Annotated in this window: 51 protein-coding genes and 1 pseudogene (1 of these 52 cut by a window edge); 34 read left to right on the forward strand and 18 right to left on the reverse strand. The window is 72.9% G+C overall.

The features are described 5' to 3' along the window. The first annotated feature begins 95 nt into the window (after positions 1–95). Both M5362_RS30870 and M5362_RS30875 read left to right on the forward strand, forming a co-directional pair. On the forward strand, positions 96–686 hold the full coding sequence (locus M5362_RS30870; RefSeq protein ID WP_260231151.1) for a hypothetical protein: 591 nt from the start codon (positions 96–98) through the stop codon (positions 684–686). Positions 687–852: 166 nt separating this feature from the next. Then, positions 853–1965 (forward strand): annotated as a pseudogene (locus M5362_RS30875) (IS630 family transposase). A gap of 27 nt (positions 1966–1992) precedes the next feature. Here M5362_RS30875 and M5362_RS30880 read toward each other — a convergent pair. Genes M5362_RS30880 through M5362_RS30890 form a run of 3 tightly spaced genes read right to left on the reverse strand, consistent with a single transcriptional unit; the run spans position 1993 to position 5469 of the window. Continuing rightward, positions 1993–2655 carry a M15 family metallopeptidase gene (locus M5362_RS30880; RefSeq protein WP_260231152.1) on the reverse strand — a complete coding sequence of 221 codons (663 nt, stop codon included), beginning with the start codon at positions 2653–2655 and terminating at the stop codon, positions 1993–1995. 51 nt (positions 2656–2706) lie between these two features. Then, on the reverse strand, positions 2707–3948 hold the full coding sequence (locus M5362_RS30885; protein ID WP_260231153.1) for a glycosyltransferase: 1242 nt from the start codon (positions 3946–3948) through the stop codon (positions 2707–2709). A gap of 45 nt (positions 3949–3993) precedes the next feature. Continuing rightward, positions 3994–5469: an amidase gene (locus tag M5362_RS30890; protein WP_260231154.1), complete on the reverse strand. Its 1476-nt coding sequence runs from the start codon at positions 5467–5469 to the stop codon at positions 3994–3996. 296 nt (positions 5470–5765) lie between these two features. Between M5362_RS30890 and M5362_RS30895 the strand changes: the two genes are divergently transcribed. The 7 genes from M5362_RS30895 to M5362_RS30925 all read left to right on the forward strand — a co-directional run bounded on the left by M5362_RS30895 (position 5766) and on the right by M5362_RS30925 (position 15023). Beyond that, positions 5766–6344 carry a snapalysin family zinc-dependent metalloprotease gene (locus M5362_RS30895; RefSeq protein WP_260231155.1) on the forward strand — a complete coding sequence of 193 codons (579 nt, stop codon included), beginning with the start codon at positions 5766–5768 and terminating at the stop codon, positions 6342–6344. A gap of 312 nt (positions 6345–6656) precedes the next feature. Then, a complete protein-coding gene (locus M5362_RS30900) occupies positions 6657–7493 on the forward strand; it encodes an endonuclease I family protein (RefSeq protein WP_260231156.1) in 837 nt (278 codons plus the stop codon). A 252-nt stretch (positions 7494–7745) separates the two neighbouring features. Further along, complete coding sequence (locus M5362_RS30905) at positions 7746–9254, forward strand: aldehyde dehydrogenase family protein (protein WP_260231157.1); 1509 nt, start codon at positions 7746–7748, stop codon at positions 9252–9254. After that, positions 9251–10777 (forward strand): GMC family oxidoreductase, encoded by a 1527-nt coding sequence (locus M5362_RS30910; RefSeq protein WP_260231158.1) that lies wholly within the window; start codon positions 9251–9253, stop codon positions 10775–10777. The genes M5362_RS30905 and M5362_RS30910 overlap by 4 nt, the downstream gene beginning before the upstream one ends. Beyond that, on the forward strand, positions 10774–11862 hold the full coding sequence (locus M5362_RS30915; RefSeq protein ID WP_260231159.1) for a glycine betaine/L-proline ABC transporter ATP-binding protein: 1089 nt from the start codon (positions 10774–10776) through the stop codon (positions 11860–11862). Before M5362_RS30910 ends, M5362_RS30915 begins: the two co-directional genes overlap by 4 nt. Positions 11863–12076: 214 nt before the next feature. Continuing rightward, the gene (locus M5362_RS30920; protein ID WP_260231262.1) at positions 12077–14050 is read left to right on the forward strand and encodes an ABC transporter permease subunit; all 1974 of its coding nucleotides are present in this window, start codon (positions 12077–12079) and stop codon (positions 14048–14050) included. Position 14051: 1 nt separating this feature from the next. Next, positions 14052–15023 (forward strand): ABC transporter substrate-binding protein, encoded by a 972-nt coding sequence (locus M5362_RS30925; RefSeq protein WP_260231160.1) that lies wholly within the window; start codon positions 14052–14054, stop codon positions 15021–15023. Positions 15024–15135: 112 nt separating this feature from the next. On the opposite strand, the gene M5362_RS30930 is transcribed toward M5362_RS30925, so the two are convergent. Both M5362_RS30930 and M5362_RS30935 read right to left on the reverse strand, forming a co-directional pair. Beyond that, positions 15136–16344, reverse strand: a complete 1209-nt coding sequence (locus M5362_RS30930; RefSeq protein ID WP_374214552.1) for a cation:proton antiporter — start codon at positions 16342–16344, stop codon at positions 15136–15138. A gap of 105 nt (positions 16345–16449) precedes the next feature. Then, positions 16450–17661, reverse strand: a complete 1212-nt coding sequence (locus tag M5362_RS30935; protein ID WP_260231162.1) for a glycosyltransferase — start codon at positions 17659–17661, stop codon at positions 16450–16452. A 197-nt stretch (positions 17662–17858) separates the two neighbouring features. Here M5362_RS30935 and M5362_RS30940 point away from each other — a divergent pair, with 197 nt between their 5' ends. Further along, on the forward strand, positions 17859–18227 hold the full coding sequence (locus tag M5362_RS30940; RefSeq protein WP_260231163.1) for a VOC family protein: 369 nt from the start codon (positions 17859–17861) through the stop codon (positions 18225–18227). A gap of 122 nt (positions 18228–18349) precedes the next feature. After that, entirely contained in the window at positions 18350–19273 is a 924-nt protein-coding gene (locus M5362_RS30945; RefSeq protein WP_260231164.1) for a glycerophosphodiester phosphodiesterase family protein, read from the forward strand. Between the two features lie 24 nt (positions 19274–19297). On the opposite strand, the gene M5362_RS30950 is transcribed toward M5362_RS30945, so the two are convergent. Together M5362_RS30950 and M5362_RS30955 are read right to left on the reverse strand one after the other, a co-directional pair. Then, positions 19298–20548 carry a HAMP domain-containing sensor histidine kinase gene (locus M5362_RS30950; protein WP_260231263.1) on the reverse strand — a complete coding sequence of 417 codons (1251 nt, stop codon included), beginning with the start codon at positions 20546–20548 and terminating at the stop codon, positions 19298–19300. Positions 20549–20652: 104 nt separating this feature from the next. Then, complete coding sequence (locus tag M5362_RS30955) at positions 20653–21312, reverse strand: response regulator transcription factor (RefSeq protein WP_260231165.1); 660 nt, start codon at positions 21310–21312, stop codon at positions 20653–20655. Between the two features lie 88 nt (positions 21313–21400). On the opposite strand from M5362_RS30955, the gene M5362_RS30960 reads away from it, so the two are divergent. The 5 genes from M5362_RS30960 (at position 21401) to bla (ending at position 26103) form a co-directional block, all read left to right on the forward strand. Then, positions 21401–21904, forward strand: coding sequence for a hypothetical protein (locus M5362_RS30960; protein WP_260231166.1), 504 nt, complete (start codon positions 21401–21403; stop codon positions 21902–21904). Continuing rightward, entirely contained in the window at positions 21901–22959 is a 1059-nt protein-coding gene (locus M5362_RS30965; protein WP_260231167.1) for a peptidoglycan-binding protein, read from the forward strand. Before M5362_RS30960 ends, M5362_RS30965 begins: the two co-directional genes overlap by 4 nt. Then, a complete protein-coding gene (locus M5362_RS30970; RefSeq protein WP_260231168.1) occupies positions 22956–23705 on the forward strand; it encodes an ABC transporter ATP-binding protein in 750 nt (249 codons plus the stop codon). Before M5362_RS30965 ends, M5362_RS30970 begins: the two co-directional genes overlap by 4 nt. After that, the gene (locus tag M5362_RS30975) at positions 23705–24910 is read left to right on the forward strand and encodes an ABC transporter permease (protein WP_260231169.1); all 1206 of its coding nucleotides are present in this window, start codon (positions 23705–23707) and stop codon (positions 24908–24910) included. The genes M5362_RS30970 and M5362_RS30975 overlap by 1 nt, the downstream gene beginning before the upstream one ends. Before the next feature lie 263 nt (positions 24911–25173). After that, positions 25174–26103 carry a class A beta-lactamase gene (gene bla / locus M5362_RS30980; protein WP_260231170.1) on the forward strand — a complete coding sequence of 310 codons (930 nt, stop codon included), beginning with the start codon at positions 25174–25176 and terminating at the stop codon, positions 26101–26103. 3 nt (positions 26104–26106) lie between these two features. On the opposite strand, the gene M5362_RS30985 is transcribed toward bla, so the two are convergent. Both M5362_RS30985 and M5362_RS30990 read right to left on the reverse strand, forming a co-directional pair. Continuing rightward, positions 26107–27729 carry an amidohydrolase gene (locus M5362_RS30985; protein WP_260231171.1) on the reverse strand — a complete coding sequence of 541 codons (1623 nt, stop codon included), beginning with the start codon at positions 27727–27729 and terminating at the stop codon, positions 26107–26109. A 31-nt stretch (positions 27730–27760) separates the two neighbouring features. Continuing rightward, positions 27761–28408, reverse strand: coding sequence for a TetR/AcrR family transcriptional regulator (locus M5362_RS30990; protein WP_260231172.1), 648 nt, complete (start codon positions 28406–28408; stop codon positions 27761–27763). 69 nt (positions 28409–28477) lie between these two features. On the opposite strand from M5362_RS30990, the gene M5362_RS30995 reads away from it, so the two are divergent. After that, complete coding sequence (locus M5362_RS30995) at positions 28478–29932, forward strand: cytosine permease (protein WP_260231173.1); 1455 nt, start codon at positions 28478–28480, stop codon at positions 29930–29932. Between the two features lie 161 nt (positions 29933–30093). Next, the gene (locus M5362_RS31000; protein WP_260231174.1) at positions 30094–30579 is read left to right on the forward strand and encodes an SRPBCC family protein; all 486 of its coding nucleotides are present in this window, start codon (positions 30094–30096) and stop codon (positions 30577–30579) included. Positions 30580–30642: 63 nt separating this feature from the next. Here M5362_RS31000 and M5362_RS31005 read toward each other — a convergent pair whose 3' ends face one another. Beyond that, a complete protein-coding gene (locus M5362_RS31005) occupies positions 30643–31164 on the reverse strand; it encodes a DM13 domain-containing protein (RefSeq protein ID WP_260231264.1) in 522 nt (173 codons plus the stop codon). Between the two features lie 197 nt (positions 31165–31361). Here M5362_RS31005 and M5362_RS31010 point away from each other — a divergent pair, with 197 nt between their 5' ends. Further along, a complete protein-coding gene (locus M5362_RS31010) occupies positions 31362–32195 on the forward strand; it encodes a response regulator transcription factor (protein ID WP_260231175.1) in 834 nt (277 codons plus the stop codon). A 4-nt stretch (positions 32196–32199) separates the two neighbouring features. After that, the gene (locus tag M5362_RS31015) at positions 32200–33312 is read left to right on the forward strand and encodes a sensor histidine kinase KdpD (protein ID WP_260231176.1); all 1113 of its coding nucleotides are present in this window, start codon (positions 32200–32202) and stop codon (positions 33310–33312) included. A gap of 83 nt (positions 33313–33395) precedes the next feature. Here the strand turns inward: M5362_RS31015 and M5362_RS31020 are convergent, their stop codons facing one another. Both M5362_RS31020 and M5362_RS31025 read right to left on the reverse strand, forming a co-directional pair. Then, positions 33396–34130: a translation initiation factor IF-2 gene (locus M5362_RS31020; RefSeq protein WP_260231177.1), complete on the reverse strand. Its 735-nt coding sequence runs from the start codon at positions 34128–34130 to the stop codon at positions 33396–33398. 180 nt (positions 34131–34310) lie between these two features. Next, positions 34311–34799 (reverse strand): Rrf2 family transcriptional regulator, encoded by a 489-nt coding sequence (locus M5362_RS31025; protein ID WP_260231178.1) that lies wholly within the window; start codon positions 34797–34799, stop codon positions 34311–34313. Positions 34800–34907: 108 nt separating this feature from the next. Between M5362_RS31025 and M5362_RS31030 the strand changes: the two genes are divergently transcribed. Further along, positions 34908–35654 carry an SDR family oxidoreductase gene (locus M5362_RS31030; RefSeq protein ID WP_260231179.1) on the forward strand — a complete coding sequence of 249 codons (747 nt, stop codon included), beginning with the start codon at positions 34908–34910 and terminating at the stop codon, positions 35652–35654. A gap of 101 nt (positions 35655–35755) precedes the next feature. On the opposite strand, the gene M5362_RS31035 is transcribed toward M5362_RS31030, so the two are convergent. Further along, a complete protein-coding gene (locus M5362_RS31035; protein ID WP_260231180.1) occupies positions 35756–36979 on the reverse strand; it encodes a cytochrome P450 in 1224 nt (407 codons plus the stop codon). A gap of 220 nt (positions 36980–37199) precedes the next feature. Here M5362_RS31035 and M5362_RS31040 point away from each other — a divergent pair, with 220 nt between their 5' ends. The 4 genes from M5362_RS31040 (at position 37200) to M5362_RS31055 (ending at position 40533) form a co-directional block, all read left to right on the forward strand. Then, positions 37200–39278: a discoidin domain-containing protein gene (locus M5362_RS31040; RefSeq protein ID WP_374214553.1), complete on the forward strand. Its 2079-nt coding sequence runs from the start codon at positions 37200–37202 to the stop codon at positions 39276–39278. 117 nt (positions 39279–39395) lie between these two features. Next, positions 39396–40034: a TetR/AcrR family transcriptional regulator gene (locus tag M5362_RS31045; protein ID WP_260231182.1), complete on the forward strand. Its 639-nt coding sequence runs from the start codon at positions 39396–39398 to the stop codon at positions 40032–40034. A gap of 16 nt (positions 40035–40050) precedes the next feature. Continuing rightward, the gene (locus M5362_RS31050; protein ID WP_308354925.1) at positions 40051–40236 is read left to right on the forward strand and encodes a hypothetical protein; all 186 of its coding nucleotides are present in this window, start codon (positions 40051–40053) and stop codon (positions 40234–40236) included. Positions 40237–40314: 78 nt separating this feature from the next. Then, on the forward strand, positions 40315–40533 hold the full coding sequence (locus M5362_RS31055; protein ID WP_260231184.1) for a DUF6296 family protein: 219 nt from the start codon (positions 40315–40317) through the stop codon (positions 40531–40533). Between the two features lie 121 nt (positions 40534–40654). On the opposite strand, the gene M5362_RS31060 is transcribed toward M5362_RS31055, so the two are convergent. After that, the gene (locus M5362_RS31060; protein ID WP_260231185.1) at positions 40655–41422 is read right to left on the reverse strand and encodes an NPP1 family protein; all 768 of its coding nucleotides are present in this window, start codon (positions 41420–41422) and stop codon (positions 40655–40657) included. A 165-nt stretch (positions 41423–41587) separates the two neighbouring features. Further along, entirely contained in the window at positions 41588–43045 is a 1458-nt protein-coding gene (locus tag M5362_RS31065; protein ID WP_260231186.1) for an MFS transporter, read from the reverse strand. Positions 43046–43178: 133 nt separating this feature from the next. On the opposite strand from M5362_RS31065, the gene M5362_RS31070 reads away from it, so the two are divergent. The 3 genes from M5362_RS31070 (at position 43179) to M5362_RS31080 (ending at position 44697) form a co-directional block, all read left to right on the forward strand. Further along, positions 43179–43643 (forward strand): MarR family winged helix-turn-helix transcriptional regulator, encoded by a 465-nt coding sequence (locus tag M5362_RS31070; RefSeq protein WP_260231187.1) that lies wholly within the window; start codon positions 43179–43181, stop codon positions 43641–43643. 16 nt (positions 43644–43659) lie between these two features. Next, the gene (locus M5362_RS31075; protein WP_260231188.1) at positions 43660–44403 is read left to right on the forward strand and encodes a transporter substrate-binding domain-containing protein; all 744 of its coding nucleotides are present in this window, start codon (positions 43660–43662) and stop codon (positions 44401–44403) included. A 108-nt stretch (positions 44404–44511) separates the two neighbouring features. Then, positions 44512–44697 (forward strand): DUF1272 domain-containing protein, encoded by a 186-nt coding sequence (locus tag M5362_RS31080; protein ID WP_260231189.1) that lies wholly within the window; start codon positions 44512–44514, stop codon positions 44695–44697. Between the two features lie 16 nt (positions 44698–44713). On the opposite strand, the gene M5362_RS31085 is transcribed toward M5362_RS31080, so the two are convergent. From M5362_RS31085 to M5362_RS31095, 3 genes are all read right to left on the reverse strand, one after another. Beyond that, positions 44714–46849 carry a SpoIIE family protein phosphatase gene (locus tag M5362_RS31085; protein ID WP_260231190.1) on the reverse strand — a complete coding sequence of 712 codons (2136 nt, stop codon included), beginning with the start codon at positions 46847–46849 and terminating at the stop codon, positions 44714–44716. Between the two features lie 297 nt (positions 46850–47146). Further along, positions 47147–49306 (reverse strand): translation factor GTPase family protein, encoded by a 2160-nt coding sequence (locus M5362_RS31090; RefSeq protein WP_260231193.1) that lies wholly within the window; start codon positions 49304–49306, stop codon positions 47147–47149. Between the two features lie 481 nt (positions 49307–49787). Beyond that, entirely contained in the window at positions 49788–50852 is a 1065-nt protein-coding gene (locus M5362_RS31095) for an enoyl-CoA hydratase/isomerase family protein (RefSeq protein WP_260231194.1), read from the reverse strand. A gap of 217 nt (positions 50853–51069) precedes the next feature. On the opposite strand from M5362_RS31095, the gene M5362_RS31100 reads away from it, so the two are divergent. The 6 genes from M5362_RS31100 to M5362_RS31125 all read left to right on the forward strand — a co-directional run. Next, positions 51070–52098 carry a 3-oxoacyl-ACP synthase III family protein gene (locus M5362_RS31100; RefSeq protein ID WP_260231196.1) on the forward strand — a complete coding sequence of 343 codons (1029 nt, stop codon included), beginning with the start codon at positions 51070–51072 and terminating at the stop codon, positions 52096–52098. Next, complete coding sequence (locus M5362_RS31105; protein ID WP_260231197.1) at positions 52095–52838, forward strand: glycosyltransferase family A protein; 744 nt, start codon at positions 52095–52097, stop codon at positions 52836–52838. Before M5362_RS31100 ends, M5362_RS31105 begins: the two co-directional genes overlap by 4 nt. Then, on the forward strand, positions 52838–54319 hold the full coding sequence (locus M5362_RS31110; RefSeq protein WP_260231198.1) for a class I adenylate-forming enzyme family protein: 1482 nt from the start codon (positions 52838–52840) through the stop codon (positions 54317–54319). The genes M5362_RS31105 and M5362_RS31110 overlap by 1 nt, the downstream gene beginning before the upstream one ends. 98 nt (positions 54320–54417) lie before the next feature. After that, positions 54418–55515 carry a cytochrome P450 gene (locus M5362_RS31115; protein ID WP_260231199.1) on the forward strand — a complete coding sequence of 366 codons (1098 nt, stop codon included), beginning with the start codon at positions 54418–54420 and terminating at the stop codon, positions 55513–55515. After that, positions 55512–56420, forward strand: a complete 909-nt coding sequence (locus tag M5362_RS31120) for an NAD(P)-dependent oxidoreductase (protein WP_260231200.1) — start codon at positions 55512–55514, stop codon at positions 56418–56420. Before M5362_RS31115 ends, M5362_RS31120 begins: the two co-directional genes overlap by 4 nt. 91 nt (positions 56421–56511) lie before the next feature. Then, positions 56512–57091 carry the 5' portion of a PP2C family protein-serine/threonine phosphatase gene (locus M5362_RS31125; protein WP_260231201.1) on the forward strand. The gene runs 575 nt beyond the window's last position, so the window shows 580 of its 1155 coding nt (coding positions 1–580); its start codon is at positions 56512–56514; the stop codon falls past the right edge of the window.

The raw sequence follows: 57091 nt of genomic DNA on the forward strand, positions 1-57091 counted from the left end.
CCCGGGAGGCAGGGGCGTACGGGCAGAGACCCGTACGCCCCCTCGGCCGCGCCGCGAGGGTCCGGGGTGTCAGTGGCGCGCTGTACGTTGCGGCCATGGGGATCTACCTGGTCAGCGTCGGGGCGGAGGAATGGTTCGATGAGGGAGAGGGCGGGTGGGGGGAGGTCGCCTCTTCACTCAACGAGGAGTTGGGACGACGGGGGCTGCCACCCTACGAGTCGGTGCCGGAAAAGACCGACCTCGTTCGCGGTTCGGGGCAGGCGTTCGAGGAGAAGCTGATCCCGTCCATGGACGGGTTGGTCGCGTTGTGTCAGGCACATCTGCCGCCCGACGCCGTGGAGACGCTGTGCGGCTGGTCGGTGATGGTGCCGATGTCGCTCGACGAGGAGATCTGGCTGCCGGTCGGCTCCAGCTATACGGAGTCGTCGACGATGGTCGCCGGCGCTCCCCAGGTGTTGGAGGTCGCGGAACGGCTGGCCGCTGCCATCAGTCTGCCGAGGGAGACACCGGAGATGTGCGACAACCTCGATCTGACCATGTGGTTCATGGACGGATCGGCGAAAGACCTGGCCGCGGTCCGGCCAGGTCCATGGAGCGATGACCTGGACACGGCCTTCTACGTCGCCCTCTATCTACGCGCCGCCCAGCACTCGATCCGACGCGGCTGCCCGATCGTCTACTCCTGATCCGTCCGGGCGTGGACAGGCGGTGCGGAAGTGGCATCGGGATCCGCGCCGCCGGCACGGCCTGCCCGTCGCTAGTGCCGTGACCGGAAACGATCACCGGGTTGGTGGTGACGGGCCTCGGGCCGGTTGGATGTGGCGACACGTCCGATGGGCACGGGGAGGCGGTATGGCACGGACGGTCAGGGTGCGCAGGCTGACCGAGCAGGAGGGACAGAAGGCGCAGCGGATCGTGCGCCGGAGCAGCACCAGCACGGTCCGATACCGGCGCGCGGTGATGCTGCTGGCCTCGGCGGGTGGGAACAGCGTCCCCGTCATCGCCCGGCTCGTCCAGGCCGACGAGGACACCGTGCGCGACGTCATCCACAAGTTCAATGAAATCGGGCCGGCCTGCCTGGACCCTCGGTGGGCGGGAGGCCGTCCCCGCCTACTCACGGCTGACGACGAGGACTTCGTCATCCAGACGGCCACCACCCGCCCCACCAAGCTCGGCAAACCGTTCACCCGCTGGTCGATCCGCAAGCTTGCGGATCACCTGCGGCGCAACGTCGCCCATCCGATACGGATCGGCCGAGGGGCCCTGAGGCTGCTGCTGGCCCGCCGCGGAGTCACTTTCTAGCGCACCAAGACCTGGAAGGAGTCCACCGACCCGGACTTCGACGCCAAGCTGGACCGGATCGAGTACGCCGTCAACGAGCGGCCGGACCGTACCTTCGCCTTCGACGAGTTCGGCCCGCTTGGCATCCGCCCGACCTCCGGATCCTGCTGGGCCAAACAGGGCAGGCCCGACCGGCTGCCGGTCACCTTCCACCGTACTCACGGGGTGACGTACTTCCACGGCTGCTACTCGGTCGGCGACGACACCCTGTGGGGCGTCAACCGGCGCCGCAAGGGCATCGCCCCCAGCTGGGCCGCACTGCGCTCGATCCGTGCAGCCCGACCGGACGGTGCCCCGATCTACGTGATCCCGGACAACCTGTCCGCCCACAAGAACTGGCGCATCCGCCGCTGGGCAGCGAAGAACAAGGCCGAGCTGTGCTTCACCCCGACGAACGCGTCCTGGGCCAACCCGATCGAGGCCCACTTCGGACCGCTGCGGCAGTTCACCCTCGCCAACTCCAACCATCCCAACCACACCGTCCAGACCCGGGAGTTGCACCACTACCTGCGCTGGCGTAACCAGAACGCCCGCCACCCCGACGTCCTGGCCGCTCAACGCCGCGAACGCGCCCGAATCCGCAGCGAGAAAGGCATCCGCTGGGGCGGACGACTCGCCGCGTGACCGGTCAGTCAGGCAAGGCCAGGCCGGTTATCCGAGCGGGGTGATCTCCTTCGGGCCGTAGCAAGCGGCGGACTTCCCCGTGACCAGAGCCCAGTAGCGGTCGCCGAAGGACCAGTGCCACCATTCCGTGGGGTAGTTCACCAGCCCCGCCCCTGCCAGCGCGGAACCCAGCAGCCTCCGGTTGGCACGGGCCTCCTCGCTGATGTTGGCGGCATGGGTGTAGCAGGCGCCCTCGCTCTCCTCCGGGTCCGCGTTCATCCGTGTGCCCAGGTCCAGTTCGCGCCCACCGGCATCGGCCAGGGTCAGGTCGACGGCCGCGCCGGCGCTGTGCGGAGCGATGTCGGGCGGTGACACATATCGGCTCGCTGCCGAATAGATCTGCTGGGCGGACCATTCCGGGTGGGTAGCCCGCAGCTGGCTCGCGTACTCCTCGAAGTACTCCCGCTGAAGAGAAGGGGGCCGATATCCCTCGACGAACAGCAGCCGCAAGTCCTGGGGAAGCCCCGCCTGGGCCTTGAGCAGCCGCTCCAGCACGCCTTCCCGCAGGTAGGCGAAGGCATCTGCCGGGTCTTGCTTGCGTGCGTCGACCAGCAGCGAACCGGCGGCGCGAACGTCCACGAGACGTTCACCGCACTCCGCAACGGGTATGGCGGCGACCTTCGGGTCCGACATCAACACGATCTCACTCATGACGCGATCATCCCGCAGGGCTCAACCCGGCGAACCTATGCGGTCAGGGCACTAGCCGAGGCGCTCCAGGGTGTCCAGTACGGGCTGCGCTCCGTCCTCCTGGGCCAGATGCCCCGCGAGGAGACGGGAGCGTGTGCGCAGGGCGGGGTCGTGGGTCGCGGCGGTGATCGCGGTCGCGAGGCGCTCCGCCGTCAGGCGCTGGAAGCGCACTGGGGTCGGGGCGACGCCGAGACGGGTGAGGCGGGCGGCCCAGAAGTGCTGGTCGAGCTGGACCGGGACAGGGACGGCCGGAACCCCGGCGCGCAGACCGGCCGCGGTCGTTCCCGCACCCGCGTGGTGGACGACCGCGGCGGTCCGCGGGAACAGCCAGGCGTGCGGGACTTCCTGGACGGTGAGCAGGTCGTCGCCCTCCGCGTGCAGGCCGCTCCAACCCGCCTGGATGATCCCGCGGACCTTCGCCCGGCGCAGCGCTCGGGCGAGGAGGTCGCTGAGCCGCTCGGCCTCGGCGGTGACGCAGCTGCCGAAGCCGGCGAAAACCGGCGGCGGTCCGGCGGCGAGGAAGTCCACGAGCCGGGGATCGGGCTGCCACCCGGGCGTCGTCGGGGGCCACCAGTAGCCGCAGACCCGGTGGCCGTGGGGCCAGTCGGCGGGCCGCGCGACGATCCGGGTGCTGAACCCGTGCAGTACCGTCCGATCGCGTGGCAGGGACAGGGGGCCGCCCCAGCGCCGGGGCGGCAGCCCGAGCTCGCGCCGGAGCGTACCGACGGCGGGCGCGAAGATCCGGTCGGTGGCGGCCCACAGGGCGTGGGTGGCCAGCCGGTTGCCGTACGGTCCGAGAGACCGGCGCCCCGTCACCATCGGCGGGAACTCCGATGTGGGCTGGAGGGGCTGGAGGTGGAGGCCGATGGTCGGCAGGCGCAGCGCCTCGCCGAGCACGGAGCACATGGGTTCGGTGACCGTGGAGCTCAGCAGGACGTCGGTTCCCTGGCGTACGGCCTCCGTGACACCGGCGCTCAGCCTGGGCATGAACGCCGCTGCCATGCGCATGATCCGCGCCATCTCCACGGGTGCGCTGACGGCTCTGGCCAGCCCTTGTCCGCTCGCCGAAGCCAGTTCCTCGCGGGGGTCGACGGGCAGCGGCCGGAAACCGAGCCCGTGGACCGTCACCGCCTGTCTGAAGCGTTCATGGGTGGCGAGCACGACGTCGTGGCCCGCCGAGCGCAGCCGCGCGCCGAGCCCGGTGTAGGGAGCGACGTCGCCCCAGCTTCCCGCCGTCACGATCAACACGCGCACCGGAGCAGCATGCCAGACCCGGGGTGCGTCTTCGGGGAGGTGATGTCACGCGTCCTGGATGCGCCGGAACGGCTGCTCCGCCTCCAGTGCGAACGCGACCTCCAGCAGCGTCCGTTCGGCGCCGGGACGGCCGGAGAACATGACGCCGATGGGCAGTCCGTCGTCCGTGACGCTCGCGGCGGGCAGTGAGATCGACGGCGTGCCGACGACGTTGTTGACCGGGGTGAACGCGACGTACGCGAGGATCCGTTCGATCAGCGTCGCGTACGGAACGGTTGGGCTGAGGTGCCCGATGGGCGGCGTGGTGTGGGCGAGCACCGGGGAAAGGATGAGGTCCAGACCGCGGAACGCCGCCGCGTACGCCCGTCCTGTGCGCTTCAGCCTCCGCAGCACACCCGGGGTGCGCTGCCAGGTGCCGAGGTACGCCTCGCGCAGGCCTCGGCTGAGGCCGTCCATGCGGCGCCGGTCGAAGTCCGAGCCGAGCGTCCGGCCGGTGATACCGAGGAGGAAGGAGAGCATCCCCCAGTAGGTGAGGAAGTCCTCGGTGAAGCGCGGGTCGAGGGCAAGCTCCACCGGCTCCACGGTGTGGCCGAGCCGTTCGAGCGTGGCCGCGGTCTCCGTGACGGCCTCCCGGGTGGCGGTGTCGGCCTGGACGCCGTTCGGCGAGTCGAGCAGGAACCCGATGCACAGGCGCCGCCCCGAGGGACCTTCGACGAGGCCCAGGGGCGGCAGCTTCGGGTTGCGCCAGTGGCTCTCGGCGGCGGCGAGGAACGCGGCGGTGTCCCGGACGGAGCGGCTCACGACACCGTCGGAGACGATGTCGAGGGGCAGTTGGCGGCTCTGGGCGTTCGCCACGACCCGGCCGCGGGTCGGCTTGAGACCGACGAGTCCGCAGCAGGCGGCGGGGATCCGGATCGAGCCGCCGCCGTCGTTGGCGTGCGCGATCGGTACCGCCCCGGCCGCGACGAGCGCGGCGCTGCCACCGGACGAACCGCCCGCCGAGTAACCCGTGTTCCAAGGGTTACGCACGGGCTCGGCGCCCTCGTACTCCGTGGTCGGGCTGAACCCGAACTCGGGCAGCCGGGTCTTGCCCAGCACCGTGACACCGCTGCTGAGGAACTGCCGGGCGAACGGAGCGTGCCGGCGCGCGGCCCGCGGCGTGAAGGCCGCGCTGCCGTGGCCGGTGGGCAGCCCCTTGTGGTCGGTGTTGTCCTTGACGAAGGTCGGCACCCCGGCGAAGGCGCCGCCCGGGACCGCCGCACCGGCCGCACCGGCCGGGCCCGCCGGAACGCCTGCGGCCGGGCCCGTCACGCCGTTCGCGGGCGCGGGAAGGTCGACGTGCACCTGGACCGCGTGGAGCCGCGCCTCGACCGCCCGTACCCGCTCCGCCGCGTCCCGGGCGACCTCGGCGGCGCCGACCTCGCCTCGCCGAATCGCCGAGGCGAGACCGACGGCGTCGTGCTCCCCCAGGGCGTCGTCCCGGAATGCGTGCACCGTCGTTCGTTCGTCGGATGTCGTCACCGCTACCTCAGCCCCGGCCGTGTGGATGGTTGTCCGCCATCATTCCCTACCGCCAAGTAACACGCGAGGGGTTCGGGTCGCCGCCACGACCCGACAGTGAAGCGCACGGCAGGGCGGACCAATTGACGGGTCATCAACAATGACAGGTGCATGGCGAATGCGGGGCCGGGGGCATAACGTCGGAGAGCCCCGGGAGGATCGGCGAACGACCGCCCCGGTCGACCAGGCACCACGCCGCTCGTCCCGCACTCTCGGTTCCGCACGGATCCGAGCCCCCCACGAGTGAAGGAGCTGCAATGCCGCTCTACACATGGCTGAAGGCGGGAACCACCGCCGCCGTGGTCGTCCTGGCCACGGCGACGGCGGCGACCGCCGCGCCCGCACCGGAGCCGTCGACGGCGAGCGCGTCGGCGGTGGTGACACTTCGTTACGACGACAGCCGGGCAGGCGGCTGGGAGTCGGCGATCGCGGCCGGGGTCGCGTCGTGGAACGCGAACGTCGGAAACCTGAAGCTGGTCGAGGCCGCTCCCGGCACCCGGGCCGAGATCGTGATCGTGGCCACCACCGGCTGGCCGCAGGCCACCCTCGGCCCCGTCCGTCCGGGTCGGCAGGTCCGCGTCGAGCTCGGGAGCCAGGCGGTGACGCAGGGGTACGACAAGACCCGCATAGCCGCCCACGAACTCGGCCACAGTCTGGGCCTGCCCGACACCAAGCCCGGCCCGTGCTCGCAGCTGATGTCCGGTTCGAGCGCCGGTACGAGTTGTGCGAACGCGGTCCCGAACGCGACCGAGCGCGCCCGGGTGGAGTCCGCCTACGCCAACGGCGCCGCCTTCCGCATCCCGACCGACGGCCGGATCCTGGTCGACGCCCCCTGACCGAGGGCCCAACGGCAGGGTGTCCGACCGAACTTCGCGGTCGGGCACCCTGCCCCTCGTAGGCCGGCAGCCGACCGGAATCCCCGCCCACCCGGCATCGAAGCACGGCGCCGAACGCGGCGCCCCGGGCCGGCCCTCTCCACGGTCTCACCACAGGACGGGCGCGCGGTGTCCACGCCCTCATGGTCGGAACATGCCAAGCTCTTGGGCCTGAACCACCCACCGTGATCCGTCTGTCGGGCACCACGTCCGGGCCTGCCGACCGCCGGAACGAGGCGACGTGCCCGCCGAGCGAGAGGACACCCCCCACACATGTCCGCTCACCACAGGCAGCGCCCTTGGCGGCGCCCCGTCCTGAGCATCGTCGCGACCGCCGCGGTCGCCGTGTCCACCGCGGCCTACGCCTCCGGCGCCGACCCCACACCGGCCGGTGGCGGAGCGCCCGCCCCGGCTGCCGCGTCACTGGACGACACGTACTACGAAGGCGCGCTCGGCAAGTCCGGCCCCGAGCTCAAGAGCGCCCTCCACACGATCGTCAGCGAGCAGACCAAGCTCTCGTACGACGAGGTCTGGGAGGCGCTGAAGACCACCGACGAGGACCCGGCGAACCCGTCGAACGTCGTCCTGGTCTACTCCGGCCGCTCACAGGCCAAGGGCACCAACGGCGGCGAGGCGGACAACTGGAACCGCGAGCACGTCTGGGCCAAGTCGCACGGCGACTTCGGCACCTCCACCGGCCCGGGCACCGACATCCACCACCTGCGCCCCGAGGACGTCTCCGTCAACGCGACGAGGGGGAACCTCGACTTCGACAACGGGGGCGACCCCGTCGACGAGGCACCCGGCAGCCTCTCCGACGGCGACTCGTTCGAGCCGCGGGACGAGGTCAAGGGCGATGTCGCCCGCATGATCCTCTACATGGCCGTGCGCTACGAGGGTGGCGACGGCTTCCCCGACCTCGAACCCAACGACCAGGTCGACAACGGTTCCGCGCCGGCGATGGGCCGCCTCTCGGTCCTCAAGCAGTGGAGCGACCAGGATCCGCCGGACGCGTTCGAGAAGGGGCGCAACGACAGGATCTTCGCCATCCAGAAGAACCGGAACCCCTTCATCGACCACCCCGAATGGGTCGCCGGCATCTGGAAGTGACGCGGTAGCGGAGCACGAGGGCCCCGGGCCACGGAGGTCTCCGTGGCCCGGGGCCCTCGTGCGTGACCACGTGGCCGACACCTCACCCACCCATGCGATACGCGCGGTATGTCCCGTTCTGGGCCGCCACCGAGGGTGAGACAGAACACTCTCCGTGATGCATTGCGCATGGATCCACCGGGCCAGGGCAGGCGGCCGGACTGCCGGTACGACCGGCAGGGGGATTCAAAGGAACGAAAGGCCGTACCCGACGTGACCGCAGCACACCAGACCATCCACGTGGGCGGAGAGTGGCGCACTGCCCTCTCCGGCGCCACGCGCGAGATCATCGACCCCGTCGACGCGACCGCCTTCGCGGTCGTGTCGGAGGGCGGTGCCGCGGACACGGACGAGGCCGTGGCCGCGGCACGAGCGGCGTTCGACGACGGTTCCTGGCCGCGTACGCCCGTCGCCGAGCGGGCCGCGCTGCTGCGGCGCGTCGCGGCACTCCTGGAGCGCGACCGCGAGCGGATCGGCGCCCTGGAGAGCCAGGACGCGGGCAAGACGCTCGAGGAGGGCCGCGTCGACGTCGACTGCGTCCGCGACGCCTTCCTCTACTTCGCCGACCTCGTGGAGAAGGAGGACGGCGGACGGGTCGTCGACGCCGGTTCGGACGAGATCCGCAGCGTCGTCGTCCACGAGCCGGTCGGCGTCTGCGCCCTCATCACGCCGTGGAACTATCCGCTGCTCCAGGCCAGCTGGAAGATCGCTCCCGCCCTCGCCGCCGGCAACACGTTCGTGATCAAGCCCAGCGAGATCACCCCGCTGTCCACGGTCGTGCTGATCGAGCTGCTTCTGGAGGCAGGGCTTCCGCTCGGTGCGGCCAATGTCGTCACCGGCCCCGGCCACACCGTCGGCGCCCGGCTCGCCGAGCACCCCGATGTCGACCTCGTCTCGTTCACCGGCGGTCTCGTCAGCGGTACGAAGGTCGCCCGCGCCGCCGCCGACAGCGTGAAGAAGGTCGCCCTCGAACTGGGCGGCAAGAACCCGAACGTCGTGTTCGCCGACGCCTGTGCGACGCCCGAGGGGTTCGACACCGCCGTCGACCAGGCGCTCAACGCCGCCTTCATCCACAGCGGCCAGGTCTGCTCGGCCGGCTCGCGGCTCATCGTCGAGGAGTCGCTGCGCGAGCGCTTCGTCGCCGAACTCGCCCGCCGTGCCGAACTGATCCGGCTCGGCCGCGGCACCGACGAGGGCGTGGAGTGCGGTCCGCTGGTCTCCGCGGCCCAGTTGGCACGGACCGAGGAGTTCGTGTCCTCCGCGCTCGGCGAGGGCGCGGTCCTGCGTGCGGGCGGCGAGAAGCCGGCCGGCTCCGGCTACTTCTACCGGCCCACCGTCCTCGACCGGTGCCACCGACGCATGCGGGTCGTCCGGGAGGAGGTCTTCGGCCCCGTCCTGACCGTGGAGACCTTCCGTACCGAGGAGGAGGCCGTCACGCTCGCCAACGACACCGAGTACGGCCTCGCCGGAGCGGTGTGGACCTCCGACGAGGACCGTGCCCGGCGGGTGGCCGCCCGGCTGCGCCACGGCACCGTCTGGATCAACGACTTCCACCCCTATCTGCCGCAGGCGGAGTGGGGCGGCTTCGGGAAGTCCGGCATCGGCCGCGAACTGGGCCCCACGGGTCTCGCCGAGTACCGCGAGGCCAAGCACATCTACCAGAACCTCGCTCCGCGCCCCGTGCGCTGGTTCGCGGGCACGACGGAGAAGGACCAGGCATGAACGACCAGCAGGTGTACGACTACGTCGTCGTCGGCGGCGGCACCGCCGGTTCCGTGATCGCGTCCCGGCTGACCGAGGACCCGGACGTCACGGTCGCCGTCATCGAGGGCGGCCCCAGCGACGTCGGCCGCGACGACGTGCTCACCCTGCGCCGCTGGATGGGCCTGCTCGGCGGTGAGCTGGACTACGACTACCCCACCACCGCGCAGCCCCGGGGCAACTCGCACATCCGTCACAGCCGTGCGCGGGTCCTCGGCGGCTGTTCCTCGCACAACACCCTCATCGCGTTCAAGCCCCTTCCCTCCGACTGGGACGAGTGGGCCGAGGCCGGGGCCGAGGGGTGGGACGCGGCGGCCATGGATCCGTACTTCGCCCGGCTGCGCAACAACATCGTCCCCGTCGACGAAGCCGACCGGAACGCCATCGCCCGGGACTTCGTCGACGCGGCGCAGACCGCTCTCGGTGTCCCGCGCGTCGAGGGGTTCAACAGACAGCCCTTCCACGAAGGTGTCGGCTTCTTCGACCTCGCCTACCACCCGGAGAACAACAAGCGGTCGTCCGCCTCGGTCGCCTATCTGCACCCGTTCCTGGACCGGCCGAACCTGCACATCGCCCTGGAGACCTGGGCGTTCCGGCTGGAGCTCGAGGGCACCCGCGCCACCGGCGTCCACATCCGTACCAAGGAGGGCACGGAGCACGTCGTCCGCGCCCGGCGCGAGGTCCTGGTGTGCGCGGGGGCCGTGGACACCCCGCGTCTGCTGCTGCACTCCGGCATCGGACCGCGGGCCGATCTGGAGAAGCTCGGCATCCCCGTCGTACACGACCTGCCGGGCGTCGGGGAGAACCTGCTCGACCACCCCGAGTCGGTCATCGTGTGGGAGACGCACGGCCCGATCCCGGAGAACTCCGCGATGGACTCCGACGCCGGGCTGTTCGTCCGCCGGGACCCGGAGGCGGAGGGCCCGGACCTGATGTTCCACTTCTACCAGATCCCCTTCACCGACAACCCCGAGCGCCTGGGCTACCAACGGCCCGCGCACGGCGTGTCGATGACCCCGAACATCCCCAAGCCGCGCAGCCGCGGCCGGCTCTACCTGACGAGCGCCGACCCCGAGGTGAAGCCCGCCCTCGACTTCCGGTACTTCACGGACGAGGACGACTACGACGGCCGGACCCTCGTCGACGGGATCCGTATCGCCCGGCAGATCGCTGCGAGCGAGCCGCTGGCCGGATGGCTGAAGCGCGAGGTCTGCCCGGGGCCCGAGGTGACCTCCGAGGAGGAGCTCAGCGCGTACGCCCGCCACGTCGCCCACACCGTCTACCACCCGGCCGGCACCTGCCGGATGGGGGCCGCCGACGACGAACTCGCCGTCGTCGCACCCGATCTGAGGATCCGTGGGCTCGACAGCATCCGGATCGCCGACGCGTCCGTCTTCCCGACCATGACCGCCGTCAACCCCATGATCGGCGTACTCATGGTCGGCGAGAAATGCGCCGACCTGCTGGGAGGAACGACCCGATGAGCACTCCGCCGCACACCACGACCAGCTCGCAGAGCCCCGAGGGGCCTGTCTTCTCCGTACGACACCTGTGGAAGGTCTTCGGCCCGAAGGCCGACCGCGTTCCGGCCGACACGGCACTCGCCTCCCTCGACGCCACCGAGCTGCGCGAGCGCACCGGCTGCACCGCCGCCGTCCGTGACGTCTCCTTCGACGTCCGCAAGGGTGAGGTCTTCGTCGTCATGGGCCTCTCGGGCTCGGGCAAGTCGACGCTCGTCCGCTGTCTGACCCGGCTCATCGAGCCGACCTCGGGCACGATCTCCATCGACGGCGAGGACGTGCTGTCCATGGACACCGGCCGGCTCCGCGAGCTGCGCCGCCACCGGGCGGCGATGGTCTTCCAGCACTTCGGGCTGTTGCCGCACCGGACGGTGCTCGACAACATCGCGTACGGGCTCGAGATCCAGGGCGTGGGGCGCGGCGAACGGCGCGAGCGGGCGGCGGAGTTCGTCACCAAGGTCGGTCTGGAGGGGATGGAGCACCGCAGGCCGAGCCAGTTGTCCGGTGGCCAGCAGCAGCGGGTCGGACTGGCCCGCGCGCTCGCCGTGGACCCCGAAGTCCTGCTGTTCGACGAGCCGTTCAGCGCGCTCGACCCGCTCATCCGCCGGGACATGCAGGAGGAGGTCGTCCGCCTGCACCGGGAGGAGGGCCGCACGATGGTCTTCATCACGCACGACCTGAGCGAGGCGCTGAAGCTCGGCGACCGCATCGCGCTGATGCGCGACGGCCGGATCGTGCAGCTCGGTACTCCGGAGGAGATCGTGGGCTCCCCCGCCGACGAGTACGTCAGGGACTTCGTCCGCGACGTGCCGCGCGAGCAGGTGCTGACCGTCCGCTCGGCGATGCGCCCCGCGCTCGCCGACGAGCGCGAGGCCGGGCCCGCGCTCGCCCCGAGCGCCACCGTCCACGAGGCCATCGAGGCCGTCGCCCGTACGGGCGCCAACGCGCGGGTCGTCGAGGACGGCCGGTGCCTCGGTGTGGTCGACCACGCGGGACTCCTCGGTGTCGTCGCCGGGGTCCCGGCCGCCACGGGGAAGGCGGTGGCCTGATGTACGCCCATACGACCTGGCCGCCGCCGTGCGGCATGAGCGGTACCGCGACCTCGTGGCCGCCGGGCGGGACGAGCGATACCGCTACCGCGTCGGCTTCTGGCAGTGCGAGCGGTATCGCGAGCTCGCCGGCGCCGGGCAGTACGACCGGTACGGCGACCGCGTCGGCTCCGGGCAGTACGACCCGCGCCCTCGCCACGGGGCGGTGGGGCCGATGACCGCCACCGTCACCCCTGCCTCTCCGCGCTCCGCGAGCCCCACGGCCGCCGGGCCCGGTGCGCTGCGCGGGCTCGCGCGCCACCGTGGCCGGCTGATCGGCGCCGGCACGGCCGTCGCTCTCGTCCTGGGTGCCGTACTCCTGGGCGGCGGCAGCTGGCCGACGTCGCTCGCCGTCGATCTGTCCGGACCGCTCGGACGCACCAGCGACTGGATCATCGACAACCGCGACGGCCACCCGCTGTTCCTCTACTTCCTCGGGCACGTCAGCAACATCGTGGTCGTGTCCGTCCGCGCCGTGTACCTGGTGCTGCTCGCCCTCGGCTGGGCCGGTGTCACCGCCGCCGCCGGGCTGGTGGCCTGGCGGGTCGCGGGCGTGCGGCTCGCGCTGACCTCCGTCGCGGCCTTCGCGGTGTGCGGACTGCTGGGCATGTGGGTGCCCACCATGCAGACGCTCGCTCTGATGGTGGTGGCCGTCGCCGCGTCCGTCCTGCTCGGGGCTCTCCTCGGGCTGGCCGCCGGCCTGTCGGACCGGATGCACCGGATCCTGCGTCCGGTGCTCGACACCATGCAGGTGCTTCCCGCCTTCGCGTATCTCCTGCCCGTCGTCCTGGTCTTCGGGATCGGCGTGCCCGCGGCCGTCCTCGCGACGGTCGTCTACGCGGCCCCGCCCATGGCCCGGCTGACCGCACTGGGGCTGCGCGGCGCGGACGCCGGTGTCATGGAGGCCGCCGCGTCCCTCGGCGCCACCGGCAGGCAGCGCCTCCTTACGGCCCGGCTGCCGCTGGCCCGTAAGGAGCTCCTGCTCGGCCTCAACCAGTCGATCATGATGGCGCTGGGGATGGCCGTGATCGCGTCGGTCATCGGCGCGGGCGGTCTCGGTGACCGTGTCTACCAGGCGCTGGCCTCCGTGGACGTCGGCGCGGCGCTCGCCGCGGGTGTGCCGATCGTGCTCCTGGCCATCGTTCTGGACCGGGTCACCGCCGCGGCGGGCGAGCGGATCGGCGCGGCTCCGGCCCGCCGGGCCGGGCTCGGCTGGGCCGTCGCCCTCGTGGCGACCGCCGCCGTCGCCGTCGCGGGCCGTCTGTCGGACCGGCTCTCCTGGCCCGACGCGTGGACGGTGGGCATCGCGGAGCCCGTCAACGGCGCGGTCGACTGGATGACCGCGCACCTCTACTCCGGCGTGCCGGTCGTCGGCGGCACCGCCGACTGGGCCGGGCGGTTCACCACGTGGGTCCTCAACCCCCTGCGCGACGGCCTGCAGTGGCTGCCCTGGTGGGCGGTCCTGCTGGGCGTCGGAGCCCTCGCCCTGCTCATCGGCACATGGCGCACCGCCGCGACCGCCGTCCTCGCGATGGCGGCGATCGGTGTGCTGGGCGTCTGGGCCCCGGCGCTCGACACGCTGTCGCAGGTGCTGGCCGCCGTCGCCGTGACGCTGGTGATCGGTGTCGCCCTCGGGGTCGCCGCGGCCCGCAGCACGCGCCTCGGACGCGCGCTGCGTCCGGTGCTCGACGTCTTCCAGACGATGCCGCAGTTCGTCTATCTGATCCCGGTGGTCGCGCTGTTCGGTGTGGGCCGCGCCCCGGCGGTCGCCGCCGCCGTGGTCTACGCGCTGCCCGCCGTCGTACGGATCACGGCCCAGGGTGTGCGTGGCGTGGACCCGGCCGCCATGGAGTCCTCGCGGTCGCTGGGCGCGACCGGGCGGCAACAGCTGTTCCAGGTCCAGCTGCCGCTGGCACGGCCCGCGCTGCTGCTGGCCGTCAACCAGGGAGTCGTGCTGGTTCTCGCGGTCGTCGTCATCGGCGGTCTCGTGGGCGGCGGCGCGCTCGGTTACGACGCGGTCTTCGGTCTCGCCCAGGGCGACCTGGCGACCGGTCTGGTCGCGGGCGCGGCGATCGTCTGCCTGGGCCTGATGCTCGACCGCGTCACCCAGCCGACGGAACGCCGTGACCTCACCGGAAAGGGGGCCTGAGATGGCTCGTACACGCATCGCACTCGGCGGCTCCGCACTCGCGGCCGCCGTCGCCCTGACGGCCCTCACCGGCTGTGGCGCGGCGGACATGACCCGCCAGGCCTCCCCGTACGCCGACGCGAAGGGTTCCCGCACGGTGACCCTGTCCGTGCAGTCGTGGGTGGGCGCCCAGGCGAACGTCGCCGTCGCGAAGTACCTCCTGGAGCACGAGCTCGGCTACCGGGTGGACACCGTCCAGATCGACGAGGTCCCCGCCTGGGACGCGCTCAGCCAGGGCCGGGTGGACGCCATCCTGGAGGACTGGGGTCATCCGGACCAGGAGAAGCGGTACATCGACGACAAGGGGACGATCGAGCGCGGCGGCGATCTCGGGGTGACCGGCCACATCGGCTGGTTCGTGCCGACGTACTTCGCCGAGAAGCACCCGGACGTCACCGACTGGAAGAACCTGAACAAGTACGCCGACGAGTTCCGTACCGCGGAGAGCGGCGGCAAGGGCCAGTTGCTGGACGGCTCACCCTCCTACGTCACGAACGACAAGGCGCTCGTGAAGAACCTGGACCTCGACTACCAGGTGGTGTTCGCGGGTTCGGAGGCGGCGCAGATCACGCAGATCAAGCAGTTCGCCAAGGAGAAGAAGCCGTTCCTGAGCTACTGGTACAAGCCCCAGTGGCTGTTCGAGAAGGTCCCGATGACGGAGGTGAAGCTGCCCGCCTACAAGGAGGGCTGCGACGCCGAACCGGAGAAGGTGGCCTGCGCGTACCCGCACACACCGCTGCAGAAGTTCCTCAACGCCCGCTTCGCGGACGGCGGGGGCGACGCCGCCGCGTTCCTGAAGAAGTTCCGGTGGACGACGGAGATGCAGAACGACGTCGCCCTGATGATCGCGGAGCAGAAGCTGTCGCCGGAGGAGGCGGCCGGCCGCTGGGTGAAGGAGAACGAGTCCACATGGCGGGCGTGGCTGCCGTCCTGACGCGCACGTGACTCCCGTCCTGACGCGGGAGTGGCGCGCGGCCCGACGCGGGCGGGGCGGGCCGGACCGGGCATGGTTCCGGTCGCCCCGCCCCGCCCGCCGGGCCCCGGTGTCAGTCCCCACCCCGGCGGCGCGCGTACAGGCGGCCGATGGGCTCGCTGCTCAGGCCGTGCAGCACGATGCTGATCATGACGGTGATGACCATCACCCGGGAGATGAAGCCACCGCCGGCATCGGGCAGCTCGATCGCCGCCAGCAGGCCGAAGACCACCGAGGTCACTCCCCTGGGGCCCATCCACCCCAGGAAGAGCCGGTCCGACAGGGACAGATCCGTACCGATCAGCGACAGCATCACGGGCACCACGCGCACCAGGGTGACGGCGAGAAGGCCGTAGAGGATGACGGACAGGTGGAAGCCGTCCCAGAATTCGTCGTTGACCATCTGGCCGAAGAGGAACCACAGTCCGAGGGTCATCAGGATGACCAGGTCGTCGGTCATCTGCACCGCGTCCTTGGGCAGATGGCGCATCGTGGGCGCGATGCAGACACCGGCGACGAAGGAGGCGACGAAGCCGTTGCCGTCCAGGGTCGCGGACAGGGTGTAGGCGGCGATGGGCACGCTCAGCACCGCGAGCCTCGTCGCGGCGGGCTGCGTCCAGCCCCTCGCCCAGGACCGGCGCAGCAGCCAGCCGGTCACGTAGCCGACGAGTGATCCGGCTCCGATGGCCCAGGCCGCCGCTCCGACGGCGTCGAGGACCGCCTCGGCGTAGTCGTCGCTCCCCGTGTGGGACTCGACGGCGCCGGCGACGCAGAGCAGGAACACCGGGGAGACGATGCCGTCGTTCAGCCCGCCCTCGACGTTGAGCACGTCCCGCAGGCGCGCCGGGATGCGCTTGTCCCGCACCACGGCCGCTGTGGGCGCCAGATCGAGGGGGACGACGACGGTCGCCAGCGCGGCCAGTACCCATCCGGGCTGGTCGGGGAAGAAGGCGAGCGCCGTGAGGAAGGCGGCGAGCAGCGTGAGCGGCAGCGCGCCGCCCAGGAGTCGGGCGACGACGTTCCGCTCCCGCCGGAAGACCCCTGCGGGAACCTCGGTGGCGTCGACGAAGAGCAGGAGCGCGAGGACGACCTCCACCGCGTGCTCGAAGCCGGCCAGGTCGCCGAGGTCGAAGACGAGCGGCGGATCGGAGCCGCTGGTGAGGGCGATGCCCGCCACCATCATGGCGATCGGTGCGGTGATGCTCCATCGCGCGAGCCGGTGCGACAGGACGCACCAGGTGAACAGAATGCCCGCGATGACGGTTACGGCAAGCAAGACCATCCGCGCTTTCGAAGGGGCTCTCTCGGACAGACGCAGCGTAAGGCGGATGTGCCTCCGCCTCGTGCGAGCGCGCCGACAGAGCCCCGACCCACCCCCGAGCGGCCTCTAGACGCCGTCGAGGAGCAGTTTGGCGGCGCGCAGCGCCCCGTCCGTGCGGATCGTGCCGGCCACGGCCCGCGCACGGGCGACGGTCTCGGGGGCCAGGGCGCTCTTGAGCGCGGCCGACAGGGAGTCGACGGTCGGGGCCGGACCGTCGTGTGCCACGCCGACGCCCAGCCGGGCGACCCGACCGGCCCAGTACGGCTGGTCACCCCCCTGGGGCACCACCACCTGAGGCACGCCGGCCGCGGTGGCCGTCGTCGTGGTGCCCGCGCTGCCGTGGTGCACGACGGCGGCCACCCGCGCGAACAGCGCCTGATGGTTGGCCTCGCCGACGGCGATACGGTCGTCCCGGTCGTCGAGCAGGTCCAGGTCGGCCCAGCCGCGGGACACGACGGCACGGTGGCCCTGCGCGCGGATCGCCTCGACGGCCACCGTGGCGGCGTTCTGTACGGCGCCTACGGGCATGCTGCCGAAGCCGACGTACACCGGGGGTGCGCCGGCGTCCAGGAACGCCACCAGTTCGGGCGGCAGCGGGCGTTCGTCCGGCCGGAGCCACGCCCCGGTCTGCACGACGTCGAGATCCGTCGGCTCCCACGGGCTCAGGACCGGATCCGTCGCCAGCCACGGGCGGTCGCTGAAGGCGTAGTCACGGACGTTGTCCACCGGCGGCAGGCCGATCGCCGCCCGCCGGGTGTTGATCTCCGCGCCGAACATCTCGTTCGCGATCCGGGCGTCCAGCTCCCACAGCGCCCGGTTGTCGGTCACCTCGGCCGGCAGCGGGCGGCCCCGGCGCCCGGGCGGCGGCTGGTGCGGTGAAGGCAGGCTGACGGGCTGGTGGCTCACGTGCACGTAGCGGATGCCCAGCTTCTCTGCCACCGACCGCGCGCCGGCCGTGACCGGCAACGGGCCGGTCGCCACCAGCACGTCGCATCCCTCGGCCGCCGCGGCGACCGTGCCGAACTGCTCGGCGATCAACTCGGCGGCACGCTCCGCAAGTCCCGCCGCGGACCCCGGTACCACCGAGGTCACCACGGGGCGCACCGGCGGGCCGACCGGAACCAGCGGCACTCCGACGCCGGCCAGCAGCTCCGCGAACTCCTGGTCCGGCGGTGCGCACACGCTCACCTCCGCGCCGAGTTCCCGCAGCCGCACCGCGAGCCCCACCATCGGCTCGACGCTTCCGCGCGCCCCGTACGTCGACACCAACACGCGCATCCCGCCGCTCCCAACGTCTTCATCGTCCGCGGTCCCACCTGCCAGGCGCCTTCGCCCGCCCACGTTCCGTCAACCTATCCCCCGCTCGACGCGAGGAGCGGGGCGGGAATCCGTTCGCCAGGTGAGGAGTTGATCACTACGGTGACGTTCTCGACGGAAGAGTGCCACGAGGTTCCGACCCCCGAGGAGCTGTTGCCATGCCGCCGCTGCTGAAGCTTTCGGCGATCACCCTCGACTGCGCCGATCCCCTGGCGCTGGCCGCCTTCTACCAGCAGGCCACGGGGCTGGAACCGCACCCCGAGTCCGACGAGGAGTTCGCCGGCCTCACAGGCGGGGACGGGCTGCTGATCGGTTTTCAACGGGTGGACGACTACCGGCCGCCGCGGTGGCCGGGGCAGGACGCGCCCCAGCAGTTCCATCTCGACTTCGATGTCGACGATCTCGACGAGGCCGAGCGGCTGTTGCTGAGACTGGGCGCGTCCAAGCCTGATTTCCAGCCGAACGAACGCTGGCGCGTCCTCACCGATCCGGCCGGCCACCCTTTCTGTCTGACCGCCAGAGGCTGAGCACGGCCGCACCGGGCCTTGCTGGTCTCCCCTCGCCGGGGCCGCTGCTCCGACGGCGTGGGCGCGGCTGGGATGCGGTGTGGTCACACGCGCGTGCCGTGTGGTCGTACTAGCCTCCCCGCATGCGTTCGGACAGACTCCGCACCGTCCTGGCCCTGGCCACCACCGCGACCCTGCTCGGTCTCACCGGGGCCGCCTCCCCCGGCGCGCGTCCCGAGCAACGACGCGTCGTCTTCGACGACGCCAAGCCCACCGCGCTCGACAATCCCGTACTTCTCCGCCCCGCCGGGGCGCCGATGACGGTCGTCGCCCATCGCGGGGCCTCGTCGCTCGCGCCGGAGAACACGATGGTCGCCCAGGAGGTCGGACGGCGTTCCGGGGCCGACTTCATCGAGAACGACGTCCAGTTGAGCCGGGACGGCGTGCCCTATCTGATGCACGACACGACCGTGGACCGAACGACGAACGGCAGCGGGGACATCACCACCTTGACGGCCGCGCAGATCGACAGGCTCGACGCAGGGGCCTGGTTCGCCCCGGTCTTCGCCGCCGCGCGCGTCCCGACCCTCGCCGCACAGCTGGCCGACCTGCGGAGCCGCGGCGGGAACCTGCTCCTGGAGATCAAGCGCGCCACCACGGTCCAGCAGGTCAGGGCCATCATCGCCGTCGTGAGGGCGCAGGGGATGACCGGCCGGGTCGTCGTCCAGAGCTTCGAACCCCAGCATCTGCGCTGGGTGCACGAGTCGGCCCCCGAGCTTCCCCTGGCCCTGCTCCGGCGCGCCCTGGACGCCGACCCCGTGGCCACCGCCGAGGAACTCCACCTGTCCGCGTACAACCCCAGCGGAACCGCGCTCGAAACCCGGCCGGGCGTCGTCGCCGACCTGCACCGGGCGGGCATCGCCACGTGGGTGTGGACCGTGGACTCGGCCGCGAAGTGGAGCACGTACGACCGGTACGGCGTCGACGGCATCATCACCAACCGCCCGGGCGAGCTCACCGGCTGGAGCGACGCCCGGAGCACGGCTCCGCCCGCTGCGGCACCATGACCTCCGGCGCACGCCCTCGCCTCTTCACGAGGCTCGGACCGCGTGCCCGCCGCCCCGCGCACCGGTGAAGTGCACGCGGACCGTGAGGCCGCCGCCCTGCGTGTTGGCGAACGCCTCGGCGGTCGCGCCGTGGGCGCGGGCGATGGACTCGACGATCGACAGGCCCAGGCCCACGCCCTCCCCCGGGGCGTGGGTGCGTTCGGTCAGCCGGCGGAAGGGCTCGAAGAGCAGCGGGACGACGTCGGGAGGGATCGCCGGGCCGGTGTTCGCGACCTCGATGCCGTCCGGTCCCGTACGGACCCGGACGCGGCCGCCCGCGACGTTGTGGCGTACCGCGTTCCCGACCAGGTTGTGGAGCAGCCGGTCGAGGAGCACGGTGTCGCCGGGGACGGTCAGGGGCCGGGCGTCGACCGCGACGGTCACGGCACGCGCCTCGGCCTCGGACGCCAGTGCTTCCACGGCCTTCCTCGCGAGTTCGTGCACCGCCACCGGTCGCCGCTCGCGCAGTCCCTGGTCGCAGGCGGCGAGGAGCAGCAGTCCGTCGATGGTCCGTTCGCTGTCGTCGGCGACTTCGAGCAGCTTCCCCCGGATACGGGCGACCCGCTGCGCGTCCGGCTCGCCCGCGAGTCCGATCTCGGCGGCGGCACGCTGCACGGCGAGGGCGGTCCGCAGCTCGTGGGCCGCGTTCGCGGCGAAACGCTGCTGCGACGACACCAGCCGTTCCATGCGCCCGAGCATGTCGTCGAAGGTGTCGGCGAGGTGCTTCAGCTCCCCCGGCGGCCCGTCCAGGGCGATCCTCTCGTGCAGGTTCTCCCCGGAGAGCCGGCGCGCCGTGTCGGTGATCACGGCGACCGGCCGCAGGACACGTCCCGCCATCCACCAGGCGAGGACGACCGACACGACCGCGTACACGGCGAGGACGATCAGGGAGACCGTGAGCAGCCGTTCCAGGGCGGCGCTCTCGGCGGCGTCGCTCAGCGTCCGGGTGATCGCGACGCCGGGGGCCACTCCGGGCGGCACGGGGCCGGGACTGGTGGGCAGGGCATACTCCCACAGCGGTGACGCCGTGGAACGCGGGGTGGCCGGGACGGTGTCGAGTCGCTGTGCGGGGACGGCCGTGGTCATGGCGACGCTGATCGACGCGTAGAGGCCCTCCTTGACCAGGAAGTACACGACTCCCGTGAGCAGCGCGCCCGCCAGGAGCAGGAGCCCGCCGTACAGCGCCGTCAGACGGGCGCGTTCGCCGCCCGTGAGGCGTCGCGCCGTCGCGGCGATCCGTCGTGCGGCCGCGCTCCGTCCGGGCCCCGGGGTCCGTGTCCTCGCCGTGCTCCGGCCCGCGCGCGTTCCCGGGGACGGCTCCCGGCCGCCCGCGCCCGCCTTCACGACCCGATCCGGTAGCCCGCGCCCGGCACCGTCTCCACCACCGGCGGCTCGCCGAGCTTCGCGCGGAGTTTGCTCAGGGCCACCCGAACCGCGTTCGTGCGGTAGCTGGTGTGCTCCTCCCACACCTGCTCGATCAGGTCCTCGCCGCTGACCACGGCGCCCTCCGCGCGCAGCAGGGCTTCGAGGACCGCGAACTCCTTGCGGGACAGCTGCAGATGCCGGCCGTCACGGCTCGCCTGCCGACGGGCGGTGTCCAGGACGATCCCCGCGCGTTCGAGTACGGGCGGCAGCGCGGGCCGGGCACGGCGGCCGAGCGCGAGGACGCGGGCGAGCAGCTCGTCGTACGCGAAGGGCTTGGCCAGATAGTCGTCGGCGCCGAGCCCGAGGCCGTCGACCCGGTCCCGTACCGTTCCCGCCGCCGTCAGCATCAGGACCCGGGTCATCAGGCGCTGCTCGACGACCCGGCGGCACACGTCGTCGCCGTGCATCCCCGGCAGGTCACGGTCGAGGACGAGGACGTCGTACTCCCCGAACTGCAACTTCCGCAGGGCCTCCAGGCCGTCGCCCGCCACGTCGACCGCGAGCGCGTCGCGGCGCAGCCCCTCGGCGATCATCTCGGCGAGGAAGGCCTCGTCCTCCACCAGTAGTACACGCATGCACCCTGTGTATCGGAAACGACCTTTCGTCTCTGTAAACCGATCCGCTGAGAGAAACGAAACACCGCCTGCGCGCACCATCCGGTCCATGACGACTCGACGTATCCGAGAGACCCTCCAGCTGACCGCGGCGGCCTCGCTCGCCGCCCTCTGCCTCCTCGCCACCGCGTGCACCGCCGACGGCGGCAAGAAGACCGGAAGCGAGAGCGTGAGCGAGGAGGGCAAGAAGGCCGACCAGGCGCTGGAGCACCGCAAGTGTCTGCGCGAGCAGGGCCTGGACGTGCCCGAGCCCAAGCCGGGCGAGGAGGGCGTCGGCCTGACCATCGGCGGCGACGGCATGTCCAAGGAGAAGATGGAGAAGGCGTTCAAGGCCTGCCGTGACAAGGGCGGGGCCGGCATGGGGAAGGAACTGACCCAGGCCGACAAGGACAAGATGATCAAGTACGCGCAGTGCATGCGGAAGAACGGCTTCGACATGCCCGACCCGACGTTCGGGGAAGGCGGCGTGTCGGCGGCGCGGCCCATACCGCAGGGCGCGGAGATGAAGAAGTTCGAGAAGGCGAACAAGGCGTGCGAGAGCGTGTCGCGATGAGCCGGCGCAGGCTGGTGGCCGCCCTGGCCACGATCGCGGCGGTCGCGGGCGGCGGCGTGGCCGTCACCGCTCTGGGCGAGGCGGACGAGCCGCGGGCCGTCGCCGACCCGGGGCTTCCGCCCGAGACGGTCCCGGTGACCCGGGGCGACCTCAGCGACAGCTCCCAGCAGGACGGCACCCTCGGGCACCTCGGCGAACGGAAGATCAACGCCGGCCCGGCCGGAACCCTCACCTGGCTCGCCCCGAGCGGCTCCACGGTGGAGCGGGACGAGCGGCTGTACGAGGTCGACGGCGCCCCCGTCCGTCTGATGTACGGGGCCGAACCCATGTACCGGACGCTGAAGACCGGCGACAAGGGCAAGGACGTGCGGCAGCTGGAGGAGAACCTCGCCGCGCTCGGGTACGTCGGCTTCACGGTCGACGAGGAGTTCACGGCGAAGACCGCCGACGCCGTGAAGCGCTGGCAGAAGTCCCACGACCTGAAGCGGACGGGCACCGTCGGCCCCGACGCGATCGCCTTCGCCGGCAGCGCGGTCCGCGTCAAGGAGGCGGGCGCGGCTCCGGGCGACCAGGTCGCGCCGGGGCGGCCGGTGCTCACGGTGACGGGTTCCGAGCGCGTCGTACGGTTCAAGATCCCTGTCGCGGACGCCGGCCTCGCGAAGGCCGGCACCCGGGTCCACGTACAGCTCCCGGACGGGACCCGGGTGGGCGGAAAGGTCTCGTCGGTCGGCAGGACGGCGTCCGCGGGCGACGATCCGCAGGACCGGACGCCGAAGATCGACGTCACGGTCTCCTTCGACACCCCGGAGAAGGTCACCGGCGTCGACCAGTCCCCGGTCACCGTCGACCTCACCGGCGAGACCCGCGAGGACGTGCTCTCGGTCCCCGTCAACGCGCTGCTCGCGCTGCCCGGCGGCGGCTTCGGCGTCCAGGTCGTCGAGAACGGCACGGCGCGGGACGTCGAGGTGGAACTCGGCATGTTCGGCCAGGGCCGCGTCGAGGTCAGCGGCGACGGGCTGCGCGAGGGGATGAAGGTCGGGGTGCCGTCCGCATGAGTACGGTCGTACGACTCTCCGGCGTCACCAAGGAGTACGCCGGCGGGGTCCGCGCCCTCGACGGGGTGGACCTCGCGGTCGGCGAGGGGGAGCTCCTCGGCATCGTCGGTCCGTCCGGTTCCGGCAAGTCCACCCTGCTGCACATCGTCGGCACGCTGGACCGGCCCAGCGCCGGGACGGTCGAGATCGCGGGGCACGACGTGGCATCGCTGACCGACCGGCGGCTGTCCGCGCTGCGCGCCCGCCACATCGGGTTCGTCTTCCAGGCGTTCCACCTGGTGCCCGGGGTCGGCGCGCTGGAGAACGTCGCCGAGGGGCTGCTGTACTCGGGCCTCCCCCGGGCCCGGCGCCGGGCGATGGCCGCCGACGCTCTCGCCCGCGTCGGCCTCGCCGACCGGATGAAGCACCGGCCGCACGAACTGTCCGGCGGGCAGAAGCAGCGCGTCGCCATCGCCCGCGCGGTCGTCGGCGAGCCGGACCTGCTGCTCGCCGACGAGCCGACCGGGGCGCTGGACTCGGCGTCCGGCGAGGCCGTGATGGATCTGCTGCACGACCTCAACGAACAGGGCGCCACGATCGCCGTCATCACCCACGACACGGAGATCGCGGGGCGGTTGCCCCGGCAGGTGCGCCTCCGCGACGGCCGGGTCACGGCCGACACGGCGCTCGGCACGGCGTCCGGAACGGCGTCCGGAACGGTCCCGGCCGCCGGGCCCGGCACCACGCTCGGAAAGGCCGCCGTCTGATGCCCCGTACACGCAGGTCGCTGAAGGCGGCCCGGCTCACCCCGCGTGACGTCCTTCACGTCGGCTCGGCAGGGTTGCGCAGCCGTCCCGTACGCGTGGTGTTGTCGGCGCTGGGAATCGCGATCGGGATCGCCACGATGATCGCCGTGGTGGGCATCTCCGCCTCCAGCCAGGCGCAGTTGATCCGACAGCTCGACGCGCTCGGCACGAACATGCTGGTGGCGAAGCCGGGCGAGGGCATGTTCAGCGGGGAGGAGGTCAAGCTGCCCAAGGACGCGGTCGGCATGGTGGGACGGATCGACGGCGTCGAGGACGTCGGCGCCACCGGCGAACTCAAGCGCTCCGTCCGGCGCTCCGAGAAGATCCCCGAGGCCGAGACCGGCGGCATCGCGGTGAAGGCCGCCACGGAGGGGATGCTCGACGTGCTGCGCGGCGGCATGGGCAGGGGCACATGGCTGAACGCCGCCAACGGCCGCTATCCGTCCGTCGTCCTCGGTCACGTGGCGGCGGAGCGGCTCGGGATCACCGAGCCGGGGCGTCAGGTCTGGATCGACGACCGGTACTTCACGGTCGTCGGCATCCTCGACCCGCTTCCGCTCGCGCCCGAGATCGAGCGCTCGGCGCTGGTGGGCTGGGAGGGCGCGCAGAAGCTGCTGGGCTTCGACGGGCATCCGACGGCGGTGTACGAGCGGTCCACGGACGCGTCCGTGCCGACGGTCCAGAAGCTGCTCGCCCCGACGATCGATCCTCAGAACCCGCAGAACGTCCAGGTGAGCGACCCCTCCTCGGCGCTCCGGGCCAAGGCGGCCACGGAGGGGGCGTTCTCCACGCTGCTCCTGGGCCTGGGCGGGATCGCCCTTCTGGTGGGCGGGGTCGGTGTGGCCAACACCATGATCATCTCGGTTCTGGAACGACGCCACGAGATCGGCCTGCGCCGCTCGTTGGGGGCGACGAGGGGCCAGATCAGGGTCCAGTTCGTCACGGAGTCCCTGATGCTGTCCGGCCTCGGCGGCATCGCGGGGGTGGCTCTGGGCGGCGCGGCAACGGGCGTCTACGCGTACACGGGCGGACTGCCGTGGGTGGTGCCGCCGTGGGCGGTGGGCGGCGGCTTCGCGGCGACGCTGGTGATCGGCACGATCGCGGGCCTGTACCCGGCGGTCCGCGCGTCCCGCCTGTCCCCGACCCTGGCCCTCGCGGCGGCGTAGCGGGGCGCTGTCCGAAGACGGACCAAGGGGCGCCGGGGGCGAAGGCGGTCCCGGACGCCCCTCCGGGGAGACGGCTCGCCCCACCGGCCGTCCGACGCCGTGTGGGCTCCTCGCCGTGGGACACACCGGCCGACTGGCGGGACGGCGCGATCGGAGGGGCCGATGGCAGAGTGGGGCGTACGACCGATCCTTCCCAGCACGCAGTCGGCCGTCCCCGGAGACCGAGCGTCGGGGGTCCGGCGCCCGATCAGAAAGCCTCCATCATGCGGCTTCACCGTCCCCGGCACCGGCTCCTCGCCGTGCTGGCCGCACTCGTGCTCGTACCGCTCTCCGGGTGCGGCGACACCCGGCCCCCGGTCGACAGCGCCCCGCCGCCACGGGCGTCGGCCACCGCGCCGGGCGGCGTGGAGGCGGCCCGGGCACGGTTCCAGGCGCTGGAACGGAGCTACGGCGCCCGACTGGGCGTGTACGCCCTCGACACCGGCAGCGGGCGTGAGGTCGCGTACAACGACGGCGCCCGCTTCCCCTACGCCTCCACCTTCAAGGCCCTGGCCGCCGGCGCCGTGCTGCGCAAGCACCCCGGCGACGGCATGAACCGGGTGGTCACGTACTCCCGGGACGACCTGGTCGCCCACTCCCCCGTGACGGAACGGCACACCTCCACCGGGATGACCCTCGCCGAGCTGTGCGACGCCGCCGTGCGGTACAGCGACAACACCGCCGCCAACCTGCTGTTCGACCAGATCGGCGGCCCCGGGGGCCTGCAGAAGGCTCTCGCGGAGCTGGGCGACGGCGTCACCCGGATGGAGCGGCGCGAGCCCGAGCTCAACGAGTGGACGCCCGGCGCCACACGCGACACCAGTACCCCACGGGCCCTCGCGCAGGACCTGCGGACGTTCGTCCTCGGCAACGCTCTCCGGCCCGCCGAGCGCGCCAGGCTGACCACCTGGCTGCGCACCAACACCACCGGAGCGGAACTCGTCCGCGCGGGCGTGCCCGAGGGCTGGACGGTCGGCGACAAGACCGGAGCCGGCAGCACCTACGGCACCCGTAACGACATCGCCGTCCTCTGGCCGCCCGGCCGGGCCCCGATCGTCCTGGCCGTCCTCTCCAACCGCCTCGGCGCCGACGCCGCGTACGACGACAAGCTCATCGCCGACGCGGCTTCCGCCGTGGCGGAGGCCCTGTCCTGACGGTCAGAGGCTCGCGTCCCGGTGAGTGGTGCGGCCGTCGAGGACGGTGAGGAGGACAGGGAGGTCCACCAGCTCCGTCGCCGGGACGGTGAGGGGGTTGTCCGCGAGGACCGTCAGGTCGGCGCGGTGCCCGATGGCCAGTCGGCCCGCCTCGTGTTCCTCCCCCGCCGCATGGGCCGGAGCCGTCGTCAGCCCCTGGAGCGCCTCCAGCGCGGTCAGCGCCTGCTCGGGGCCGTGCGGGGGCTGGGTCAGGTCCCGGGAGGGACGACGGTGGCGGGCACCCGCCATCACACCCAGCGGCGGGAACGGGGCGATCGGCCAGTCGGAGCCGAGAACGACCGTGGCGCCGGAATCCCGCAGGTCGCGGCAGCGCCACGCGCGCGAGGCGCGCTCCTCGCCGAGACGGCGGGACCAGTTGTCGGTGTGGTCGGCGCGGGTGAAGTCGCAGCAGTGGGTCGGCTGCATGGACGCCAGGACGCCGAGGTCGGCGAAACGGCCCAGCGTGTCGTCGGGCACGCTCTCGATGTGCTCGATCCGGTGCCGCACTCCGCTGCCGCCGCCCGCCTGGGCCTTCTCGACGGAGTCGAGGACATGCCGTACCGCCGCGTCGCCGATGGCGTGGGTGGCGGTCGGAACGCCGGCGCGGTGCAGTTCTCCCACGATCCGGGTGTAGACGTCGGGGTCGGGCCAGAAGGCGTGGGTCGACTCGCCGTGGCAGTCCGGGCGTTCCAGCCAGGCCGTGCCGTTGTCGATCGTGCCGTCCATGAAGAGCTTCACGCCCGCAACGCGCCACAGCTTCCCGCCCGCGCCCTGCTGCTCGATCAGGGCCTTGAGCCCCTCCACGTCGATGCCGGGCTGGCACCAGGGTGCGACCCGCAGCCGCAGAGGGAGCTCCCCGGCCGCCTCCAGCTCCGCGTACAGGGCGAGGCTCTCGCCGTTGGCGTCCATCGCGTGACCGCCGGTCAGGCCCGCGGCGGACATCCGGCGCAGGGCGGCGGCGAGGCGGTCGCGGCGCTCGCCGTGCGTGGGCCGGGGAGCGGCGCGCTCGACGAGTTCGCAGGCCGCGTCCTCCAGGAGCAGCCCGGTCGGCCTGCCCGTCTCGTCGCAGACGATCTCGGCGGCCTGGTCGAAGGTCCGCGGTCCGTCGATGCCGGCGAGTTCGAGCGCGCGGGGGCTGGCCAGCATGGAGTGTGCGTCGAAGAGTTGCAGCAGGGCCGGTACGCCGTCCAGTACAGGAACGAGCGCGGCGGACTCGACGGGCCGGTCACCGAACACGTTCGGGTCCAGGCCCCAGCCGAACAGCCATGCGCCGGGGGCGAGCGTACGTACCTCGCGGGCGACGGCCTCACGGAGCGAGACGAGGTCGGTGCAGCCCGACAGGTCGAGCCCGTGGGTGAGTTCGGCGCCGGAGACGGGGTGGAGGTGCCCGTCGGTCAGGCCGGGGGTGACGACGGCGCCCTTGAGGTCGAGCACCGTCGTCGAGGGGTCGGCGAGCGCGTGTATCTCGCGGTCGTCACCCAGGGCGAAGATCCGGCCGCCGGACACGGCCAGGGCGCTGTCCGGCAGGAGAAGCCCGGTGGCGGGGTCGAGCAGGCGGGCGGAGAGGAGGACGAGAGAGGGACGCACAACGGCTCCAGGAAGTACGGGTGGGGGAAGGTCAGTTCGGGCTGCGGCCGGGGGCAGCGTCGAGCGTGCCGGTCGGGAGGCCCAGTTCGCGCTCCGCCGTGGTGATCGCCATCCGGGTCACCGCCTCGGGGCGGTCGCTCCGGTCGGTGTTCGCGTGGGCGCCGAGGCCGTCGAGGACGACCAGGATCTGGATGGCCGTGGTGCGCGGGTCGTCCGTACGGAACTCCCCGCGTTCCACGCCCTCCCGGATGAGGCCCTCCAGCCGGTCGTCGGACGCGAGCTCCTGCTCGGCGACCCGGTCGCGCAGGAGAGGCCGGTAGCGGCTCAGGTGCCGGGCGTTGGTCCAGAGGCGGCTGATGTCGTCGTACGCCTCTCCGGCCGAGAGCGCGAAGTAGCGCGCGAGGTACGTCGTGGGGGTCCCGTCCGGCCGGTCGGCGGGCAGGAGGGCGTCGAGCTCGCCCGTGGCGGCCGTGGCGAAGGCCTCGGCGACCAGTTCCTCCGCCGACGGGAAGTAGTGGCTGATCAGTCCGGGGCGTACGTCGAGTTCCTCGGCGATCCGCCGGAGGGTCACACACTCGAGCCCCTCGGTCAGGGCGACGCGGGCCGCGGTCTCGACGATCTCGGCCCGCCGGGCCTCCGGAGATTTGCGGATTCGTTTGCGCTGGACGCTTGACGACATACCGGCGATGCTATTGAGTGTGCGACCAATAAGCAAGCAGGTGGGCACGACACGCATCCGGAGGGCCTCATGGCTTCCACCCTTCCCGACCCCAGCCCCGGCGCTCAGGGCGCGCATCTCACGCCGCCCGACACCGACCGGGCGGGCCGGGTCGAGGTCCACGGCATCGACCACATCCCCGATTCCGAGCGCCACGGCCGTCCCCGTGAGCTGTTCGCCGTCTGGGCCGCGGCCAACGTCAACTACCTCAGCCTGGTCATCGGCGGCGCCCTGATCCTCATGGGTCTGAGCCTGGGGCAGGCGCTCGCGGTGATCGTCGTGGGCAATCTGTTCTGGCTGCTCACCGGAGTGCTCGCGATGTCCGGCCCCGCGGCGGGCGCGCCCAGCGAGGTGATCACCCGGGCGATGTACGGCGTACGCGGCAACCGTGTGAACAACGCGGTCACCGGCTGGATGATCTCCGTCTGCTACTTCGCCCTGAACCTGGCCGCCGCCGCGTCCGCGGCCTTCGCCCTGGTCGCCAGGACCGGTCTGCCGACGAACACCGCGGTCAAGATCGCCGTCGTCCTGGCCATCGCGGCGGCCACGCTGACCATCAGCGTCTACGGGCACGCCCTGATCGTGAAGCTCTACCTGCCGATCACGGTCGCCCTCACCGCCGCCTTCGGCGTGGTGGCCTACGCGGTGCTGCTGCACGCCGACTTCGGCTACGCGCCCGAGGGTTCGCTGAGCGGTGTGGACCTCTGGGCGACACTCCTCGCGGGCGTCACGGTGATCGCCTCGGGCCCGCTGTCGTACACCACCAGCGCCGACTTCTCGCGCTATCTGCCGCGTACGGCTTCCTCCGGGGCGATCGTCGGCTGGACCGCGCTCGGCGGCTTCCTGCCCAGCGTCGGCGTCTGTTCGCTGGGGGCGCTGGCCGCGACCGCCGTCGACATGACCGACCCGCAGACGGCGCTGGAGCAGATCCTGCCCGGTTGGTTCACCCCGGTGTTCCTGCTCGCGCTCGTCCTCGGCACGATCTCGATCAACGCCCTGACCGCGTACAGCGCCGGCCTGGCCCTCCAGGCGGTGGGCATCCGCATCCGCCGCTCCTTCAGCGTGATCGTCGACGGCGCCGTCGCCTCGGCCCTGACGCTGTACGCCCTGCTCGTGTCCAATTTCCTCGACACCGTCAGCAACGTGCTCCAGCTGACCGTCGTACTCCTCGGCCCCGCCATGGCGCTGTACGCCACCGACATCGCGCTGCGCCGCAACCGCTACGACGGCCCCGCGCTGATGGACGAGTCTCCGGCGAGCCCCTTCTGGTACTCGGGCGGGGTCAACCGGGCCGGCGCGCTCGCGCTCGGAGCGGGTGTCGCGGCGGCGGCGCTGTGCGTCAACACGCTGTATACGGGCCCGATCGCCGGGGCCCTGGGCGGAGTGGACCTCGCCCTGCCGTTCGGCATCGTCGTCACCTCGGCGGGCTACGCCCTCCTGATGCGGAGGTCGAAGACGGTCCTCGCCGCGCGGGCGGGCGGCTAGGCCCCGAGGTCGGGTGGGGGCGCCCTCGGGCGTACCCGTCCGGTAGGCCGAGCCGCCCCTGCGGCACTCCGGAAGCGGCCCGTCCGGACGACTTCCGGGATCAGGGCGGTCGACTCTCCTACCGGCCGGTAAGGTCCCACGGAACGACAGGGAGGTCGCCGATGGAGCGCCAGTGGAGTCTTGAGGAGTCCGTCGTGGTGGACGCCGCGCCGGAGGTCGTCTACCGGCTGGTGGCGGACCTGCGCGCCATGGGCCGGTGGAGCCCCGAGTGCAGGCGCGTCTGGGTGCGGCGCCCTCCCGTGGGGGCCGGCAGCCGGTTCGTCGGCTTGAACCGGCGGGGGCCGTTCGTCTGGTTCACGACGGGTCGGATCTCCGCGGCCCGCGTGGGCGAGGAGTTCACCTTCGACGTCGGCGTCTTCGGGCTCCCGATCGCCCGCTGGGGCTACCGCTTCGCCGCCGAGGGCACCGGCACTCGCGTGACCGAGACCTGGCAGGACCTGCGAACCGGCCGTGCCTCGCGCCTCACCGAGCTCCTCGGCACGGTCTTCGCGGGAACGAACCCGGAGCGTCGGATCGCCGTGAACCGCCACGGTATGCGCACGACCCTCGACCGGATCGCACGGGCCGCGACGGTCGCCGCGCCATGAGGCGTCGTCCGAGGGGACCGCGCGGCGGCACCGCCCCCTCGGACGCGGCCCCCTCGGGTGCCGTCACGCCGTGAGGCCTGCCGCGCCGAAGGAGACGTCGAAGCGGTCGCACCAGATGGTGACGCTCGTGAAGGCGGACGGGTCGGTGCCCGGCGGGAGCGGGTAGTTCTGGTCCCCCTTGTTGCCCTTCAGCTTGCCCAGGCTGATGTACCTGCCGTCGTCGAAGACGCGCCAGCCGGCCACACCCTCCTTCACCGGGGCGTCCGTCAGCCAGACGCGCAGGTCCGGGCCGTTGCTGGTGTCCAGGTCCTCCAGACGCAGGGTGAGGCTGCCGTCGGCGAGGCGGATGAGCTTCGCCGTGCCGGTGGTGCTGTGCTCGTGGCTGATCAAGGTGCCCTGCGCGAGCGTCCGCGGCCCGGAGGCCGGACTCGGGTCCGGGCCCGGGTCCGGGTCCGCAGCGCCGGGCCAGGAGGCGGAGCCGGGCGCCGCCGTCGGCAGGGCTTCGTCGACCGTCTCGTTCTGCCACAACTTCCAGGGCTGGAACCAGTAGAGCCCCAGCGCCGCCAGCGCCACCGCCGCCACCATCGCGCCCCAGAGCAGCGACCTCCTGCGCCCACGTACCACGGTCGTCCTTCCTGAGTGCCGTTCTGCTTCCGTCCAGGGCATTCCACCCCAGTCGGTGCACGTCGCGCCATGTCCGGCCTGATGACGAAAGTCTTACGGCTCCGTCCTCCGCGCCCCCGAAGGCCGTCCCGGGCCGTGACCGGTGCGAGGCTGGCGTCATGCAGCAGCCTGAACAGTCCCCGCGGACAGCGCCTCGCGTCCTCGTCGTGGACGACGATCCGACCGTCGCCGAGGTGGTCACCGGCTATCTGGAACGGGCCGGATTCACCGCCGAGCGGGTGGCCGACGGCCCGTCCGCGCTGGCGGCCGCCGGGGCGCGCCGGCCGGACCTCGTGGTCCTCGATCTCATGCTGCCGGGCATGGACGGGCTGGAGGTCTGCCGGGAGCTGCGGGCCCTCGGGCCGGTTCCGGTCATCATGCTGACGGCGCGCAGCGACGAGGAGGACCGCATCCTCGGCCTCGAGATCGGCGCCGACGACTACGTCACCAAGCCCTTCAGCCCCCGTGAACTGGTCCTGCGCGTGGAGGCCGTGCTCCGCCGGCACACCGCCGTACGGCAGCCGGGACCGCTGCTGCGTCTGGGCGGTCTCGAGGTCGACCCGGGGGCCCGCCGCGCGGCCAAGGACGGCCGGCCTCTGGCGCTGACGCTGCGCGAGTTCGACCTGCTGAGCTACTTCCTGACCCATGCGGGAGAGGTGTGCGACCGCGAGCGGCTGATGCGGGAGGTGTGGGGGTGGGACTTCGGCGACCTGTCGACGGTCACGGTCCATGTCCGCCGGCTGCGCGGGAAGATCGAGGACGATCCGGCGCGTCCTCTGCTGATCCAGACGGTCTGGGGCGTCGGCTACCGCTTCGACGGGACCACCGGTGCGACGGCCGGAACGCTCGCGCTCCCGTCGCCGCCGACGCTCACGCCGACGCCCACGCGCACCCCCACGCCCACGCCCACGCCCACGCCCACGCCCACGCCCACGCCCACGCCGGAGAGTTGAGACCGTGCGCGACATACTCCTCATCGCCCTGTACGCCTTCGTGGGCGCCGCCGCGGCCGGACTTCTGGGCGCGGGCCTGCTGCGGTTGTCACGGAGCCGGTCGGTCGCGGTGTCGCTCGCCGTCGTCGCCGGCGTCGCCGTGACGGCGATGCTCTCCGGGACGCTCGCGGTGGCGTGGGCGATGTTCCTGTCGCCGCACGACCTCTCCGTGGTCACCACGGTCGTCGCGATGGCCGCCGCCGTCTCGCTCGGTACGGCGCTCCTGCTGGGCCGCCGCGTCGTCGTCAGCTGTCGGGAGCTGGCCGTGGCGGCCCGGGAGTTCGGAGAGGGCGGGGTGTTCACCGCGCCCGGCCTGCCCGCTCCGGCCGAACTGGCGGCGCTCAGCCGGGAGTTGGCGGCCACCAGCGCGCGGCTGGCCGCGTCCCGGGAGCGCGAGCGCGCCCTGGAGGCGTCCCGGCGGGAGCTCGTCGCCTGGATCTCGCACGATCTGCGGACGCCGCTCGCCGGCCTGCGGGCCATGTCCGAGGCTCTGGAGGACGGTGTGGTCGCGGACCCGGCCCGCTACCACCGGCAGATCCGGACGGAGGTCGACCGGCTCAACGGCATGGTGGGGGATCTGTTCGAGCTCTCCCGTATCCACGCAGGCGCGCTGGCCCTGAGCCCGGTCCGCGTCTCGGTCCACGATCTCGTGGGCGACGCCCTGGCCGGCGCGGTGCCGCTCGCGCGCGAACAGGGAGTGCGGCTCGTGGGCGAGCGGGTCGCGCCGGTTCCGGTGGAGGTCGACGGCCGGGAGATGACGCGGGTCCTGGCGAACCTCCTGGTGAACGCCATCCGTCACACCCCGGCCGACGGCACGGTCGCCGTCGCCGCGGAGTGCCGCGCCGACTCGGTGGTCCTGTCGGTCACGGACGGCTGCGGCGGCATCCCCGTCGACGAGTTGCCGCGCGTCTTCGACACGGGCTGGCGCGGCACGGAGGCCCGGACTCCGCCGGCCGGGGCGGGCCTCGGTCTCGCCATCGTCCGGGGCATCGTGGAGGCGCACGCGGGCAGCGCCGATGTACGTAACGTGGACGGCGGCTGCCGCTTCGAGGTCACGCTCCCCGCTGCCCGCTCGTAACGACCTCGCCCCACCCACGGGAGCTCGGACCCGGTCCGGTACCGAGACGCCCGCGACCGACGGCGACCCGGACGTCAGCCCGTTCAGTGCGGTGGTGGTTGCGGGTTCAGGGCGTTGCCGATGGTGCAGCCGCCCTCTCCGGGCATCCGCTGGATCCGGGACGGTACCCATACCCTGGTGTCGCCGGGGCCCACGCGGGCCACAAGGCAGTCCTGCGCGTCGAAGCCGTTGCCCTTCACCGAAAGGAGGACGCCGACCCGGTCGCCGTCCGCCTTCACCTCGGTACGGATCGCCGGATCCAGGTCCAGCGCGGCGAGCAGACGGTGCACCTCGGCCTCGTCCGCCCGGCCGCCCGCCGGCACCCGGGGAAGTCTCGCGCGGAGTTCCTCGTACGGCAGCCGCGGCGGTTCGGGTGGCGGGGCGAAGGTCAGCGGAGGGCCGTCGGGGCAGCCCACCTCGCGGGGATCCTCACGCCACTCCGACGTGGGCGACACCCGAACCGCGAAGCAGCGCCGCACGTCGACCTCTTCGACGTCGAACCATCCGTTGTACGCCGAGCCGGACGTGCGGACGACCAGGTCGACGCCGTCCCCGTCGTGTGTCGAGGTGCCCGTCACCCGCAGGACCTCCACCCCGTCGATGCCGGAAGCGGACCGTCCGACCTCCTCCGCCGTGCGCGGGCGCTGGCCGTAGAGCCTTTCGCCCGCCTTCCTGGCCACCTCTCGTGCGGCGTCCGTCGCCTCGCCCTCGGAGTTCTGCATCACCCCGCAGCCGACGGTGACCAGTAACAGCGGTGCGAGCAGCAGCAGTCGGCGCATGCGTCCACCCTTCCGTCACCCCGCGCGGCGGGCGACCGCTCGCGTACTCGGACCGGCGTAGGTGATCGTACTCATGCCGCCCGAGTCGGCTTGCCCGTACGGCAGTTCACCCCTCGATGAGGTCCCCGACCGCGCGGGCAGGCAGCGCCGGCCCCACGTGCCGTCGCGCGGCCCCGCGCGTCAGCCCGCGTCGGGGCCCGCGGTCAGCCAGGCACCGACTCCCGGGAGGGCGTCCGGCCCGCTGTCGCCCTCCACCGACGCGACGAGATCGGCGATGGTCGTCGCGGCGAGCGAGGCCCTCCACGCGGCGTCCGCGGCGCCCATCGCCCGGGCGATCGGGCACTGCTTCTCGCATTTCTCCGGCGGGGTCGCCAAGGGTCCCCGTTGGCGGATCTCGGTGCAGACGAACGCCGGAGTGGCCCCGTCGACGGCCTGGACGACATCCAGCAGCGTGATGTCACCGGCCTCCCTGGTCAGCACGTATCCACCCGTCTTGCCCTGCACGGATCGCACCAGGCCGGCCCGGGACAGCGACTGCAGCTGTTTGGCGAGATAGCTCGGCGAGACGTCGTGCAGCTCCGCCAGCCGTGCCGCCGGCACCGGCCGGCTGGCCGCCGTGAGGACCACGCAGCAGTGCAGTGCCCACTCGACACCACCGGACAGTTTCATGCGGCCTCCCCGTTTGACTCGGATACAGACTATCCGAGTATCATCTCGGACATCGGCTATCCGAGTTTGCGCCCCCGGGGGTCACCACCCCACGAAGGAAGGCTCACCATGAAGATCACCGTCATCGGCGGCACCGGCCTGATCGGCTCCCAGCTCGTCACCACCCTCAGGGACGCGGGCCACGACGTGCTCGCCGCGTCCCTCTCCTCGGGGGTCGACCTGCTCACCGGCCAGGGTCTGGACGAGGCGCTCGCCGACGCCCACACCGTCGTCAACGTGACCAACTCCCCGACCTTCGACGAGGCGTCGCTCGACTTCTTCCGCACCACCGTCGGCAATCTGCTCAACGCCGGCGAGCGGGCCGGCGTACGCCACCAGGTCGCCCTGTCGATCGTCGGCGTGGACCAGGTCCCCGCGCTCGACTACTACCGCGCGAAGGTGCTCCAGGAAGACCTCCTGCGCGACGGGCCCGCCCCGTACTCGATCGTCCGCGCCACGCAGTTCTTCGAGTTCATGGACGCCGTGCTGTCCTGGAGCGCGGACGACCGGACCGTACGACTGCCCTCGACGCCCCTCCAGCCGATCGCGACCGCCGACGTGGTCGACGCCCTCGCCGACGTCGCCACGGGGGCGCCGCTGAACGGGACGCTCGACGTCGCCGGCCCCGACCTCCTCACCCTGGACGAGATCGGCCGGATCACCCTGGCCGCGCGCCAGGACCGGCGTCAGATCGTCGTCGACGACCAGGCCGGCATGTTCGCCGCCGTCAGCGGCGACGTCCTCACGGCAGGCCCCGGCGCCCGCCTGGCCCCCACCCACTACCAGGACTGGCTCAAGACCAGCCTCGACAGCTGAACGACCCGGCACCACCGAGCCCCCTGCCACGTTCACCGGCAGGGGGCTGAGGGTTCCGGCACGCCGGACACCCTTGGGCGTCCGGACGGCAATCGGGCCCGCTACGCCGGGCGCAGCCGGACCGGGAGCGACTGGTGGCCGTTGCTGATCAAGGACGGCAGAGGGCGCAGCTCGGCGGGCGGGGTGGCGAGGGAGACGTCGGGGAAGCGGGTGAAGAGCTGCTCCAGGGCCGTGGCCACCTCCAGCCGGGCCAGGGGGGCGCCCAGGCAGAAGTGGATGCCGTGGCCGAAGGCGAGGTGGTCCTTGGTGGGGCGGGTGACGTCGAACGCGTCGGCCGTCGGCCCGTGCCAGCCGGGATGGCGGTTGGCCGCCGCGTACGAGGCGAGGATCGCCTCGCCCCGGGCGATGGTCCGGCCGTCGGGGAGTGCGATGTCCGTGACCGCGTAACGCAGCGGGAGGTGTTTGACGGCCGGTTCGTGGCGGAGGGTCTCCTCCACCACGTCGTTCCAGCCGGACCGGCCGGCGCGGAGGTGGGCGAGCTGTTCCGGGTGGGTGAGCAGGGAGGTCACCGCCTGGTCGATGACGTTCACCGTCGTCTCGTACCCGGCGCTGATCACCAGCAGGAGCGTGTCGCGCAGTTCGGCCTCGGTCAGGCGGGATCCGTCCTCGTCGCGGGTGGCGATCAGGAGTGAGGTCATGTCGTCGCCCGGCTCGGCCCGTCTGGCGGCGACGAGGTCGTCGAGGAGGCCGTAGAGGCGTCCGGCGTTGGCCGCGGCCTCCTCGGAGGTGAGCGTGGTGTCGAAGACTCCGTCGACGACCGCGCGGAAGCCGTCGCGCCGCGCTTCGGGGACGCCCATCATGTGGCCGATGAGCGCGATGGGCAGCGGGTACGCGAGCCGTTCGCGCAGGTCGACCACCTCGCCGGGCGGCTCGGCCGCCAGGTCGTCGAGGAGCCCGCCCACCAGAGCGTCGACGACCGGACGCAGGGCGGCGACACGGCGGGCGCTGAACGCGGGGGCGACCAGGCGGCGGAGCCTCGCGTGGTCGGCGCCGTAGGCGGTGAACATGTTCGTCACCGCGACCCAGAGGGCGAGCGGCCAGTCGCGTACGGCCTCGTCGAACACCGGCCAGTGGCGCCGGCCGTCCTTGGACACGTCCGGGCCGGTCAGGAGCTTCCTGAGCAGGACCGGGTCGGTGATCGACCACGCCCGCACGCCGAGGACGTCCACGAGGGCCGCGGAGCCGTGGGCGCGCAGCAGCCGGTGTTCGGCGTGGTGGTCGGCGCCTGTGGGGTCGAGGACGATCGGGCGGTTCGGCCGGCTCACGGTCGGTCCTTTCGAGGGCGGGCGAAGAAGGGGCCTCTCCAGGGTGGCGTCTCCGCCCAGCTGACGGAAGATCAGAAAGTCGCCCCCTCTGGCCGATTCGAGTCGCCGGACCTCGCATCAGGTCATCTGTCCCGGACTCTTGACTCCGCTCACGGCTGCCGGGATCCTCGACCCACCTTTCGTGCGGAACATGACAATTCCTCGACCGAAGACGTGAGTGATGTCCATGAGACCCCCCACGCACAGCCGTACGTCCGGCCGGCGCGGGCCGCTGGCCGTGCTGGCGCTGCTGCTCGCCACCGTGGCCATGCTGCTCGGGCCCGCGCCCGGTTCCGCGGCCGACGACACCTGGTGGAATCCCACCGCCCGCCCCGCACCCGACTCCCAGATCAACATCACGGGTGAGCCGTTCAAGGGCACGAACGCGCGGGGCGAGGTGCGCGGCTTCGTCGACGCGCACAACCACCTGATGTCCAACGAGGCCTTCGGCGGACGCCTCATCTGCGGCAGGACGTTCTCGGAGCAGGGCGTGGCCGACGCGCTCAAGGACTGCCCCGAGCACTACCCCGACGGCTCGCTCGCGATCTTCGACTTCATCACCAAGGGCGGCGACGGCAAGCACGACCCCGACGGCTGGCCGACGTTCAAGGACTGGCCGGCCCACGACTCGCTCACCCACCAGCAGAACTACTACGCCTGGGTGGAGCGGGCCTGGCGCGGCGGCCAGCGGGTCCTCGTCAACGACCTGGTCACCAACGGAGTCATCTGCTCGGTCTACTTCTTCAAGGACCGCAGCTGCGACGAGATGACCTCCATCCGCCTGCAGGCACGCAAGACGTACGAGATGCAGGAGTACGTCGACAAGATGTTCGGCGGCCCGGGCAAGGGCTGGTTCCGGATCGTCACCGACTCCGAGCAGGCCCGCGAGGTCGTCAAGCAGGGCAAACTGGCGGTCGTCCTCGGTGTCGAGACCTCCGAGCCGTTCGGCTGCAAGCAGATCCTGGACATCGCGCAGTGCTCCCGGGCCGACATCGACCGCGGCCTCGACGAGCTCCACCAGCTGGGCGTGCGCAGCATGTTCCTCTGCCACAAGTTCGACAACGCGCTGTGCGGTGTCCGGTTCGACGGCGGCGCGCTGGGGACCGCGATCAACGTCGGCCAGTTCCTGTCGACCGGGACGTTCTGGAAGACCGAGAAGTGCACAGGCCCGCAGCACGACAACCCGATCGGGCTCGCCGCGGCTCCGCAGGCGGAGAAGCAGCTCCCGGCGGGCGTGGCGGTCCCGGCGTACGCGGCCGACGCGCAGTGCAACACCCGCGGCCTCACCGAACTGGGCGAGTACGCGCTACGCGGGATGATGAAGCGCAAGATGATGCTCGAGGCCGACCACATGAGCGTCAAGGCCACGGGCCGCGCCCTGGACATCCTGGAGTCCGCGTCGTACCCGGGCGTGATCTCCTCGCACAGCTGGATGGACCTGAACTGGACCGAGCGGGTCTACGGTCTCGGCGGCTTCATCGCCCAGTACATGCACGGCTCCGAGGGCTTCATCTCGGAGGCGAAGCGGACCGACGCCCTGCGGGAGAAGTACGGTGTCGGCTACGGCTACGGCACCGACATGAACGGCGTCGGCGGCTGGCCGGGACCGCGGGGCGCGGACGCCCCCAACGCGGTCACGTACCCCTTCCGCAGCACGGACGGCGGCTCGCTCATCGACCGGCAGACGACCGGGCAGCGGACCTGGGACCTCAACACCGACGGCGCCGCGCACCACGGCCTGGTGCCGGACTGGATCGAGGACATCCGGCGCGTCGGCGGCCAGGAGGTCGTGGACGACCTCTTCCGGGGCGCCGAGTCCTACCTCGACACCTGGGGCGCGTCCGAGCGGCACCGGGCCGGGGTGAACCTGGCCTCGGGCGCTCCGGCTTCGGCGTCGACCACCGAGTGGTGGAACCCGTTCACCACCTTCGTGGCCGGCCGCGCCGTCGACGGTGACAGCGGCACCCGGTGGGCCAGCGAGTGGAAGGACGGCCAGTGGCTCCGTATCGACCTCGGCGAGCCGCAGCTCGTCAAGCGGGTCACGCTCGACTGGGAGCGGGCGTACGGCAAGGCGTACCGGATCGAGGTCTCCGACGACGGCTCCGCGTGGCGGACGGCCTGGTCCACCACGAGCGGTGACGGCGGCCTGGACACCGTGCAGTTCGCCGGTACGACCGCACGGTATCTCCGGATCTACGGGACGCAGCGCGGCACCGACTGGGGATACTCGCTCCGTGAGGTCGGCGTCTACAGCGGCTGACGGCTCTCCCCCGGGCGGGGCGACGGGGCGACACGCCTCGTCGCCCCGCCCGGGCCGTGGAGGCCGGGAGCCGTGACCGTGGCGAGGGCCATGGGTGTACGAGAAAGGAACCACCACATGTCCCGTCTGCCGCTCGTCGAACGGCGCCGGCAGCTCACCGAGGCGGCCATCCGCGCCATGACCCGGGACGGCGTGCCGCGTACGACGACCCGGTCCATCGCGGCGGAGGCGGGCGTGTCGCTGAGCGTCTTCCACTACTGCTTCGACTCCAAGCAGGCCCTTCTGGAGTCCGTGATCACGGCGATCACCGACCACTACGTCGGCACGGTGAAGAAGGCGCTGCGGCCGCGCGCGACGTTCCGGGAAACCCTCCGGGCCGGGTTCGAGGCGTACTGGGAGCATGTCCGCGCCCATCCGGGCGAGCACATGCTGACCTACGAGCTCACCCAGTACGCGCTGCGCACCCCGGGGTTCGAGCCGCTGGCGCGCCGTCAGCACGAGCGGTACGCCGAGATCTACCAGGAACTCATCGAGGAACTCGGCGCGAGCATGATGCTCGAACTACGCGTCCCCGTACCGGTGCTGGCCCGCTACCTCGCGGCGGTCACCGACGGGCTGACGCTGAACCTCCTCGTCGTGGGCCACGACGAGGAGTCCTCCACGGCGCTCCTCGACCTGGTCACCGAGCAGGTCGCGGCGCTCGTCGGGGACGGTGACCGGGACCCCTCAGTGGGCCCGCGAAGCTCCCACGCCTAGAACGTACGGCCGTCCAGTGGGGGCGAGGAGGGCGAAATCGCGGTCGACGAGTGCGGTCAGTTCTTCGGGCCGGACGGGCGGGCCGACGCTCGTACGGCTCTCCCCCGCGGCGGCCGACGCCGAGAACGGCCGGCGGCTGTGGGAGATGTCGGAGCGGCTGACCGACCTACGGTTCGACGTACGGGCCCGCGCCGCCGAATGATCGGTTTCCGTGGCCGGTCCGGCCACGGCCGCCCCGCGGGCGGCCGAATCCGCGTCAGGTGTGGGTATAAACAGGCGCATGCACCAGGCAGAACGCTTCGAGCTGACCTTTCCGGTGTCGGGTGACTCCATCGTGGTCACCCGCACGGACCGTACGGGCGCCGGCGGGCACCCCCTGTACGCCGACGAGACCGGCATCGTGCGGGCCGAGATCGACGATCAGGGGAATGTGCGCATGGTCGCCAGCGGTGGACACCAGAGCCACGACGTGCCCGCCCGGGCGGTTCCCGTGGACTGAGTGTCCACGGGAACCGCCCGGCGGGCGGGGACGGCTTCCAGGCGCCGGGCGCCCGTCACCGTACGAGCGGGCACGGCTCCCCGAACGCGGGCGCCCGTCACCGTACGGGCGCGGGCGGTGCTCAGGCGTACGGGTCGAACGGGATGCCGGCGGGCTTCGCCTCCGCGAGGTGGGGAGCGAAGCTGCCGTCCTTCAGCCCGAAGTGGGCGCTGCCGAAGTCTGCCTGGACGAGCTTGTCCCGCACCCCGGCGGGGTAGCCGTTCCAGCCGACCAGGGCGGGGAACTGCCACCGGCCCTTGTGGTTCTCCGGCGGCTCGTCGTTCGCGTTGGCGGGGCGGAAGCAGTGCGTGCTCACGCCGTCCTTGTGATAGACGACCTTGGGGTGCGTCCCGTCCCAGCGGATCTGGTCACGGCCGTACGTGTTGAAGTCCCCGTGCGCGGAGGTGGAGACGTACTTGGCCTGGTTGTCCTGGATCCAGACGACGACGTGCTCCCAGTCGTGGCGGTGGCCGCCGAGCCCGATGCCGGGTATCGCCTGGTCCTTCTCGAAGTACAGGCCGTAGAGCACGGCACACCAGCCGTTGTTGCACTTGGCGCGGGAGTACCCGTTGGTGTTGTCGAGGTCCCAGGCGTCCCGGCACGAGCCGTTGAGAGCACCGGAGGGCTTGAGGCCCGGGTTGATCGTCCCGTCGGGGCCGATGGCCGCCGAGGAGTAACAGCCGTCACCGTCGTAGTCGTAGGCGGGCTGGAACGTCTGCTCGAGCACGTCCGCGTTGGCGGGCAGCGGCGGGGGCGGCGCGGCGAACGCGCTGCCCGGGACGGCGACGACCAGTGCGATGCTGCTGCCGAGGGTGACGGAGACCCTGCGGATCCACGAACTCGTCTTCAACTGCGTCCTCCTGAGGGGCCGCGACGCGGGGTGCGAGGCGGTGTGTGATGCGGGGTGCCGTGCGCGTGCGCGATTGGCATGCCCAGATCAGCTGTCTCGAACCCCGCTGTCGCGTGGAGAACCGGCCGATGACGGCGCGATGAAGTTGAGGCGGGCGCCGCCCCGTCAGACCTTCGCCCCGGAGGGCGCGTTCGGGGCCGTGGCCCCCTCGCCGGTCGCGCCGCTCCCGACCTCCGGGCGGACGGGGATGAGGAAGGCGACGACCGCCGCGGCGAGACCCACGCCGCTGCCGATGAGGAGCGCGACCCGGAAGGCGCCCTCGGAGGGCAGGAGATGACCGGCGAAGTCCGTGGTCATCTGCGCCAGGACCACGCCCATCACGGCGGCGGAGACGGAACTGCCGATCGAACGCATCAGGGTGTTGAAGCTGTTGGCGGACGCGGTCTCGGACCGGGGCACCGCGCCCATGATGAGGGCGGGCATCGCCCCGTACGCCAGGCCCACGCCGGTGTTGCAGATGAGGGTCACGACGAGCAGGCCGGCCGTCGAGCCCATGAGCGGCAGGGCGCACGCGTACCCGGCGGCGATGACCAGGCTGCCGACGCCGAGGGTGATCTTGGGGCCGCGGGCCGCGGTGAGCTTGGCGCCGAGGGGGGCGAGGACCATCATCATCAGTCCGGCCGGGGCCATCCAGAGCCCCATCGCGAGCATCGACTGTCCCAGCCCGTACCCGGTGGCCTCGGGCAGCTGGAGCAGCTGGGGCACGACGAGCGACTGGGCGTACATCGCGAAGCCGACCAGCACCGAGGCCGCGTTGGTCATGAGCACCAGCGGACGTGCGGTGACCCGGAGGTCCACCAGCGGTTCGGCGGTACGCAGTTCCCACCATCCCCACGCCAGCAGCGCGGCCACCGAGGCGGCGAAGAGGCCGAGCGTCGTGCCGCTCGCCCAGCCCCAGTCGGAGCCCTTCGACACGGCGAGCAGCAGACAGACCAGCGCGCCGCCCAGGCCGACGGCGCCGGGCACGTCGAAGCGGCCGGCGTCGGACTCGGTACGGCCGGCGGGGACGCGCAGCCGGACGAGCACCCCGACCACGGCGGCCAGAGCGGCGACGACCCAGAAGAGCACGCGCCAGCTGGCGTTCTCGGCCACCGCGGCGGAGAAGGGGAGTCCGAGCGCGCCGCCCACCCCCATGGAGGCACTGATCAGGGCGATGGAGGCGCCCAGCCGTTCCGGCGGCAGCACGTCACGCAGCAGGCTGATCCCGAGCGGTACCACGCCCATGCCCAGACCCTGGAGGCCGCGGCCGACGATCATCGGGACGACGGAGGAGGACAGGGCGCAGACCACGGAGCCCAGCACCAGCGGCGCCACGGAGACGAGCAGCATGCGCCGCTTGCCGTACATGTCACCCAGCCGCCCGGCGACCGGCGTGGCCACCGCGGCCGAGAGCAGGGTGGCGGTGACCACCCAGGACGCGTTGGACGCGGAGGTCCCGAACAGCCTGGGCAGGTCACCCAGAAGGGGCACCACCAGGGTCTGGGTGAGCGCGGCCACGATGCCCGCGAAGGCGAGGACGCCGACGACGCCGCGAGGGCGTTCGTCGGTCTTGGAGCTGGTCACGTGCTTCTCCCTGAGGGACCGAATGGGCGACATGCATGATGCACAGACGATGCAGCATACACATCGCTTGTATCATGCATATGCCTGGTCGGTGCGTGACCGGGCACGGCGCGGGGTTGGGAGGATGGGGCACATGGAAAAGCCCACGCACCTGATCGAGTTCGAGACCATGCTCGTCGGGCGGCACTCGCATCTGTTCAACCCCCGGGCGCGCGGCGCCGACGGGCGACTCGACCGCAGCGCCTACGTGCTGCTCAGCCGCATCGAGATCGACGGGCCCCTGTCCATCGGACAGCTCAGCGAGGCCTTCGGCCTGGACGCCTCCACGCTCAACCGGCAGACCGCCGCGATGCTGAAGGCCGGCGTCGTCGAGCGCATCGCGGACCCCGACGGCGGCATCGCCCGCAAGTTCAGCATCACCGCCGAGGGGCGGCGCCGCCTGGACGCGGACCGCGCCGCGAACGTCCACGGTCTGGAGCGGGTCCTCGAGGAGTGGACGGCCGAGGAGGTGGCCGACTTCGCCGCGTACCTCCGGCGCTTCAACAGCGACATCGAGCGCCTGGAGCGACGCCCCTGGCCGCGGCCCGGGCAACCCTGACCTAGGCTCCGGGCGCATGACGACTGCGACGGCGGACATCGCCCGGGATCTCGCGCCGACGGGCGTACTGCGGGCCTCGATCAACCTGGGCAATCCGGTTTTGGCGCACGGCACGCCGGACTCCCCCGGCGGGGTCACCGTCGACATCGCGCGGGAGATCGGCGCGCGCCTCGGCCTGCCGGTCGAACTCGTCTGCTTCGACGCGGCCCGCAAGTCCTTCGAGGCGATGACCACGGGCCGCGCGGACCTCTGCTTCCTGGCCGTCGAGCCCGCGCGCGAGGCGGAGGTCGCCTTCACCTCCCCGTACGTCGTGATCGAGGGGGTGTACGCCGTACCCGCGGACTCCGGCATCGCGACGCCCGCCGACGTCGACCGGGACGGCGTACGGATCGGTGTGAAGCAGGGGTCCGCCTACGACCTCTTCCTGACGCGCACGCTGCGGCACGCGACCCTCGTCCGCGGCGAGGAGGGGGTCGACACCTTCCTCGGGGAGGGCCTGGAGGTGGCTGCCGGGATCCGGCAGCCGATGACCGCGTTCGTCGCGGAGCACCCCGGTCTCCGGCTGATCGAGGACCGCTTCATGGAGATCCGCCAGGCGGTCGGCACGACGTCGGAGCGGCGGCCGGGGACGGTGCGCTTCCTCACGGACCTCGTCGAGGAGCTGAAGGCCGTCGGGTTCGTCGCCGAGGCGCTGCGGCGCGCGGGCCGGTCCCCCGGCCTGGTGGCGCCGCCCCGGCCGGACGAGACCCGATCCCGTTGATCTTTGGCCCTCCCCGCGCTTCCGGGGGTGCGGTCCGGACGCGAGAGTGGGGTCGCCGGGTGAACACGCCCTGCCCGGTGGGGACCTGACACACGGTGAGGGAGAACGATGGCTCTGGAGATGCGTGAGACGTGCGAGCGCTGCGGTACGGCGGCGCTGCCGCAGGACGCTCCCGCCCGCATCTGCTCGTACGAGTGCACCTTCTGCGTGCCCTGCGGCGACGCCATGGACGGCATCTGCCCCAACTGCGGCGGGGAACTGGTCCCCAGACCGCGCCGGGCGGTCGCCGTGTAGGCGCGGTCCTGCCGCTCTACGCCGAGGACCGGCCTTCGTCGCGCGGGCTCCTCAGCACGAGCAGCGCGATGTCGTCCGTGCGGCGTGACTCGGGACGGACCCGTGCCAGAAGCGTGTCGATGAGGAGGTCCAGGTCCCCGTCGTCCGCCGCGGCGAGATGGCCGGCGAGTTCGGCGACGGAGTCGTCGAAGTCGGTTCCGGGGGTCTCCACGAGTCCGTCGGTGTAGAAGAGGAGCAACTGCCCGGCGGTGAACGGGATTTCGGTGACGGGGTAGACGGCCTCCGGGTCGATGCCGAGCAGCGGGCCCGGGGACATGTCGAGGGGCGCGGTACGGCCGTCGGGATGGCGCAGCAGCGGCGGCGGGTGGCCCGCGCTGGCGAGGCACGCCTGGCGGCGGGCGAAGTCCATGTGGATGTACAGGCAGCTGCTGAACAGGCCGGGGTCGAGGTCGTCGAGCAGCCGGTTGGTGGCCGAGAGGACCTGGTCGGGCGGCTCGCCGAGGGTCGCGTGGGCGTGGACCGCGGTGCGGACCTGGCCCATCAGCGCGGCGGCGGGGACGTTGTGGCCCTGGACGTCGCCGATGACGGCGGCGGCCGCGGTGTCGCCCAGCCGGATCAGGTCGTAGAAGTCGCCGCCGATGTCCATGCCACGGGTGGCGGGCAGGTAGCGGGCGGCGACGTCGAGGCCGGCGACGGCCGGGAGGCGGTGCGGGAGGAGGGCCTGCTGGAGGCCGTGGGCGAGCTGCTGCTTGGTGTCGTAGAGACGGGCCCGGTCGAGGGCCTGCGCGATGAGGCCGGCGAGCGAGGTCAGGACCGCACGCTCTTCGGACGAGAACGTGTGGGGCCTGTCGTACGAGAGAACGCAGCACCCGACGGGCCGGCCGGAGATGATCAGGGGCAGGAACGCCCAGGCCTGCTTGCCGCTGATCACCAGGGCCTCCGGGTAGATGCGCCGCATCTCCTCGGGGTCGGCGAAGAACGAGGGAATGCCACTGGCGAGCGCCTGCCCGGCGGGGGTCAGGGTGGTGTCGAGGGGCAGACCGTCGAGGCGCGTCACGTTCTCGACGGGGTAGCCGCGGTGTCCGGTGATCCGCAGACGGCCGGAGTCGGCCTCGGAGAGGACCAGCCCCTGGGCGCCGAACGCGGGCATGATCTGGTCGGCGACCAGGGCCACGACGTCCTGGACCCCGACGACCTCGGTCAGGCCCGCGGCCAGGTGCATGAGCTGGTAGAGCCGGCCGGCGCGGGCCGGGGCGAGGGAGGTCGGCGCGCGGCCGGGCGCGGGTGCGGGCGGCTGCTGGGCGCCGGTGGGGACGATACGGACGCTGACGCCGCCGGCGTCCGGGTAGAGGTGGAAGTCCAGCCACCGGTCCGGCGGGCGGCAGGCCGTGAAGGAGACGGGTTCGCGGCTGATCACCGCGGCGCGGTAACGGTCCTCGTAGGTCGGGTCGTCGAGCCAGGGCAGGGACACCCACGGCAGCGTTCCCAGCAGGGCGGAGGCGTCGCGGCCGAGGAGTTCGGCGCCGCCCGAGCTGAGGAAGGTGACGCGTCCTTCCAGGTCGAGGGCGCAGCTGCCGCCGGGCAGACGCTCGGCGAAGTCGGCGGCCGCCTGGGCCGGGGTGGTGGCCCGGCGACGGGTGTCGAGCGGTACCTCCCGGGGCACGTCCTCGGGCACGTACGGCTCTCCGGACCCGTAGGCCTCGTCCATGAGGCGGGCCAGGCGCCGGCAGCAGGAGAAGACGTAGCCGTGTTCCCGGCGGGTCAGCCGCGGCGGTCGGTCGGCGGGCCACATCAGGAGCAGGGTCCCCCAGCGCCGGGTGCCGGTGATCGGGGCGGCGGCGAGCGCGAGCGGGTACGGGAGGGCCAGCGCGGTCCGTGGGTAGGAGCGGGCCATCTCCTGCTGGCTGCCCACCCAGACCAGCCGGTCCTCTCGGACGGCGACGGCCACCGGGGCGGGCGCGGCCAGCGGCACCCTCGACCAGGGCCCGGCGAACTCGGCCGGGGCCCCGCACAGCGCGTCGAGGCGCAGGACCTGGGCGTCGGGCGGGAGGAGATAGACGGCGCCGATGGAGGCACCGGTGCGGCGGACCGTCTCGGTGAGAGCGGTGTCCACTGCTCCGGCGCCCCGGGCCGGACCGACCGTGCTGGTCACCAGGCACCTCCAGCGTCGCAGCCCCCATTATCCCGCCGACCCCGCGCCGGGCCCGCGGACGGCCCGCCACACGGCGGAGCGTGGAGAGTACGGAGCGTGAGCGGGGCGAGACAAGCCGGTGCGGGTGTGCGGCGCTGCGGGTGTGCGTAGGTGCGTGTGCGGCGCTGCGGGTGTGCGCGGGCGGGTACGCGGCGCGGCGGGAGCGGGGGGGCGTCCGGGGCCGGGTCCGTGAGGCCCGGCCCCGGACGGGGCTGCCGACGGGCCCGCCCTGCGCGCGGGCGGGCCCGTCGGCGGCCGTCAGCGGGACGCCGTGCCGGCCACCAGGCCGGCCGGGACGGAGGCGTACCCGGTGGGGCGCGTGGTGAACGTGCCCCGGCCCTGGGTGCGGCTGCGCAGCCGGGACGCGTAGCCGAACAGTTCGGCCAGCGGCACCGTCGCGGTGAGCACGGCCGTCCCGGCCCGCGCGGTCGAGCCGGAGACCCGGCCGCGGCGGGCCGCCAGGTCACCGAGCACGCCGCCCACGGCGCTGTCGGGCACCGTGACCGTGACCTCGACCACCGGCTCCAGGAGCGTCATCGCACAGGCGCGCAGTGCCTCGCGCAGCGCGAAGCGGCCCGCCGTACGGAACGCCATCTCCGAGGAGTCCTTGGAGTGGGTGGCGCCGTCGGTCAGCGTCACCCGCACGCCGGTGACCGGGTGGCCGCCGAGGGGGCCCTCGGCGAGGGCGTCCCGGCAGCCGGCCTCGACCGCGCGGACGTACTCCTGCGGCACGCGCCCGCCCGTGACGGTCGAGGAGAAGGCGAACTCCGCCGTGCCACGGTCCGCGACGCCGAGGGGTGCGCCGAGCCTCCCGTCGACAGGCCCGTCGAGCGGTCCGTCGAGCGGTCCGTCGAGCGGTTCGTCGAGCGGTTCGACGTCGATGACGACATGGGCGAACTGGCCCGCGCCACCGTCCTGTTTGACGTGCCGGTGGACCAGACCGGAGACGCCGCGGACGACCGTCTCCCGGTAGGCGACCTGCGGCCTGCCGACGGCGATCTCCAGGCCCTGGGCCCGTCGGATCTTCTCCACCGCCACCTCCAGGTGCAGTTCGCCCATGCCCGAGAGCACGGTCTGTCCCGTCTCGGGATCGGTCCGGACCGTCAGCGAGGGATCCTCCTCGACGAGCCGGGCGAGCGCCGTCGCCATCCGGTCGGTGTCCAGGCTCCGGCGCGCCTCGACCGCGACCGAGACGACCGGGTCGGCCACCGTGGGCGGTTCGAGGAGCAGCGGCGCGGAGGGCGCGCAGAGCGTCGCACCCGCGCGCGCCTCCTTCACGCCGACGACCGCGACGATGTCCCCGGCCCGAGCCTGGTCCACCTCGGTGTTACGGTCGGCCTGCACGCGCAGGATCCGGCCGATCCGCTCCGTGCGCCGGGCGGCCACGTCGAGCACGACATCCCCCTTTCCGATCGTCCCCGCGTACACACGGAGGTACGTGAGCCGCCCGGTGGCGGTGGAGTTGACCTTGAAGACGAGCGCCGCGAACGGTTCCGCCGGATCGGCGGTCCGCTCCTCTTCCGCGCCGCCCGCCGTGCCGCGCACGGGCGGCACGTCCAGGGGCGAGGGCAGGTAGGAGACGACGGCGTCGAGCAGCGGTTCCGTCCCGCGGTTGCGGTAGGCCGAGCCGCACAGCACGACCACGGCGTCCCCGGTCCGGGTCAGGTCGCGCAGTGCCGTCGTGAGCGTGTCCGCACCGAGCGAGGACTCGGCACAGAACTCCTCCAGCGCGGCCGGATGGAGCTCCGCCACCGCTTCCTCCAGGGCCCGGCGCCTGAGCCGTGCCTCGTCCGCGAGCGCCTCGGGCACGGGACCCTCGCTGTACGTGTCGGCGCCCGCGGCCCAGACCAGGGCGCGCATGCGCACCAGGTCCACCACGCCGGTGAACGCGTCCTCCTTGCCGATGGGCAGCTGGACGACGAGCGGCACCGTGTGGAGACGGTCCCGGATGGACGCGACGGCGGTGTCGAGGTCGGCGCCCGCGCGGTCCAGCTTGTTGACGAAGGCGATCCTCGGTACGCCGTGCCGGTCGGCCTGCCGCCAGACGGTCTCGCTCTGCGGTTCGACGCCGGCGACGGCGTCGAACACCGCGATCGCGCCGTCGAGGACACGGAGCGATCTCTCCACCTCGTCGGAGAAGTCGACGTGTCCGGGTGTGTCGATGAGGTTGACGCGATGGTCGTCCCAGACACAACTGACCGCCGCCGCGAAGATGGTGATGCCGCGGTCGCGCTCCTGCGCGTCGAAGTCGGTGACGGTGGTGCCGTCGTGGACCTCGCCGCGTTTGTGGGTGGCGCCGGTGAGGTACAGCATCCGCTCGGTGACGGTGGTCTTGCCGGCGTCGACGTGGGCGAGGATGCCCAGGTTGCGGACGCGGTTCAGGGAGTCGGTGACGTGAAGGGGAAGGCGGGTACGCACGGCCCGGGACCTTTCGGTGGGTACGGGAGAGGGCGGCGCGATTCCCGGACGAAGCGGCCCGGAGTCGGGCGGAGGAAGACCCCACGGCACCGGCCGCGGCACGGGCCGTCGCACGGCCGCGGACGGGGCCACGCCTGACGGCGGACCTCGTGAACGGCGTCACGGACTCGTCGCGGACTCGTCGCGGACGGACGCGTCGCGGACCTCACGGCGGGCCTTGGGCCGGGCCGGTGCCGGATGTCGGCGGCCGGCCCGAAGGGCGCCTCGGGCGCGAAGGGGTCAGATGTTCGTCACGGGCATCCGGTGGCGGCCGCGCAGCCGGCACCGGGCAGAGGGAGACACAAGGATCACGTCGTACCGGGACCGGGGAACGACGACAGCGGTGTGGCGGCACACGGTCGGGCTCCCCTCGTCGATCGTCGGCGTGCGCCGTCTACTCGGCGGCACGTGCGGCGAGTCTAGAGAGAGGAGCCCGGTCGCGTCACCGGATTTGTCGCGGGTCGGCCGGCTCGGCGAAGTACCGTGCCACGTCGGCGTCCGTCACCTCGGCGAGCGTGGACGGCGTCCAGTGCGGGTCGCGGTCCTTGTCGACGACCTGGGCCCGGATGCCCTCGACAAGGTCGGCGGAGGAGAGCGCGGCGCAGGAGAGCCTGAACTCCATGTCGAGGACGGCTTCCAGGGAGTCCAGCCGCCTGGCGCGGCGGAGGGCGGCGAGGGTGACCTTGAGGGCCGTGGGCGACCTGGTGAGGAGGGTGGTGGCGGTCTCCTTCGCCTCGGTGACGCCGGAGTCGAGGAGCCGGTCGACGATCTCCTCCACCGTGTCGGCCGCGTAGCAGGCGTCGATCCAGTCGCGGGCCGCGGCCAGCCGGCCGGGCTGCACGGGACGCGCGAACCGGGGCAGCACCTCGTGGGCGGGCGCCCGGGTGAGCTCGGCGGCCAGCCGGGGCAGCTCCGCCGACGGTACGAAGTGATCGGCGAGCCCGGTGAGGAGGGCGTCGGCAGCGTCGGCCTGGGAACCGGTCAGAGCGAGGTGGGTCCCCAGCTCGCCGGGCGCCCGGCTCAGCAGATGGGTGCCGCCGACGTCGGGGACGAAGCCGATGCCCGTCTCGGGCATCGCCACGCGGGACCGTTCGGTGACCACGCGGACGGAGCCGTGGGCCGAGACGCCGACTCCGCCGCCCATCACGATCCCGTCCATGAACGCCACGTACGGCTTGGGAAAGCGGGCGATGCGGGCGTTGAGCCGGTACTCGTCGCGCCAGAAGCCGAACGAGGCGGTGCCTCCGGCGCGGGCGTCGTCGTGGATGGCCCGGATGTCACCGCCGGCGCACAGACCGCGCTCACCGGAGCCCTGGATGACGACGGTCCCGACGGCCGGGTCGTCCTCCCAGGCGGTCAGCGCCTCGTCGATGGCGCGCACCATGGGGTGGGTGAGCGCGTTGATGGCCCGGGGCCGGTTCAGGGTGAGGAACCCGGCGCGCCCTTCGGTGCGCACGAGGACGTGCTCACCGTCGTCGGCGGTCGTCGCGGACGTTCCCGCCGTCATCGCGTGGGCCCCGCCGGGCCGATGGTCCGCGTGTGTCGCATGTTCCCGTCACCTTCCTCCGCACGATCTCCCGGCCACCGTACCGGCAGGCCGCGCGGGGCCTCACGCCGGAGGGACGGGGGGCGGCTCCCGGCCGGGAGGGGCGGGGGCTTTCCCTCAGGGCGGTTGAGTACGGACACTCAGGCGGCCGGCCCGTGGCCTTCGTAGCCTCCGTCGTATGAACAGTCATCAGGCCGTCGCGGACGGTCCTCTCCGTGTCGGGATCACCGGGGTCGGCGCCTGTCTGCCCGAGCGGGTCATGGATTCGGAGCGGCTGCGGCAGCGGGTCGTCGCCGGCAGCGGGATGGCCCTGCCCGCCGGGGTGTTCGAGCGCGCCACCGGGATCGTGACCCGGCGGGTCGTGGGGCCCGGCGAGTACGCCTCCACGCTGGCCGTGGGGGCCGCCCGGCAGGCCCTCGCGCGGGCCGGGGCCGCGCCCGAGGACATCGACCTGCTGGTGTTCGCCTCCGCCACCCGCGACATGGTGGAGCCGGCCACCGCGCACATCGTGCAGGCCGAACTGGGCTCCCGCGCCCACGCGCTGGACGTCACCAACGCCTGCAACAGCTTCGTCAACGGCATCGACCTGGCCCGCTCCATGATCCTGGCCGGGCGCGCCCGGCGGGCGCTCGTCGTCACCGGTGAGACGCCGAGCCGCGCCGTCCGCCACGACCCCGCGGACCTCGCGCAGTTCCGGGACGGGTTCGCCGGGTACACGTTCGGCGACGCGGGCGCCGCCGTGGTCCTGGAGGCGGTGGACCGCGGCGGGATACTCGACGTGGACAGCGCGACGCACTCGGAACACTGGCCGGTCGGGGGGATATTCGGCGGCGGTTCCCGTCACCCGCGGGGCGACGAGCACACGTACTTCCGGGGCGACGGCAGCGAGCTGCGCGAGGTGTTCGAGAAGGTGGGCACCTCGGTGATCGACCGGACGCTGCACCGAACGGGCCTCGAATGGCGCCACTTCCGGTACGTCCTGGTCCACCAGGTGACGGTGCCGTACCTGGAGCGGTTCGTGGAGGTCACCGGGGTCCCCGAGGACCGGCTCGTCGTCACCGTCCCCGAGCTCGGCAACGTCGCGAGCGCGACACTGGGCGTACAACTCGACCGGGTGCAGGACGGGTTGCGGTCCGGGGACCGGGTGCTCCTCGTGGGGCTCGGCGGTGGCGTGAGCATCATGACGATGGTCTGGGAGAAGGCATGAAGGACGCGCTGTGGGTGGTGGTGCCGGCTCACCAGGAGGCCGCGCGCATCGGTGACACCCTGGAGGCGCTCGCCGCCCAGGCGGACCGGGACTTCCAGCTCGTCGTGGTGGACAACGCCTCCGACGACGACACCGCCGCGATCGCCCGCGCGTTCGCGGAGCGGGCGCCGTTCCCCGTCCATGTGCTCGACGAGCGGGACAAGGGCGTGGGCTGCGCCGTGGACACCGGGTTCCGGTACGCGATCGGGCGCGGGGCCGCGCTGCTGGCCCGTACCGACGCCGACTGCCTTCCGCGGCCCGGCTGGACGGCCGCCGCCCGGGCGGCGCTGCACGGCGGCGCGGGGCTGGTGTGCGGCCGGATCGACGCGCGCAGGGACGAGCACGGACCGGTCGGCCGAGCCCTGTTCCGTACTCTCGTCCGCGTCGCCGCGTTCTTCGGCCGGATACGCCCGGCACACCGGCGCCGACACGGGTACCTCGCCCCCTACCGGATGCACGCGGGCAACAACATGGCCATCACCGCGCGGCTGTACGAGGCCGTAGGCGGGATGCCCCGCCGGCCCTCCCCCACCGACCGGCTCTTCCTGAACCGGGTGCGCCGCAGCACCACCGCCATCGTGCACGCCCGCGACATGGTCGTGGAGAACTCGACCCGGCGCCTGCGCGCGTACGGGATCGTCGGAACCGCCCGCTGGTACCTGGACCGGGGACCGGGGCGGCACGGGGAGGACCCTCGCTGATGCTGGACGCTCTCGCTCACACCCTGCGGTCGCACCCGGGCCGCCCCGCCGTCCTCGGCACGACGCGGTCCGGCGCGGTCCGGACGAAGGCGACCTGCGGGGAGCTCGCCGACCTCGCGGACCGTTACGCCTCCGCGCTCCACGCGCGCGGGCTGCGGCGCGGCGGCACGGTCGGGGTCGCGGTGCGGCCCGGGCCGCGCGCGCTGGCCGTGATGCTGGCCGTTCACCGGCTCGGGCTGCGGGCGGCCGTGCTCGACCCCGGCGCGGGCCCCGACGTGCTGCGGGCCCGTCTCGCGCTGGCCCGCCCCGACATCGTGCTGGCCGACGCGGCGGCCCAGGCGGTCGCCGGCTGGGCTCGGCCGCTCGCCCGCCGGGCCCGGCTCGCGCTGCCGGACCTCGCGGATCTCGGCGGCCCCGTCGCCACGGTCGGACCGAGGCTGCCGGGGTGCGCTTCCGCTCTGGAGACGGGGGCGCGTACGTCGGTGCTTCCGCGTGCGGTGGACGAGGACGGGGACGCGGTGATCGTCTTCACCTCGGGCACGACCTCGCGTCCGCGCGCGGTGGTCCACACCCGTGCGTCGCTCGCCGCCGGGATGGCGACGGTGACCGATCTCGTACGGCCGGAGCCCGGGCGGCCCGTGCTCGGCGGCACGTTCTTCGTCCTCGTGCCGTCGCTCGCGAGCGGTGCGCCGGTCGCGCTGCCCGCCCGCTCGCCGCGCGTGCTGGCCCGGCAGATGCGGCGGCTCGTCCCGCAGGCCACCTACCTGACGCCACCGCAGCTGAGGGCGGCGCTGGCCGTGGACGCGCGGTTCTCCGGTCGGGTGTGGACCGGTTCCGCGCCGGCGAGCGCCGAACTGCTCACGCGGGTACGGCGGGCGGGGGCGGACGAGGCGTGGGGGGTGTACGCGCTCACGGAACTGTTCCCCGCCGCCGCGGTCGAGCAGGCGGAGAAGGCCGCGTTCGCGGGCGACGGCGATCTGGTGGGTGCGCCGCTGCCGGGTGTGGAGGCGAAGACCGGGCCGGACGGCGAGCTGCTGCTCTCCGGGCCGGGCGCCCGGCACCGCTACCTCGGGGAGGAGCCGGAGCACTGGGTGCGCACCGGCGACCGGGGGCTGCTCGGGTCCGACGGCCGGATCGTGCTCGCGGGGCGCTGCAAGGACATGGTGCTGAGGCGGGCGGAGAACATCTACCCGGGTCTGTACGAGCCGGCGCTGCACGTGCCCGGCGTCGAACTCGCGCTGCTGGTGGGCGTCCCGGCCGGGGACGGGGACGAGCGCCTGGTCGCCGTCGTCCAGCCCCGCCGGGAGGCCGACCGGGACCGGGTGCGAGCGGCGCTCGCGGGTCCGCTCCGGCGCATGGGGGCGGCCCGCCCGGACGCGCTGCTGCTCGCGGACATCCCGCTGTCGGGCCGCTCGCTGAAGCCGGACCGTGCGGCCACGGCGCGACTGGCGGCCGCACGCACGACGGAGTCGGCCCGATGACGGGCACGCGGGGCTGGGCGCCGCCGGCCGGGTCGCCCGCCCGTGGTGTGAGGCCGGGTCCGGCCGGGCTCCGGGCCGCGCGGCGGCGGGATCGGCGGGTGTACACGCGGTCGCATCCGCTGCTGTTCGCGCTGCTCGCCGCCGTGCGCCGTCGGCCCGTGGCGCGGCTCGGACGGGCGGTTCTGGTGAGCGGCACCGAGGAGTACCGCGAGGCCCTCACCCGGGTCCCGCTGGACCGCGCGGCGGCCGGTACGACAGGCGGCGCGGCGCGCGAACTCTCCGGTGGGGGAACGCTGTTCGACCAGGAGGGGGCCGACCACCGCGACACGCGGAGGGCCGTCGCCGGGGACCTCGGCGCGGCCGGTGTGGAGCGGCTGCGCCCGGTCTGGCAGGCCGTGCTCGCCCGCCGGCTCGCCCCGCTCGCAGGCGGGCGCCCCGTCGATCTCGTCCCGCTGGCCCGCGAGCTCGCCGGCGCGACCGTCCGCGCCCTGCTCCACACCGCGGCCGACCCCTCTGCCCTCGCCGAGGCGGCGGCGGACGCCGCGGCGGCCGCCGTCCGGGACCACCTGCCGGGTCCGCGGCCACCGGGCACGGCCCGGGCGGCGGCGCGGGCGACGGCACGTCTGGAGGCGCTGCTGGCCGACGGCGCCACGTCCGCACCCGGGAGCGGCGAGACCGGGCTGCGCGCCATGATCGCCGTCGCGGCCGTCAACACCACCGTCGCCGCGGTGCCGCGCGCCGCCGCGTGGTGCGCCGACGGCGGGCTGTGGGAGCAGGCCGCCGACGACCGGCTGCGGCCCGCCCTCGTGGACGAGCTGCTGCGGGTCACCGCGCCGTCCCCGCTGTTGCCCCGGGTGGCGGCGGCCGACGCCGTGCTCGGCGGGTGCCCGGTGAAGGCCGGGGACCGGCTCGTCCTGGTGGCCCGGCATGCCGTGGGGGCGGACGTCGATCCGCCGGACGCCCGCTCTCCCGCCCCGCCCGCCGTCGGGCGGCTCGTCTTCGGCGCCGGTCCGCACGCCTGCCCCGGCGCGCGGCTCGCCCTGGCGCAGTTGGACGATGTCCTGGCCGCGCTCGCCCCGTACCGTCCGGCCGTCGTCGCCGCCCGCGTGGACCGGCGCGCCGCGCTGCCCGGCTGGCGCCGGCTGACCGTCCGCGCGACCACCACCCCGCGCCCCCTCACGGAGAGTCCCGCATGATCACGATCGCCGTCACCGGAGCGAGCGGCTTCTGCGGCTCCCATGTCGCCGCGCTCGCCGTTTCGCGCGGTGCCGACGTCCTGTGTGTCGGGCGGCGCCCGGGTCCGGTCGGGCGGCACGTCCCCTGGGACGCGGAGTCCTCGCCGCCCGACCTCTCCGGGGCCGACCTCGTCGTGCACTGCGCGGCGGCCGTCGGCGACCCCGTGCCCGGGTCGCCGGCCGAGGCGACGATGCGGGGCGTGAACGTGGACGGCACCGCCCGGCTCATGGAGGCGGCGGCGGGCCGCCCGGTGGTCTGGGTGAGCAGCGCCAGCGTGTACGCGCCCGGTCCCGGCCGGATCCGGATCACCGAGGACCACCCGGTGCGCGGGCAGTTGAACGCCTACGGCCGTACGAAGGCTGCGGGCGAGGCCCTCGCGCTCGCGGCCGGGGCGGTGGTCCTGCGGCCGCGGGCGGTCTACGGACCCGGCGATCCGCACCTGGTGCCCCGGCTCCTCGCGCGCGTCCGGGCGGGCCGGGTGCTGCTGCCCGGTCCGGACGTCGTCCTGAGCCTGACGGCCGTCGAGAACCTCGCCGACGCGTGTCTGGCCGCCCCCGGCTGGCGCCCGGGCGCGTACAACATCGCCGACCCCGTGCCGTACCGCCGCGACGAGGCGGTCCGGACGGTGCTGCGGGCCCATGGCGTACGCGCCCGGATCCACCACCTGCCTCTGCCGCTGGCCCAGGGGGCGGCGGTGGCGGCCGAGGCCCTGTCGCGTCTCCGGCCGGGGGCCGAGCCGCCGCTGACCCGGTACGCCGTCGATCAGCTGGCCCACCGGGTCGTCCTGGACGTGTCGAAGGCACAGGGTCAGGGCTGGCGTGCGGCCCGCACGCTCACCGACTACGCGACGGCGGCGCCGGTCTGACCCGCCGCGCGGCCCGGCACCGGCGCCGGTGGGGCCGCGCCACGGATCCTGGCAACAGGACACGCTCCGCCACCTGATGTATGCCTTTCCCATGGATGCCCGCCGGCGCGACCCAGCGGCCCGCCTCTCGCGGCGTGGCGGCCGGCTGCTGCTCTGCGCGTCGTTCGCGCTGATCGCGGTGGTCACGGTGGTGGACATCCTGGCTCCGCCGGAGGTGCATCTGGGACCGTTCCTGATCGCCGCGCCGGCGGTGACGGCCTCGTTCGCGGGGCCCCGGATGACGGCGTTCGTGGGTGCGGTCGCGGTCCTCGCGCAGGCCGTGGTGGCGATCGCGCGGACGAGCCTGACGGACCTCAACCACACGTACCAGATCGTGGCGCTGGTCCTGATCTCGGTCATCGTGACCTTCTTCGCCTATCTGCGCGAGCGGGACGAGCGCAGGGTGTCCCGGCTGCGCTCCATCGCCCAGGCCGCCCAGAGCGTCGTCCTGCGCCCGCTCCCTCACCGGGCGGGCCCCCTCCACATCGCGTCCGTCTACCTGGCGGCCGAGGAGGAGGCGCAGATGGGCGGGGACCTGTACGCGGCGGCCCGCACGGCGTCGGGGACCCGGCTGCTGATCGGGGACGCCCGGGGCAAGGGGCTCGACGCGATCAGCGAGGCCTCCCTGGTGC

Source organism: Streptomyces sp. Je 1-79, from assembly GCF_025195125.1.
Classification (GTDB): domain Bacteria; phylum Actinomycetota; class Actinomycetes; order Streptomycetales; family Streptomycetaceae; genus Streptomyces.

Coding starts and splice junctions, on each gene's coding strand:
- M5362_RS30920 (WP_260231262.1), top strand. CDS start 12,077: ATGACCGCCACCGTCACCCCTGCCTCTCCGCGCTCCGCGAGCCCCACG.
- M5362_RS31080 (WP_260231189.1), top strand. CDS start 44,512: ATGGCTCTGGAGATGCGTGAGACGTGCGAGCGCTGCGGTACGGCGGCG.
- M5362_RS31055 (WP_260231184.1), top strand. CDS start 40,315: ATGCACCAGGCAGAACGCTTCGAGCTGACCTTTCCGGTGTCGGGTGAC.
- M5362_RS31100 (WP_260231196.1), top strand. CDS start 51,070: ATGAACAGTCATCAGGCCGTCGCGGACGGTCCTCTCCGTGTCGGGATC.
- bla (WP_260231170.1), top strand. CDS start 25,174: ATGCGGCTTCACCGTCCCCGGCACCGGCTCCTCGCCGTGCTGGCCGCA.
- M5362_RS31040 (WP_374214553.1), top strand. CDS start 37,200: ATGTCCATGAGACCCCCCACGCACAGCCGTACGTCCGGCCGGCGCGGG.
- M5362_RS30975 (WP_260231169.1), top strand. CDS start 23,705: ATGCCCCGTACACGCAGGTCGCTGAAGGCGGCCCGGCTCACCCCGCGT.
- M5362_RS30990 (WP_260231172.1), bottom strand. CDS start 28,408: ATGTCGTCAAGCGTCCAGCGCAAACGAATCCGCAAATCTCCGGAGGCC.
- M5362_RS30935 (WP_260231162.1), bottom strand. CDS start 17,661: ATGCGCGTGTTGGTGTCGACGTACGGGGCGCGCGGAAGCGTCGAGCCG.
- M5362_RS31010 (WP_260231175.1), top strand. CDS start 31,362: ATGCAGCAGCCTGAACAGTCCCCGCGGACAGCGCCTCGCGTCCTCGTC.
- M5362_RS31105 (WP_260231197.1), top strand. CDS start 52,095: ATGAAGGACGCGCTGTGGGTGGTGGTGCCGGCTCACCAGGAGGCCGCG.
- M5362_RS30960 (WP_260231166.1), top strand. CDS start 21,401: ATGACGACTCGACGTATCCGAGAGACCCTCCAGCTGACCGCGGCGGCC.
- M5362_RS30925 (WP_260231160.1), top strand. CDS start 14,052: ATGGCTCGTACACGCATCGCACTCGGCGGCTCCGCACTCGCGGCCGCC.
- M5362_RS30930 (WP_374214552.1), bottom strand. CDS start 16,344: ATGGTCTTGCTTGCCGTAACCGTCATCGCGGGCATTCTGTTCACCTGG.
- M5362_RS30945 (WP_260231164.1), top strand. CDS start 18,350: ATGCGTTCGGACAGACTCCGCACCGTCCTGGCCCTGGCCACCACCGCG.
- M5362_RS30955 (WP_260231165.1), bottom strand. CDS start 21,312: ATGCGTGTACTACTGGTGGAGGACGAGGCCTTCCTCGCCGAGATGATC.
- M5362_RS31095 (WP_260231194.1), bottom strand. CDS start 50,852: ATGACGGCGGGAACGTCCGCGACGACCGCCGACGACGGTGAGCACGTC.
- M5362_RS30970 (WP_260231168.1), top strand. CDS start 22,956: ATGAGTACGGTCGTACGACTCTCCGGCGTCACCAAGGAGTACGCCGGC.
- M5362_RS30965 (WP_260231167.1), top strand. CDS start 21,901: ATGAGCCGGCGCAGGCTGGTGGCCGCCCTGGCCACGATCGCGGCGGTC.
- M5362_RS31120 (WP_260231200.1), top strand. CDS start 55,512: ATGATCACGATCGCCGTCACCGGAGCGAGCGGCTTCTGCGGCTCCCAT.
- M5362_RS30895 (WP_260231155.1), top strand. CDS start 5,766: ATGCCGCTCTACACATGGCTGAAGGCGGGAACCACCGCCGCCGTGGTC.
- M5362_RS30940 (WP_260231163.1), top strand. CDS start 17,859: ATGCCGCCGCTGCTGAAGCTTTCGGCGATCACCCTCGACTGCGCCGAT.
- M5362_RS30995 (WP_260231173.1), top strand. CDS start 28,478: ATGGCTTCCACCCTTCCCGACCCCAGCCCCGGCGCTCAGGGCGCGCAT.
- M5362_RS31000 (WP_260231174.1), top strand. CDS start 30,094: ATGGAGCGCCAGTGGAGTCTTGAGGAGTCCGTCGTGGTGGACGCCGCG.
- M5362_RS31075 (WP_260231188.1), top strand. CDS start 43,660: ATGACGACTGCGACGGCGGACATCGCCCGGGATCTCGCGCCGACGGGC.
- M5362_RS31045 (WP_260231182.1), top strand. CDS start 39,396: ATGTCCCGTCTGCCGCTCGTCGAACGGCGCCGGCAGCTCACCGAGGCG.
- M5362_RS30915 (WP_260231159.1), top strand. CDS start 10,774: ATGAGCACTCCGCCGCACACCACGACCAGCTCGCAGAGCCCCGAGGGG.
- M5362_RS31005 (WP_260231264.1), bottom strand. CDS start 31,164: ATGGTGGCGGCGGTGGCGCTGGCGGCGCTGGGGCTCTACTGGTTCCAG.
- M5362_RS30900 (WP_260231156.1), top strand. CDS start 6,657: ATGTCCGCTCACCACAGGCAGCGCCCTTGGCGGCGCCCCGTCCTGAGC.
- M5362_RS31030 (WP_260231179.1), top strand. CDS start 34,908: ATGAAGATCACCGTCATCGGCGGCACCGGCCTGATCGGCTCCCAGCTC.
- M5362_RS31025 (WP_260231178.1), bottom strand. CDS start 34,799: ATGAAACTGTCCGGTGGTGTCGAGTGGGCACTGCACTGCTGCGTGGTC.
- M5362_RS31110 (WP_260231198.1), top strand. CDS start 52,838: ATGCTGGACGCTCTCGCTCACACCCTGCGGTCGCACCCGGGCCGCCCC.
- M5362_RS30870 (WP_260231151.1), top strand. CDS start 96: ATGGGGATCTACCTGGTCAGCGTCGGGGCGGAGGAATGGTTCGATGAG.
- M5362_RS31070 (WP_260231187.1), top strand. CDS start 43,179: ATGGAAAAGCCCACGCACCTGATCGAGTTCGAGACCATGCTCGTCGGG.
- M5362_RS30880 (WP_260231152.1), bottom strand. CDS start 2,655: ATGAGTGAGATCGTGTTGATGTCGGACCCGAAGGTCGCCGCCATACCC.
- M5362_RS30910 (WP_260231158.1), top strand. CDS start 9,251: ATGAACGACCAGCAGGTGTACGACTACGTCGTCGTCGGCGGCGGCACC.
- M5362_RS31020 (WP_260231177.1), bottom strand. CDS start 34,130: ATGCGCCGACTGCTGCTGCTCGCACCGCTGTTACTGGTCACCGTCGGC.